The sequence below is a fragment of the Paracoccus sp. PARArs4 genome (assembly GCF_947311865.1).
GTDB lineage: Bacteria > Pseudomonadota > Alphaproteobacteria > Rhodobacterales > Rhodobacteraceae > Paracoccus > Paracoccus zeaxanthinifaciens.
This window is the reverse complement of sequence record NZ_CAMZMW010000007.1, coordinates 1-55,612: the sequence shown is the minus strand read 5'-3', so window position 1 is coordinate 55,612 and position 55,612 is coordinate 1. Positions and strand designations below refer to the sequence as shown.

At 67.3% G+C, this 55,612-nt stretch carries 56 protein-coding genes and 1 pseudogene (1 of these 57 cut by a window edge); 28 read left to right on the top strand and 29 right to left on the bottom strand.

Going from position 1 to position 55,612, the window contains the following annotated elements; all coding sequences use genetic code 11:
- The 5 genes from QMZ16_RS07485 to QMZ16_RS07465 all read right to left on the bottom strand — a co-directional run.
- Positions 1 to 187, bottom strand: the 5' end (the start) of a protein-coding gene (locus QMZ16_RS07485) for a holin family protein (protein WP_282602755.1). The gene continues 326 nt to the left of window position 1, outside the view; 187 of the gene's 513 nt are visible here — the first part of the coding sequence; it begins with the start codon at positions 185 to 187; its stop codon lies beyond the left edge, outside the window.
- Positions 178 to 789: a holin-associated N-acetylmuramidase gene (locus QMZ16_RS07480; RefSeq protein ID WP_282602754.1), complete on the bottom strand. Its 612-nt coding sequence runs from the start codon at positions 787 to 789 to the stop codon at positions 178 to 180. The genes QMZ16_RS07485 and QMZ16_RS07480 overlap by 10 nt, the downstream gene beginning before the upstream one ends.
- Before the next feature lie 83 nt (positions 790 to 872).
- Positions 873 to 1,322, bottom strand: a complete 450-nt coding sequence (gene ccmE / locus QMZ16_RS07475; RefSeq protein WP_282602753.1) for a cytochrome c maturation protein CcmE — start codon at positions 1,320 to 1,322, stop codon at positions 873 to 875.
- A gap of 8 nt (positions 1,323 to 1,330) precedes the next feature.
- Positions 1,331 to 2,143 (bottom strand): aspartate/glutamate racemase family protein, encoded by an 813-nt coding sequence (locus QMZ16_RS07470; RefSeq protein ID WP_282602752.1) that lies wholly within the window; start codon positions 2,141 to 2,143, stop codon positions 1,331 to 1,333.
- 66 nt (positions 2,144 to 2,209) lie between these two features.
- Entirely contained in the window at positions 2,210 to 5,599 is a 3,390-nt protein-coding gene (locus QMZ16_RS07465; RefSeq protein ID WP_282602751.1) for an indolepyruvate ferredoxin oxidoreductase family protein, read from the bottom strand.
- Between the two features lie 159 nt (positions 5,600 to 5,758).
- On the opposite strand from QMZ16_RS07465, the gene QMZ16_RS07460 reads away from it, so the two are divergent.
- The 4 genes from QMZ16_RS07460 (at position 5,759) to QMZ16_RS07445 (ending at position 10,194) form a co-directional block, all read left to right on the top strand.
- A complete protein-coding gene (locus tag QMZ16_RS07460; protein WP_022706656.1) occupies positions 5,759 to 6,664 on the top strand; it encodes a LysR family transcriptional regulator in 906 nt (301 codons plus the stop codon).
- A gap of 336 nt (positions 6,665 to 7,000) precedes the next feature.
- A complete protein-coding gene (purL, locus tag QMZ16_RS07455) occupies positions 7,001 to 9,181 on the top strand; it encodes a phosphoribosylformylglycinamidine synthase subunit PurL (RefSeq protein WP_282602750.1) in 2,181 nt (726 codons plus the stop codon).
- A gap of 54 nt (positions 9,182 to 9,235) precedes the next feature.
- The gene (locus QMZ16_RS07450; protein ID WP_282602749.1) at positions 9,236 to 9,727 is read left to right on the top strand and encodes a phosphatidylglycerophosphatase A; all 492 of its coding nucleotides are present in this window, start codon (positions 9,236 to 9,238) and stop codon (positions 9,725 to 9,727) included.
- A complete protein-coding gene (locus QMZ16_RS07445) occupies positions 9,724 to 10,194 on the top strand; it encodes a CinA family protein (protein WP_282602748.1) in 471 nt (156 codons plus the stop codon). Before QMZ16_RS07450 ends, QMZ16_RS07445 begins: the two co-directional genes overlap by 4 nt.
- Here the strand turns inward: QMZ16_RS07445 and QMZ16_RS07440 are convergent.
- From QMZ16_RS07440 to QMZ16_RS07390, 11 genes are all read right to left on the bottom strand, one after another.
- Positions 10,185 to 11,231 (bottom strand): beta-eliminating lyase-related protein, encoded by a 1,047-nt coding sequence (locus tag QMZ16_RS07440; protein WP_282602747.1) that lies wholly within the window; start codon positions 11,229 to 11,231, stop codon positions 10,185 to 10,187. The two genes, QMZ16_RS07445 and QMZ16_RS07440, sit on opposite strands and share 10 nt — an antisense overlap.
- A complete protein-coding gene (locus QMZ16_RS07435; RefSeq protein ID WP_028725634.1) occupies positions 11,228 to 11,668 on the bottom strand; it encodes a YcgN family cysteine cluster protein in 441 nt (146 codons plus the stop codon). The genes QMZ16_RS07440 and QMZ16_RS07435 overlap by 4 nt, the downstream gene beginning before the upstream one ends.
- Positions 11,668 to 12,597: a bifunctional riboflavin kinase/FAD synthetase gene (locus QMZ16_RS07430; protein ID WP_282602746.1), complete on the bottom strand. Its 930-nt coding sequence runs from the start codon at positions 12,595 to 12,597 to the stop codon at positions 11,668 to 11,670. The genes QMZ16_RS07435 and QMZ16_RS07430 overlap by 1 nt, the downstream gene beginning before the upstream one ends.
- Positions 12,598 to 12,624: 27 nt before the next feature.
- Positions 12,625 to 13,068, bottom strand: coding sequence for a MaoC family dehydratase (locus tag QMZ16_RS07425; protein ID WP_282602745.1), 444 nt, complete (start codon positions 13,066 to 13,068; stop codon positions 12,625 to 12,627).
- Positions 13,069 to 13,198: 130 nt separating this feature from the next.
- Positions 13,199 to 14,068 (bottom strand): TIGR01459 family HAD-type hydrolase, encoded by an 870-nt coding sequence (locus QMZ16_RS07420; protein WP_282602744.1) that lies wholly within the window; start codon positions 14,066 to 14,068, stop codon positions 13,199 to 13,201.
- Positions 14,068 to 14,985, bottom strand: coding sequence for a manganese-dependent inorganic pyrophosphatase (locus QMZ16_RS07415; RefSeq protein ID WP_282602743.1), 918 nt, complete (start codon positions 14,983 to 14,985; stop codon positions 14,068 to 14,070). The genes QMZ16_RS07420 and QMZ16_RS07415 overlap by 1 nt, the downstream gene beginning before the upstream one ends.
- Positions 14,986 to 15,124: 139 nt before the next feature.
- Positions 15,125 to 15,634, bottom strand: coding sequence for a CarD family transcriptional regulator (locus QMZ16_RS07410; RefSeq protein WP_022706666.1), 510 nt, complete (start codon positions 15,632 to 15,634; stop codon positions 15,125 to 15,127).
- A gap of 275 nt (positions 15,635 to 15,909) precedes the next feature.
- Positions 15,910 to 16,248 carry a ferredoxin FdxA gene (fdxA, locus tag QMZ16_RS07405; protein WP_022706667.1) on the bottom strand — a complete coding sequence of 113 codons (339 nt, stop codon included), beginning with the start codon at positions 16,246 to 16,248 and terminating at the stop codon, positions 15,910 to 15,912.
- Between the two features lie 29 nt (positions 16,249 to 16,277).
- Complete coding sequence (locus tag QMZ16_RS07400; protein WP_282602742.1) at positions 16,278 to 16,592, bottom strand: RNA-binding S4 domain-containing protein; 315 nt, start codon at positions 16,590 to 16,592, stop codon at positions 16,278 to 16,280.
- A 1-nt stretch (position 16,593) separates the two neighbouring features.
- Positions 16,594 to 19,395 (bottom strand): helicase-related protein, encoded by a 2,802-nt coding sequence (locus QMZ16_RS07395; protein WP_282602852.1) that lies wholly within the window; start codon positions 19,393 to 19,395, stop codon positions 16,594 to 16,596.
- Positions 19,396 to 19,405: 10 nt separating this feature from the next.
- Positions 19,406 to 19,984 (bottom strand): tetratricopeptide repeat protein, encoded by a 579-nt coding sequence (locus QMZ16_RS07390; protein WP_022706670.1) that lies wholly within the window; start codon positions 19,982 to 19,984, stop codon positions 19,406 to 19,408.
- A gap of 62 nt (positions 19,985 to 20,046) precedes the next feature.
- Here QMZ16_RS07390 and QMZ16_RS07385 point away from each other — a divergent pair, with 62 nt between their 5' ends.
- Positions 20,047 to 20,331 carry an SCP2 sterol-binding domain-containing protein gene (locus QMZ16_RS07385; protein WP_022706671.1) on the top strand — a complete coding sequence of 95 codons (285 nt, stop codon included), beginning with the start codon at positions 20,047 to 20,049 and terminating at the stop codon, positions 20,329 to 20,331.
- 3 nt (positions 20,332 to 20,334) lie between these two features.
- The gene (locus tag QMZ16_RS07380) at positions 20,335 to 21,276 is read left to right on the top strand and encodes an alpha/beta hydrolase (RefSeq protein WP_282602741.1); all 942 of its coding nucleotides are present in this window, start codon (positions 20,335 to 20,337) and stop codon (positions 21,274 to 21,276) included.
- On the opposite strand, the gene QMZ16_RS07375 is transcribed toward QMZ16_RS07380, so the two are convergent.
- From QMZ16_RS07375 to alr, 6 genes are all read right to left on the bottom strand, one after another.
- Positions 21,273 to 22,163, bottom strand: coding sequence for a hemolysin family protein (locus QMZ16_RS07375; RefSeq protein WP_282602740.1), 891 nt, complete (start codon positions 22,161 to 22,163; stop codon positions 21,273 to 21,275). The two genes, QMZ16_RS07380 and QMZ16_RS07375, sit on opposite strands and share 4 nt — an antisense overlap.
- Positions 22,160 to 22,657, bottom strand: a complete 498-nt coding sequence (ybeY, locus tag QMZ16_RS07370; RefSeq protein WP_282602739.1) for an rRNA maturation RNase YbeY — start codon at positions 22,655 to 22,657, stop codon at positions 22,160 to 22,162. The genes QMZ16_RS07375 and ybeY overlap by 4 nt, the downstream gene beginning before the upstream one ends.
- Complete coding sequence (locus QMZ16_RS07365) at positions 22,650 to 23,723, bottom strand: PhoH family protein (protein WP_022706675.1); 1,074 nt, start codon at positions 23,721 to 23,723, stop codon at positions 22,650 to 22,652. Before QMZ16_RS07365 ends, ybeY begins: the two co-directional genes overlap by 8 nt.
- 111 nt (positions 23,724 to 23,834) lie before the next feature.
- Complete coding sequence (locus tag QMZ16_RS07360) at positions 23,835 to 24,536, bottom strand: ATP-binding cassette domain-containing protein (protein WP_282602738.1); 702 nt, start codon at positions 24,534 to 24,536, stop codon at positions 23,835 to 23,837.
- Positions 24,533 to 25,297: an ABC transporter permease gene (locus QMZ16_RS07355; protein ID WP_282602737.1), complete on the bottom strand. Its 765-nt coding sequence runs from the start codon at positions 25,295 to 25,297 to the stop codon at positions 24,533 to 24,535. Before QMZ16_RS07355 ends, QMZ16_RS07360 begins: the two co-directional genes overlap by 4 nt.
- A complete protein-coding gene (alr, locus tag QMZ16_RS07350; RefSeq protein ID WP_282602736.1) occupies positions 25,294 to 26,310 on the bottom strand; it encodes an alanine racemase in 1,017 nt (338 codons plus the stop codon). The genes QMZ16_RS07355 and alr overlap by 4 nt, the downstream gene beginning before the upstream one ends.
- Positions 26,311 to 26,485: 175 nt before the next feature.
- On the opposite strand from alr, the gene QMZ16_RS07345 reads away from it, so the two are divergent.
- From QMZ16_RS07345 to QMZ16_RS07315, 7 genes are all read left to right on the top strand, one after another.
- Positions 26,486 to 28,018, top strand: a complete 1,533-nt coding sequence (locus QMZ16_RS07345; RefSeq protein ID WP_282602735.1) for an acyl-CoA carboxylase subunit beta — start codon at positions 26,486 to 26,488, stop codon at positions 28,016 to 28,018.
- 203 nt (positions 28,019 to 28,221) lie between these two features.
- A complete protein-coding gene (locus QMZ16_RS07340; protein WP_022706680.1) occupies positions 28,222 to 28,377 on the top strand; it encodes a hypothetical protein in 156 nt (51 codons plus the stop codon).
- An 84-nt stretch (positions 28,378 to 28,461) separates the two neighbouring features.
- Complete coding sequence (locus tag QMZ16_RS07335; protein WP_022706681.1) at positions 28,462 to 28,872, top strand: hypothetical protein; 411 nt, start codon at positions 28,462 to 28,464, stop codon at positions 28,870 to 28,872.
- A 79-nt stretch (positions 28,873 to 28,951) separates the two neighbouring features.
- The gene (locus QMZ16_RS07330; protein ID WP_245540317.1) at positions 28,952 to 29,236 is read left to right on the top strand and encodes a hypothetical protein; all 285 of its coding nucleotides are present in this window, start codon (positions 28,952 to 28,954) and stop codon (positions 29,234 to 29,236) included.
- A gap of 75 nt (positions 29,237 to 29,311) precedes the next feature.
- Positions 29,312 to 29,521 (top strand): hypothetical protein, encoded by a 210-nt coding sequence (locus QMZ16_RS07325; RefSeq protein ID WP_022706683.1) that lies wholly within the window; start codon positions 29,312 to 29,314, stop codon positions 29,519 to 29,521.
- A 102-nt stretch (positions 29,522 to 29,623) separates the two neighbouring features.
- On the top strand, positions 29,624 to 31,669 hold the full coding sequence (locus tag QMZ16_RS07320; protein ID WP_282602734.1) for an acetyl/propionyl/methylcrotonyl-CoA carboxylase subunit alpha: 2,046 nt from the start codon (positions 29,624 to 29,626) through the stop codon (positions 31,667 to 31,669).
- The gene (locus QMZ16_RS07315; protein WP_282602733.1) at positions 31,666 to 32,376 is read left to right on the top strand and encodes a hypothetical protein; all 711 of its coding nucleotides are present in this window, start codon (positions 31,666 to 31,668) and stop codon (positions 32,374 to 32,376) included. Before QMZ16_RS07320 ends, QMZ16_RS07315 begins: the two co-directional genes overlap by 4 nt.
- On the opposite strand, the gene QMZ16_RS07310 is transcribed toward QMZ16_RS07315, so the two are convergent.
- Both QMZ16_RS07310 and QMZ16_RS07305 read right to left on the bottom strand, forming a co-directional pair.
- Positions 32,342 to 32,536 (bottom strand): hypothetical protein, encoded by a 195-nt coding sequence (locus QMZ16_RS07310; protein WP_022706687.1) that lies wholly within the window; start codon positions 32,534 to 32,536, stop codon positions 32,342 to 32,344. The two genes, QMZ16_RS07315 and QMZ16_RS07310, sit on opposite strands and share 35 nt — an antisense overlap.
- Positions 32,537 to 32,617: 81 nt before the next feature.
- The gene (locus QMZ16_RS07305; protein WP_282602732.1) at positions 32,618 to 33,154 is read right to left on the bottom strand and encodes a DUF4174 domain-containing protein; all 537 of its coding nucleotides are present in this window, start codon (positions 33,152 to 33,154) and stop codon (positions 32,618 to 32,620) included.
- A gap of 57 nt (positions 33,155 to 33,211) precedes the next feature.
- On the opposite strand from QMZ16_RS07305, the gene scpA reads away from it, so the two are divergent.
- The 5 genes from scpA (at position 33,212) to QMZ16_RS07280 (ending at position 38,597) form a co-directional block, all read left to right on the top strand.
- On the top strand, positions 33,212 to 35,347 hold the full coding sequence (scpA, locus tag QMZ16_RS07300; RefSeq protein ID WP_282602731.1) for a methylmalonyl-CoA mutase: 2,136 nt from the start codon (positions 33,212 to 33,214) through the stop codon (positions 35,345 to 35,347).
- A 91-nt stretch (positions 35,348 to 35,438) separates the two neighbouring features.
- Positions 35,439 to 36,263, top strand: a complete 825-nt coding sequence (locus QMZ16_RS07295) for a glycosyl transferase (RefSeq protein ID WP_282602730.1) — start codon at positions 35,439 to 35,441, stop codon at positions 36,261 to 36,263.
- Positions 36,260 to 36,796 carry a hypothetical protein gene (locus QMZ16_RS07290; protein ID WP_282602729.1) on the top strand — a complete coding sequence of 179 codons (537 nt, stop codon included), beginning with the start codon at positions 36,260 to 36,262 and terminating at the stop codon, positions 36,794 to 36,796. The genes QMZ16_RS07295 and QMZ16_RS07290 overlap by 4 nt, the downstream gene beginning before the upstream one ends.
- Positions 36,780 to 37,223: an isoprenylcysteine carboxylmethyltransferase family protein gene (locus QMZ16_RS07285; RefSeq protein ID WP_282602728.1), complete on the top strand. Its 444-nt coding sequence runs from the start codon at positions 36,780 to 36,782 to the stop codon at positions 37,221 to 37,223. Before QMZ16_RS07290 ends, QMZ16_RS07285 begins: the two co-directional genes overlap by 17 nt.
- Before the next feature lie 84 nt (positions 37,224 to 37,307).
- On the top strand, positions 37,308 to 38,597 hold the full coding sequence (locus QMZ16_RS07280) for a homoserine dehydrogenase (RefSeq protein WP_282602727.1): 1,290 nt from the start codon (positions 37,308 to 37,310) through the stop codon (positions 38,595 to 38,597).
- Between the two features lie 78 nt (positions 38,598 to 38,675).
- Here QMZ16_RS07280 and QMZ16_RS07275 read toward each other — a convergent pair whose 3' ends face one another.
- Complete coding sequence (locus QMZ16_RS07275; RefSeq protein WP_022706693.1) at positions 38,676 to 39,602, bottom strand: class I fructose-bisphosphate aldolase; 927 nt, start codon at positions 39,600 to 39,602, stop codon at positions 38,676 to 38,678.
- A 215-nt stretch (positions 39,603 to 39,817) separates the two neighbouring features.
- On the opposite strand from QMZ16_RS07275, the gene QMZ16_RS07270 reads away from it, so the two are divergent.
- Positions 39,818 to 40,264, top strand: a complete 447-nt coding sequence (locus tag QMZ16_RS07270) for a hypothetical protein (RefSeq protein ID WP_282602726.1) — start codon at positions 39,818 to 39,820, stop codon at positions 40,262 to 40,264.
- A gap of 40 nt (positions 40,265 to 40,304) precedes the next feature.
- Here the strand turns inward: QMZ16_RS07270 and QMZ16_RS07265 are convergent, their stop codons facing one another.
- Positions 40,305 to 41,507 (bottom strand): phosphoglycerate kinase, encoded by a 1,203-nt coding sequence (locus tag QMZ16_RS07265; RefSeq protein WP_282602725.1) that lies wholly within the window; start codon positions 41,505 to 41,507, stop codon positions 40,305 to 40,307.
- 179 nt (positions 41,508 to 41,686) lie between these two features.
- Here QMZ16_RS07265 and QMZ16_RS07260 point away from each other — a divergent pair, with 179 nt between their 5' ends.
- The 7 genes from QMZ16_RS07260 (at position 41,687) to glmM (ending at position 49,571) form a co-directional block, all read left to right on the top strand.
- Entirely contained in the window at positions 41,687 to 42,193 is a 507-nt protein-coding gene (locus tag QMZ16_RS07260; protein ID WP_282602724.1) for a peptidylprolyl isomerase, read from the top strand.
- 91 nt (positions 42,194 to 42,284) lie between these two features.
- Positions 42,285 to 42,833, top strand: a complete 549-nt coding sequence (locus QMZ16_RS07255; RefSeq protein WP_282602851.1) for a peptidylprolyl isomerase — start codon at positions 42,285 to 42,287, stop codon at positions 42,831 to 42,833.
- Positions 42,834 to 42,933: 100 nt separating this feature from the next.
- Positions 42,934 to 45,465 carry a putative PEP-binding protein gene (locus QMZ16_RS07250; RefSeq protein WP_282602723.1) on the top strand — a complete coding sequence of 844 codons (2,532 nt, stop codon included), beginning with the start codon at positions 42,934 to 42,936 and terminating at the stop codon, positions 45,463 to 45,465.
- A 279-nt stretch (positions 45,466 to 45,744) separates the two neighbouring features.
- Complete coding sequence (locus QMZ16_RS07245; RefSeq protein ID WP_282602721.1) at positions 45,745 to 46,389, top strand: cell wall hydrolase; 645 nt, start codon at positions 45,745 to 45,747, stop codon at positions 46,387 to 46,389.
- 57 nt (positions 46,390 to 46,446) lie between these two features.
- Entirely contained in the window at positions 46,447 to 47,241 is a 795-nt protein-coding gene (locus QMZ16_RS07240) for a dihydroneopterin aldolase (RefSeq protein WP_282602720.1), read from the top strand.
- A 3-nt stretch (positions 47,242 to 47,244) separates the two neighbouring features.
- Positions 47,245 to 48,231, top strand: a complete 987-nt coding sequence (folP, locus tag QMZ16_RS07235) for a dihydropteroate synthase (RefSeq protein ID WP_282602719.1) — start codon at positions 47,245 to 47,247, stop codon at positions 48,229 to 48,231.
- Positions 48,228 to 49,571, top strand: a complete 1,344-nt coding sequence (gene glmM, locus QMZ16_RS07230) for a phosphoglucosamine mutase (protein WP_282602718.1) — start codon at positions 48,228 to 48,230, stop codon at positions 49,569 to 49,571. The genes folP and glmM overlap by 4 nt, the downstream gene beginning before the upstream one ends.
- A 52-nt stretch (positions 49,572 to 49,623) precedes the next feature.
- Here glmM and QMZ16_RS07225 read toward each other — a convergent pair whose 3' ends face one another.
- Together QMZ16_RS07225 and dksA are read right to left on the bottom strand one after the other, a co-directional pair.
- Positions 49,624 to 50,742, bottom strand: a complete 1,119-nt coding sequence (locus QMZ16_RS07225; protein WP_282602717.1) for an FAD-dependent monooxygenase — start codon at positions 50,740 to 50,742, stop codon at positions 49,624 to 49,626.
- Positions 50,743 to 50,788: 46 nt separating this feature from the next.
- Positions 50,789 to 51,211, bottom strand: coding sequence for an RNA polymerase-binding protein DksA (gene dksA / locus QMZ16_RS07220; RefSeq protein ID WP_022706704.1), 423 nt, complete (start codon positions 51,209 to 51,211; stop codon positions 50,789 to 50,791).
- A gap of 172 nt (positions 51,212 to 51,383) precedes the next feature.
- On the opposite strand from dksA, the gene QMZ16_RS07215 reads away from it, so the two are divergent.
- On the top strand, positions 51,384 to 52,226 hold the full coding sequence (locus QMZ16_RS07215; protein WP_022706705.1) for a MoxR family ATPase: 843 nt from the start codon (positions 51,384 to 51,386) through the stop codon (positions 52,224 to 52,226).
- Between the two features lie 3 nt (positions 52,227 to 52,229).
- On the opposite strand, the gene QMZ16_RS07210 is transcribed toward QMZ16_RS07215, so the two are convergent.
- The gene (locus QMZ16_RS07210) at positions 52,230 to 53,120 is read right to left on the bottom strand and encodes an SIMPL domain-containing protein (protein WP_282602716.1); all 891 of its coding nucleotides are present in this window, start codon (positions 53,118 to 53,120) and stop codon (positions 52,230 to 52,232) included.
- A gap of 202 nt (positions 53,121 to 53,322) precedes the next feature.
- Here QMZ16_RS07210 and QMZ16_RS07205 point away from each other — a divergent pair.
- Positions 53,323 to 55,612 (top strand): annotated as a pseudogene (locus tag QMZ16_RS07205) (hypothetical protein); the annotation flags it as partial.

The window sequence follows — 55,612 nt, the reverse complement described above, 5'->3', positions numbered from 1 at the left end:
CGAACCAGCCCTGTCGCGGGGCCGCGAATTCCTTGCCGTGCTGATCCAGCGCGCGGGCGAACGCCTCTTCGTCCAGTTCCATCCGGCGGGTGGCGTTGCGGGTGAACACCTCGGCCATTCCCGTGGCGGCGCTGCCCAAAGCGCCGACGGCGGGGGCGACCCCGATGAAGCGGTCGATCATGCCCATGATGCGACTCTCGCCCGATGTTCAGCCTCGGTCAGGTGATAGCGGGCCGAGATGAACTCCTCGGCGCGCGTGATCCAGCCGCCCTTGCCGCCCGAATTGCTGCGCGCGTATTTGCGGCTGGCCGCCCGCTGGTCCGCCAACGCATAATAATAATTGCGCCGCGCGATCCCGTAGGCATCGGCGATGTGATCGGGGGCCACTGCTGCCGCGCCTGTCACCGCGGCGATGGTTCTGGGTCCGACGACCCCGTCATCGGCGGCGGCAAAGCCCATCCGGGTGACCAGCCGCTGCAGGATCTTCACCGCGTTGCTGCCCGCGTTCACATACATGTCGAACACGCTCGGCTGGACGGCGGCAGGCAGCTCGGCCAGGCGCGGCTTGTCGAAATAGTGCTGCACGAAGATCTGTTCGGCCTGCGCGCGCGTCAGGGCGCGGACATCCGCGGCATCCACCTTGCCGTCGCCCGTCAGGTCCATGCCGAGGCCCCGCATGGTGCCGATGGTCACGCCGTAATTCGTGGCCCCGCCCGGATCGTCCGGGTCGTTCACATAACCGCCCTCGCGTCGGACGATGTCCCGCGCGATCTGTTCGACTGTCTGCATGATGCGTCCCCGCTTGATCCCGAATGCCGGAATGCTGGGGAAACCGCGTTAACGGCCCGTTAACCGATCGCGCGTTGCACGGATCAGGACGACGGCTCCTGATAGACGCCGGTCTCTTTCAACGTGTCGATGACCTCGCGCGGCATGTAGGTCTCGTCGTGCTTGGCAAGGATCTCGCGGGCCTCGAAGCGCCCGTTGCGGAACCAGCCCTTGGCGATGGTTCCCTGCCCTTCGCTGAACAGATCGGGCCGCGGTTCGCGCCCGACATAGCTGACCGGGATCTCGGTGGCGCCATCCGTGATCACGAAATCGAACGCCACACCCGCCCCATCGCGGATCGAGCCGCCCTTGACCAGCCCGCCCAGCTGGAAGAACTCGTCCGCGTCGGGCGCGGCCTCGGCCACCTGGCTGGGCGAGCGATAGAGGTTGATGCCGTCGCTGAAACCGATCCCGATCAGGACCGACGCCGCCGTCAGCGCAACGGCAGCCGCCGCGATGATCTGGATACGGCGCTGTTTCTTCAACGATTTCATGGCGCCCCCTATGCGGCTTCAAACTCGATCCGGCGGCGCAGGAACTGCGTGGCCTTGCCCGAGACGCGCACCGGATCGCCCGTGGTCAGGTAACGCGAGCGCACCCCCTCGCCCGTGAATTCCGGACGGCGCACAAGATAGTCCGCAAGGCTGTCGGCCACCAGTCCCGCCTGGCTGTAGACCTGCACATCGGGCCCGAGCGCCTTCTGGAACGCATCCTGCATCAGCGGGTAATGCGTGCAGCCGAGGATTGCAGCCTGCGGGTGCGGCATCCGGCGCATCAGCGCCTCGACATGGCTCGTGACCATCGCTTCGGCCAGGATCTCGTCGCCCATCTCGATCGCGTCGACCACGCCGCCGCAGGGCTGCGCCTCGACATCGACGCCGACGGCGCGGAAGGCAAGCTCGCGCTGGAAGGCACGGCTTGCGACCGTGGCGGGGGTCGCGAACAGCGCGACATGCTTGACCGCCACCTCTCGCGGGGGGGAATTGTCACCCCACCGGCGTTCGGTCAGCGCCTCGATCATCGGAACGAAGACGCCCAGAACGCGCTTGTTCTCGGGCAGCCAGGTTTCCTGCATCCGCTTCAGCGCCGCCGCGCTTGCGGTGTTGCACGCCAGGATCACCAGATCGCACCCTTCGGCCCACAGCCGTTCGACGCCGCGGCAGGTCAGATCGAAGATGTCGTCGGCGGTCCGCACCCCATAGGGCGCATGGGCGTTGTCGCCCAGATAGACCAGCGGCAGGTCGGGCAGCCGCGCGGCGATGGCCTGATGGACCGTCAGACCGCCAAGACCCGAATCGAAAACGCCTACCGCCATTGAAACTCTCCCGTTGCGCGTGGCGCCCTTCATAGGACGCCACGCGGCACTTGCAAACGGTTCGCCTTACTCGGCGGCTTCACGCATTGGTGCGCCGCCCGATCGGAACTGGTCCAGCAGCTCGGCCCGGCGTTGCGCGGCCTCGGCGGCGGCCTTGGCCTTGACCGGGCCATAGCCCCGGACGGTCAGCGGAAGATCCGCCAGCTCGATCGCGATGGGCAGCGTGGCATCGGTCACGCCCGCGAAGATCTCGGCCATGTCGGCCTCGTATTCGCGGATCGCGCGGCGCTCCTCCCGCCGCTCGGACTGATATCCGAAGGGATCCAGCGGCGTGCCCCGGAGACCCTTGAGCGAGGCCAGCACCCGGAAGGCCCGCAGGATCCAGGGACCGAACTCGCGCTTCCTGGGCCGCCCGATGGCATCGGTGCCCGGCAGCATCGGCGGGGCAAGATGGAAGGTCAGGCGCGGCGCGTCCTCCCATTGTTCGGCAACGCGATCCGCGGTCTGCAGGTGAAGACGCGCGACCTCGTATTCGTCCTTGTATGCCAACAGCTTGTAGTAGCTTCTTGCGACGCTTTCGCGCAGTGCTTCGGGGGCCTTTCCGACCATCGCGCGATAGCGTTTCGCCAGCCGCCTGCCCTGATAGCCGACCAGCCGCTCGGCCCGATACTCGACCGGATCGGGCGGAAGCTCGGTCACCGTGGCGGGCGGGCGGACCTGGTCCGGGAAGGCAACCGCCCAACGCCCGATCTCGAAGGCGCGCAGGTTCTCGTCGACCTTGGCGCCGTTCAGCCTGATGGACTGCGCGATCGCGCCATGGCTCAGCGGGATCAGGCCCTGCTGCCACGCGCCGCCCAGCACCAGCATGTTGCTGTAGATCGAGTCCCCCAGCTTGCGCAGCGCAAGGTCGTTCGCATCGAAGAACGCGACCCGATCCTTCAATCGCGCCTGAAGCGACACCCGAAGCTGATCCGAGGGGATCTGGAAATCGCGGAAGCGCGTGAAATCGCCCGTGATGATCTCGTGGTCGTTGACCACGGCACCCGTGCGCCCCTGCGTCATCAGCCCAAGCGTCTTGGCGCCCGCGGACACCACAAGGTCGCCGCCGATGACGCAATCGGCCTCGCCGGTGGCCACGCGGATCGCGCTGATATCCTCGGGGCGGTCGGCAAGACGCAGGTGGATATGCACCGCGCCCCCCTTCTGGGCCAGGCCCGCCATCTCCATCATGCCGGCGCCCTTGCCGTCGATATGCGCGGCCTGCGCCAGCACCGCGCCGATGGTCACGACGCCCGTGCCGCCCACGCCGGTGATGACGATGTTATGCGTCCCGTTGATCGCGGGCAGCACGGGTTCGGGAAGGTCCGGCAGGTCCAGCGCCTCGGCCTTGGGGCGGCGCAGCTTGCCGCCGCTGACCGACACGAAGCTGGGGCAGAAGCCCTTCACGCAGCTGAAATCCTTGTTGCAGCTGGACTGGTCGATCTGCCGCTTGCGTCCCAGCTCGGTTTCCAGCGGCACGACCGACACGCAGTTCGACTGGACCGAACAATCGCCGCAGCCCTCGCAGACCTCGGGATTGATCCAGACACGGCGGTCCGGGTCCGGGAAGGTCCCCTTCTTGCGACGGCGCCTTTTCTCGGCCGCGCAGGTCTGGATATAGAGGATCGCGCTGACGCCCTTCACGCCCTCCAGCTCTCGCTGGACGTTCATGATCTCGGCGCGTTCCTCGAAGCGCATGCCGGACGGGAAGAGGCTGCGGTCGATCTCTTCCTTCTCGTCATAGACGGCGATGACGGGGTGAACGCCCATCGCCTGCAGTTCGGCCGCGATCTGATGCGCGGACAGCCCGCCCTCGTTCGGCTGGCCGCCGGTCATCGCCACGGCGTCGTTATACAGGATCTTGTAGGTGATGTTGGTCCCGGCAGCCTGCGCCGCACGGATCGCAAGGATCCCGGAATGGTTATAGGTTCCGTCCCCAAGGTTCTGGAAAACATGATCTCTTTTGCTGAACGGCGCTTCGCCGATCCAGTTCGCGCCCTCGCCACCCATATGGGTGAAGCCCTCGGTGTCGCGACCCATCCACTGCACCATGTAATGGCAGCCGATCCCGGCATAGGCGCGGCTTCCCTCGGGCAGCTTGGTCGAGCTGTTATGCGGGCAGCCCGAACAGAACCACGGCGTGCGGGTCGCGACCTCGGGGGCGTTGTCCGCGCGACGCACCTCGACCAGGCGGGTCAGCCCGGCGCGGACATGCTCGGTCCCGCGCCCCTCCTCGATCAGGATCTTCCCGATCTTCTCGGCGATCATCACGGGGTCGAGCGCATAGCGCGTCGGGAACAGCTCCTCGCCCGTGCGGTCGTGCTTCCATCCGTGGACGCGGCGACCGCGACGCTTGTCGAAGATCGCCTCCTTCAGCTGCACCTCGATCAGCTTGCGCTTCTCCTCGATGCAGATGATCAGTTCCAGATCCTCGGACCATTCCTGGATGGACTTCATGTCCATCGGCCAGGTCTGCCCGACCTTGTAGGTGGTCAGGCCCAGCCGCTCGGCCTCGGCCTCGTCGATGCCCAGCAGCGACAGCGCGTGGACCAGGTCCAGCCAGTTCTTGCCCGCGGCGACGAAGCCGATCTTGGCGCCGGGCTTGCCCCAGACGCGCCTGTCGATGCGGTTCGCACGGCTGAACGCCTCGGCGGCCCACCGCTTGTGGTCGATCATCCGTGCTTCCTGCAGCACGGGCGTATCGCCAAGCCGGATGTTCAGCCCGCCATCGGGCAGCACGCGATCGGGCGTCACGAAGGACATGCGGTGCGGATCGCCATCGACGACGGCGGTCGCCTCGACCGTGTCCTTCATTGTCTTCAGACCGGTCCACACCCCCGCATAGCGCGACAACGCAAAGCCATAGAGACCGTAATCCAGGATCTCCTGCACGCCTGCGGGCGACAGCACGGGGATATAGGCGTCGATCATCGCCCAGTCCGACTGGTGCAGCACGGTCGAGCTTTCGCCCGTATGGTCGTCGCCCATCGCCATGACGACGCCGCCATGCGGCGACGATCCCGCCATGTTGGCGTGCTTCATCACGTCGCCCGTACGGTCCACGCCCGGACCCTTGCCGTACCACAGGCCGAAGACGCCGTCGAAGCGCCCCTCGCCGCGCAGTTCCGCCTGTTGCGCACCCCAGATTGCCGTGGCGGCAAGATCCTCGTTCAGTCCCGGCTGGAACGTCACGCGCGCCTCGGCCAGACGCTTCCCCTCTCGCATCATGGCAAGGTCCACGCCGCCCAGGGGCGATCCGCGATACCCGGTGACCAACCCCGCCGTATTCAGCCCCGCGGCTTCGTCGCGTGCCGATTGCATAAGCATCAGCCGCACGAGTGCCTGCGTCCCGTTCAGCAGCACGTGACGTTTCGTCAGGTCGAAACGGTCCGAAAGTTTGAATTCCTGCTGGCTCATCCTGCTCTCCTCCCTCGCATGATGGCTTGCACCGGGGTCAGTATAGGTCAGCTTTGCTTACCAAAGAAGGAAAATCTTCACTTGACCTCGGGTTGCCTGTTTTGCAGGTGGGGGCTAGCCTTGCACTGGACGCATGGCTGACATGACGAGGCAGGAAACATGGACTGGGACAAGCTCAGAATCTTTCACGCGGTCGCCGATGCGGGCAGCCTGACCCATGCGGGCGACACGTTGCACCTGTCGCAGTCCGCCGTCAGCCGCCAGATCCGCGCCCTGGAAGAGGCTTTGGGCACCACGCTGTTCCATCGCCACGCCCGCGGCCTGATCCTGACCGAACAGGGAGAGCTGCTGTTCCAGGCGACATCCTCGATGGCGCGCAAGCTCGAAAGCGCCTCCGCGCGCATCCGCGACAGCGAAGAGAACGTCTTCGGTGAACTTAAGGTCACGACGCCGGTGGGCTTCGGCACCCTGTGGCTCGCGCCGCGGCTGGTCAAGCTCTATGAGAAGTATCCCGACCTGCGCATCGACCTGCTGCTGGAGGAACGCGTGCTGGACCTGCCCATGCGAGAGGCCGACGTCGCCATCCGCATGAAGGAGCCCAGCCAGTCCGACCTGATCCGTCGCCGCCTGCTGAACATCCGCATGCGGCTCTATGCGACGCCTGAATATGTCGAACAGCATGGCAAGCCCGAGACGCTGGAGGAACTGACCAAGCATCGGCTGATCTGCCAGAAGCCCGACCAGCCGCAGGTCGCTTCGGGCGCCCGCCTGGTCGAGACACTGATGGCGCAGAATGTCGGCTCGACGCTGACGGTGAACAACTACTTCGGAGTGCTGCAGGCGGTTCTGGCGAATCTGGGGATCGGGGTCCTGCCCGACTATCTGACCGCCGACCACCCCGAGCTGGTGCGCATCTTCCCCGATCTTGAATCGGGCGAAGTGCCGGTCTTCCTCGCCTATCCCGAGGAGCTGCGCCAGACGCGGCGCGTCGCCGTCTTCCGCGATTTCGTGCTGGAAGAGATCCAGGCCTATCGCCGCCACCAGTCCGAGGCTGGTCAATCGTAAGGCAACTGCCGAAATCGAAGGCAGTCTTTGCGCGAAAACCGCTGATCATGCGCGGTTTTCCACCCAAGGTTGCAGCTATTCTGCCACTGCATGGGTGATATGTTGCAGATGCGGCAATTCCGGCCTTGCGAAGTTCACACACTGCACATAGATCGGGCTTCGAAGGCGATGTCAGGCTTACAAGCTCATCACCTTCTACCTCCCTGTTGGACTTAGGCCGGGCCTCGTGCCCGGCTTTTTTTTGTCCCGCGTCGGGCGCCCCCTCGGCAGGGACTTCCCAAGGACCGTGACAAGCCCTACAAGGCGCGTGATTTCATGCGCAGGAAGGGCAATGGCATGCAGGAACCGACGATCACCCCCGAACTGATCGCCGCGCACGGGCTCAAACCCGAGGAATATGACAGCATCCTGCAGATCATCGGACGCGAACCCAGCTTTACCGAGCTCGGGATCTTCAGCGCGATGTGGAACGAGCATTGCTCCTACAAGTCCTCGAAGAAATGGCTGCGCACGCTGCATACCGAGGGCCCGCAGGTCATCTGCGGCCCGGGCGAGAACGCGGGCATCGTCGATATCGGCGACGGGCAGGCCGTGGTCTTCAAAATGGAGAGCCACAACCACCCCAGCTATATCGAGCCGCACCAGGGCGCCGCGACCGGCGTGGGCGGCATCCTGCGCGACGTCTTCACGATGGGCGCCCGCCCCATCGCCGCGATGGACGCGCTGTCCTTCGGCATGCCGGAGCATCCCAAGACCCCGCATCTGGTCAAGGGCGTGGTCGAGGGGATCGGCGCATATGGCAACGCCTTCGGCGTCCCGAACGTGGGCGGCGAGGTCCGCTTCCATCCCAGCTATAACGGCAACTGCCTGGTCAACGCCTTCGCGGCGGGCCTGGCGGATACGAACCGCATCTTCTACTCGGCGGCATCGGGCGTGGGCATGCCCGTCGTCTATCTGGGCGCCAAGACGGGCCGCGACGGCGTCGGCGGCGCGACCATGGCCAGCGCCGAATTCGACGACACGATCGAAGAAAAGCGTCCCACCGTGCAGGTCGGCGACCCCTTCACCGAGAAGAAGCTGCTCGAGGCCTGCCTGGAGCTGATGCAGACCGACAGCGTGATCTCGATCCAGGACATGGGCGCGGCGGGCCTGACCTGCTCGGCCGTGGAGATGGGCGACAAGGGCGGTCTGGGCATCAAGCTGATCCTGGACAACGTCCCGCAGCGCGAAGCCGCCATGACCGCCTACGAGATGATGCTGAGCGAGAGCCAGGAACGCATGCTCATGGTCCTCAAGCCCGAGAAGGAGGCCGAGGCCCGCGCCATCTTCGAGAAGTGGGACCTGGACTTCGCCATCGTCGGCGAAACCATCGCCGAGGATCGCTTCCTGATCGTCCATCGCGACCAGGTGATGGCGGACCTGCCGCTGTCCAAGCTGTCCTCCAGCGCGCCGGAATACGACCGCCCCTGGGTTGAAACCCCCGCAGCCGCCCCCGCCGAGGCCCTGCCCGCGATCGGTCCCATCGACGCGCTGCGCGCCCTGATCGGCAGCCCCAACCACGCCCACAAGGGCTGGGTCTGGGAACAGTACGACACGCAGGTCGGCGCCGATACCGTCCGTCGTCCGGGTCTGGGTGCCGGCGTCGTCCGCGTCCACGGCACGCAGAAGGCCATCGCCTTCACCAGCGACGTGACGCCCCGCTATGTCCGCGCGAACCCCTACGAGGGCGGCAAGCAGGCCGTGGCCGAAGCCTATCGCAACCTGTCCGCCGTGGGTGCGCTGCCGCTGGCCACGACCGACAACCTGAACTTCGGCAACCCCGAGAAGCCCGAGATCATGGGCCAGCTGGTCGGCGCCATCAAGGGCATCGGCGAGGCCTGCCGCGCGCTGGACTTCCCCATCGTGTCGGGCAACGTCTCGCTCTATAACGAGACCGACGGCAAGGGCATCCTGCCCACGCCCACCATCGGCGCGGTCGGCCTGATCGCGGACCTGTCCCAGATCATCGCGGGCCTGCCCGAGGACGGCGACGTGGCGCTGGTCATCGGCAAGACCGAAGGCCATCTTTCGCAGTCGGCCCTGGCATGGGAGGCATTCGGCCGCGAGGACGGCGACGCCCCGCATGTCGACCTGGCGACCGAGCGCAAGCATGGCGAGTTCCTGCGCGCGAACCGCAGCCACCTGCGCGGCGCGACCGACCTGTCCGAGGGCGGTCTGGCGCTGGCAGCCTTCGAGATGGCCGAGGGCGCAGGCATCGGTCTGCGGCTGACCAGCGGCGACATCGCCCAGCTGTTCGGCGAGGATCAGGCCCGCTATCTCGTCGCCTGCGACGCGAATGGTGCCCAGGCGCTGATCGCTGCCGCAGCCGAGGCCGGCGTCCCCGTCGCGCAGGTCGGCACCTTCGGTGGCCAGGCCGTGCAGTTCGGCGACGACGCCGCCGATCTGGCCGATCTGTCCGCGACCTTCCGCAGCGCGTTCGCCACCGCGATCGCGGGCGACGTGCCCGATCACGCCTGATCCGTCAGGGGCCGCCCCCCGCGGCCCCCGACCATCCCCAAGAAGGAACGGCGCATGGCAAGGCTTCTCTGCATCTGGTTCGGCGCGGGCCTTCTGCGCCCCGCACCCGGCACCTGGGGTTCGCTGATCGCGGTTGCGATGGGCGTGATCCTGCACCGGATCGGTCATTTCCCGCTGCTGGCGCTGGCGACCGGACTGGTGATCCTGCTGGGCTTCTGGGCCGTGCGCGTCCACACCGCCGGAATGGAGGATCCCGACCGCTCGGAAATCGTCATCGACGAGGTCGCCGGCCAGTGGCTGGCGCTGATGGCGCCCTCGTTCGGGTTCTGGCATGCGGGCCTGCCCGCCGACAGCTTCCCCTATCCGGGCTGGCTGGCGGCCTTCGCGTTCTTCCGCCTGTTCGACATCTGGAAGCCCTGGCTGGTCGGTCGCGCAGATCGCCGCCACGACGCGGCTGGCGTGATGATCGACGACCTGTGGGCGGGGATCTTCGCCGCGATTGCCACGATGGCGACCGCCGCCATCGCGCACGGGGTGCTGATGTGAGCCTCGCCTCGGATGCGCTCGATGCCGCGCGGGCGCGTGGCGTGATGATCGCAACTGCCGAAAGCTGCACCGGCGGCCTGATCTCAGGCGCATTGACCGAGATTCCGGGCAGCTCGGATGCCTTCGACCGGGGATTCGTCACCTATTCCAACGCGGCCAAGATGCAGATGCTGGGCGTGCGTCAGGAGACGCTGGCCCGCCACGGTGCCGTCAGCGAAGAGGTCGCCGCCGAGATGGCCGAGGGCGCGCTTCGCAATTCGGATGCGGGTATCGCCGTCGCGGTGACGGGCATCGCAGGCCCCGGCGGGTCCGAGCACAAGCCCGAAGGCCGCGTCTGCTTCGGCATCGCCGACAGCTTCGGGACGCGGACCCTGACCGAGGATTTCGGCGCAATCGGTCGCCAGGGCGTCCGCGCCGCAACCGTCAATCTTGCCCTGCGCCTGCTGATCGAGCGTGCTCAGCCCTGACCGCGAAGGATCGCGGCCAGCGCCTCGACCTCGGCGTCGGGCGTGTCCCATGCGCAGACGAGCCGGATCGAGATCGGATCGATCCCCGCCGCCGTCTTGTCGGGCCAGGGATAGTATTCCGCATCTGCCGCCATCGCGCGTTCATGGGTCGCCGCAGAGATCTCGGCAAAGACGGCGTTCGACTGCGCGGGGACCAGAAGGCGGCCGCCGCCCGCGACCACGGCTGCGGCAAGGACCTGCGCCTTGGCGTTGGCGTCCGTCGCCAGCCTGCGCCACAGCCCATCACCCGCCAGTGCCAGCATCTGCGCCGCAAGGAAGCGGTTCTTCGAGAAGACATGCCCGGCCTGCTTGCGGCGATAATCGAACCCCTCGGCCAGGGCCGGATCGAAGAAGACGACAGCCTCGGCGGCCATCGCGCCATTCTTGGTCCCGCCAAAGCACAGCGCATCGACCCCTGCCCGCCAGGTCAGATCGGCGGGCGCGGCCCCAAGATGCGCCGCCGCGTTCGAGAAGCGCGCCCCGTCCATGTGCAGCGGCAGACCCGCGGCATGCGTCTCGCGGGCCAGTTCCTGAACCTCGGGGATGTCATAGACGGTGCCCCACTCGGTCGCGTTGGTGATCGACACCATCGCGCTGCGCCCTTCGTTCAGACCGCCTGCGGCCCCCTGCTGCAGCGCGACATGCAGGATCTCGGGGTCAAGCTTGCCGTCAAGACCCGGCAGCGTCACCAGCTTGGCCCCATGAGAGAAGAATTCGGGCGCGGCGCATTCGCTGGTCTCGATATGGGCGTCGGCATGGCAGTAGATGCGCCCGAAAGACGGCGACAGCTGCGCGCAGACCAGGGCATTCGCCGCCGTGCCGGTCGAGACAAAGCGCACGACGGCCTCGGGGGCCTCGAACAGGTCGCGGATGGCCTCGATCGCCTCGGCGGTGATGTCGTCGCCACCATAGGGGCGCGCGGCACCGTCATTCGCGCGCTCCATCGCGCGGAACACGTCGGGATGGGCCGAACGCACGTTGTCAGAGGCGAAATTCATGTCAGATCCTCGATGATGTGATCTTCCCAATCGTCCTCGTCCACGGAAAGTTCATTCACGGTCCAGCCACGAACGCTTTCGCCCGCGCGATGGACGGCTTCGGGATCGCCCGAGATCAGGTGGTGCCAATCATGCAGCGGCTTGCCCTCGGACCGCAGGCGGTATGCGCAGGTGCCCGGAAGCCACCACGAGATCTCGTCCAGCTTGGCAGGGGTCAGCACCACGCAATCGGGCACGAAATCGTGCCTGTTGGGATAGGACGAGCACTGGCAGGTCTGGCCGTCCAGCAGCTTGCATGCGACGCGGGTGAAGGCCAGTTCGTCCGTGTCCTCGAACTCGATCTTGTTCAGACAGCACTTCCCGCAGCCGTCGCACAGCGCCTCCCATTCGGGGCGCGTCAGATCCTTGAGCGGCAGTTCCCAGAATTTCGGTCGCATCACTGCCCCGCCAGGATGGATCGGGCGCGGTCGGCATCGTCCTCGATCTGGCGGACAAGCGCATCCACGCCGTCGAAGGCCACCTCGTCGCGCAGGAACTCGACCAGCGCCACCGACAGGTGCTGTCCATACAGATCGCCGTTGAAGTCGAACAGATGCACCTCGAGATTGGGGGTGTTCTTGCCGAACATCGGGCGGACCCCAAGCGAGGCCACGCCCGTCGCGGGCCCCTTGTCCGGGCCGGTCAGCACGTCCACCAGAACGGCATAGACGCCAAGCCGCGGCAAATGCAGCCCGTCCATCGCCATATTGGCCGTGCGCCAGCCCAGTTCGCGGCCGCGCTTCTCGCCGTGGATGACCTCGCCGTCGATGCGGTGCCAGTGGCCAAGCATCCGCTCGGCCTTGCGGGTCTCGCCCTCGGTCAGCGCCTTGCGGATCGCAGTCGAGCTGTAGACCGCATCGCCGGACTGGATCAGCGGCTGGATCGTCACGCCAAAGCCCATCCGGCGCCCAAGTTCCTGCAGCATGGCGGCATCGCCCGCGCGCTTGGCACCGAACTTGAAATCCGCGCCGACCGTCACATGCGCCACGCCCAGCCCATCGACCAGAACGTCCCGCGCGAAGCCTTCGGGCGTCAGGCCCGCCAGCTCGGGGCCGAAGGGCAGCTCGTACAGGTGATCGACATGCAGGCGCGCCAGACGGTTCGCGCGGCTTTCGGCGTTCATCAGGCGGAACGGCGGCGCGTCGGGCTGGAACACCTCTCGCGGGTGGGGCTCGAAGGTCACGACCCCAAGCGGGCCGTCATGGGCGGCGCGCGCGGTGTCGATGACCGCGCGATGCCCCAGGTGGACGCCGTCGAAATTGCCCATCGCGACCGAGGCGCCCTTCGCGCCCGCAGCAATCGCGTGCCAATCGCGGTGGATATGCAAATGGGCCCCCTTCGGGGCCGCGCCCCGTCAGTCGAACTTGCGGCTTGGGGCCAGGACGACCGCCTCACCCTTCAGCACGACCGTATCGCCCACCAAACAGCGGGTTGCAAGCGTCACCCGCCGTTTCGAATGTTCGATCGACTGGACCGTCACCTCGGCCCGGACCGTGTCGCCGGGACGCACCGGCGCCATGAAGCGCAGCGTCTGCCCCAGGTAGACCGTGCCATGCCCCGGAAGCTGTTCCCCAATCACCGCCGAGATCAGCCCCGCCGTCAGCATGCCATGCGCGATCCGCCCTTCGAATATGGTATCGCGGGCGTAATCGTCGTCCAGATGCACGGGATTGCGGTCGGTCGAGACGGCGGCGAACATCTCGATGTCGTCGTCGGTGATCCGCTTCTGCAGGTACCGCGTCATCCCGATCTCGAGATCCTCGATGACGACGGTGCCGCGGGGAAGGTTATCAAGCATGGTGCCGCCCTTCTGACCAATATCGCGACTTTCTGCATAGCAGCGAAACAATATTAGTTCAAGAATGACATTGCGCGTGGCATTTTGTTGCTGACAGGCCCTGCGCGGAAACCGGCAGGGCCTGCAATTTTCAGCGAAGGCGCCCGATCGCGAAGGTCGGCTTGCGCCCCTGGCGCTTCAGCCAATCCTCCAGCATGTCGCCCTGCGGGTTTTCGACATCATCGCCGAACTCTTCGGCGGCAAGACCGCCCGTGACGAAGATGCTGTCGATGCCCTGATCCTCGGCGCCCTCGATATCGGTGAAGATCCCGTCACCGACCGCAAGGAAGCGCGCGTCGCCGCCCAACCCGAGGATCTTGCGTGCGCGGTCATAGATCGGCGCATGCGGCTTGCCGAAATACAGCGCCTTGCCGCCCAGCTCCTCGTAGTATTTCGCCAGCGCGCCCGCGCAGTAGATGCGGCTGTCGCCCATGTCGACCACGATGTCGGGATTGGCGCACAGCATCGGCAGCCCGCGTTCCAGCGCATCCCGAAAGCGGTCGGCGTAATGCTCGGGGGTCTCGTTCTCTTCGTCGAAGGGACCCGAGGCGACGATGCCTTGGGCCTCGGACAGATCGACCCGCGTGATGGCGGGCGCGTCCTCGAAGCCCTCGGGAATGTCGGTGAAGAAGCCGTCATCCTTGGGCTGACCGATATGCCAGACCTCCGTGCCGACGGCGCCCTGGAACAGAGCCTCCTGCGCGGCATCGCCCGAGCTGACGACGATGTCCCATGCGTCGCGCGGCACGCCCATGCGGTCCAGCTGCGCGATCACGTATTGGTTCGGGCGGGGCGCGTTGGTCATCAGGCAGACCTTGCCGCCCGCCTGCCGATAGGCCCGAAGCGCCTCGACCGCGGCCTCGTAGGGCTGCTTGCCGTTGTGCAGGCAGCCCCAAAGATCGCAGAACAGCGCATCGTAGCTGGCCGAGATTTCGGCCAGCGAAGCGATGATGCGGGTCATCAGACGGCCAGGACCGGGATGATCTGCTTCTTGCGGCTGACGACGCCCGGAAGCACGACGGTATCGCCGGTGACGGTCACGCCGAAGCTGCGCTCGGCCACCGATTTCACGAACTCGTTCGGGACCAGAAGGGTCGCCTCTTCGCGCAGGATGTCCACGATGAACAGCAGCACCTCGTCGGCGCCGTCGGCAGCGGCCACGCCCGGCATGGCGGCCATCAGGCTGTCCTTGCGGTCCAGCAGGACCTGCGGCGCGGTGGTTTCAAGGACCGAGACGCGCAGCTGCTTGCCGCCCAGCTCGTATTCCTTGCTGTCCATCTTCAGCAGCGCGTCATCCGCGAATGCGCTGACATCCGACTTGGCGGCGAACATCTCGGCTGCGTATTCCGGGATGTCGATGCCCAGCTCGGCGGCCAGTTTCTCGGCCACGGCGCGGTCGTGATCGGTGGTGGTCGGGCTGCGGAATTCCAGCGTGTCGGAAAGGATGCAGGTCAGCATCGCGCCCTTCACCCAGTCGGGCGCACCCGCGACGGCATCGCCCATCAGGTCGTGCATGATGGTCGCGGTGCAGGCCAGCGGACGGATGGTGATGTTGATCGGGCTGCGCGTCTTGATGCCGCCGACCAGCATGTGGTGGTCGATGATCTCCAGCACGTCCGCATCGTTGATCGAGGCGGGCAGCTCTGCCGGGTTGTTCGTGTCCACGATGACGCATTTGTCGCCCGCAGCCACGTCCGAGATCATGCCGGGCTTCGGCAGGTCCCAACGCGACAGCATCCAGGCGGCCTCGGTGTTCGGCTCACCCTGCAGGACGGCTTCGGCCGGGGTCTTGCGGACCTCGTTCAGATACCAGGCCCAGACGATGGGCGAGCCGGTCGAATCGGTGTCGGGGGCCGTGTGGCCGAATACCTTGATCATATGCGCCTCGGGTTTTTGGCATTACGTTTTCGCGTCGGGTTATAGGGCGCACGGCAAGCGTTGTCCACGACCGGAACAACGCCCGCCGGACATGAAAAAGGGCGCCCGAAGGCGCCCCGTTCCGGTCGATGTCCGAGGATCACGCGGCGCGCGACATCAGAACCTCTTCGACGCGCTTCTGCGCGCCACCTTCGTCCAGCCCGCCGACGGCCGCGACTTCGCGGGTCAGGCGGTCCAGCGCGGCCTCGTACAGCTGACGCTCGGAATAGGACTGCTCGCGCTGGTCGTCGCTGCGATGCAGGTCGCGCACGACCTCGGCGATGGACAGCAGATCGCCCGAGTTGATCTTCTGTTCGTATTCCTGCGCACGGCGCGACCACATCGCGCGCTTGACGCGGGCCTTGCCCTTCAGCGTCTCCAGCGCACGGTCGATCAGGTCGGGCGAGGCCAGCCCGCGCATCCCGATCTCGGCCGCACGCGAGGTCGGCACGCGCAGGGTCATCTTGTCCTTGTCGAACGAGATGACGAACATCTCCAACCTCAGTCCGGCGACTTCCTGCTCTTCGATCGACACGATGCGACCGACCCCATGTGCCGGATAGACGACAAAATCATCGGGGCGGAATTCGTTCTTCTTGGATTTCGACATATGGCTTCCTCTGAATGCGCCCCTTTTCCGCAGGGCGCAAAAAACCGCAGGAGGCTGCCGCCACCTTCGGTCCATCCTATTTCATGTCTTGTTCCCTGGCCCGGCAGAGGGCTGGGATCGGCAGCATAGTCGCAGGCGGACGGGTTGAGCCCCCGTGCGACCTGCGCGATTGGTCATGTATAACACAAAAATGACGCCGAAAAAAGCGCTCTCGACGCATGAAGGGCACCCTGGCCACGGATGGGCGGGTGCGGACCGTCACCTTGGCGCGGGGATCAGTCCCCTTCGCCCGGTGCCTCCGAGAAGTATTTCTCGAGCTTGCCTTCCACGCCGTCCATCTCGGCGGCCTGGGGCATCGGGTCCTTCTTCTGGGTCAGGACCGGCCATTGCTCGGAATACTTGCGGTTGAACTCGACCCACTGCTCCATGTCCGGCTCGGTATCGGGGCGGATCGCATCGGCGGGGCATTCGGGTTCGCAGACGCCGCAATCGATGCATTCGTCGGGATGGATGACCAGCGTGTTCTCACCCTCGTAGAAGCAGTCGACGGGACATACCTCCACGCAATCGGTGTATTTGCACATGATGCAGTTGTCAGTCACGACGTAGGTCATGTCACGCTCCGTTGGGTCCGGGGCGCTGATTACGCCTGTGCCTGATCGCTTGCAAGACCGGGGTGGCGAAAAGACGCGTCCTGCGCCTCGGCATAGAGGGCCTGCGCCTCGGGGGCCGGACCGCGGCGATCGCCCAGGGCCACCACCGTCAGGGTGCGGACGCGGCCATGCGCCGACAGGGTCAGCACGTCGCCGGGACGGACGGCCTTGCCGGGCTTGCGGCAAGGCTGACCGTTGATGCGCAGCCCGCCCCCTTCGATCCGTCCGGCCGCAAGGCCGCGCGTCTTGAAGAGGCGGGCGTGGAAAAGCCACTTGTCCAGCCGGAGGCCGGGCTGCGCATCCAACTTACTTCTGGTCCTTCAGCTGCGCGAGGATCGCGAAGGGGCTGTCGGGATCGGCTTTCTTCTCGGGGCGCGAGGAATAGGTCTTGGGCGCCTGCGATGCAGGCTTGCCGCCCTTGCCCTTGCGCGCGGGCTTGCCGCCCTGCCCTTCGCGGCGTTCACCGCGCGGTGCACCGTCCTTCTGGCCGCGACGGCCCTGACCCTGCGGACGATCGCCCTGAGGGCGACGGTTGCCGCGCGGCTTGGGCGCCCAACGGAAGGTATAGAAGACCTCGTTCTCGACCTCGGCGGGGGCTTCCTCGGCCTCGCCTTCGGCTGCCCGCTTCTCGGCCTGCTCGGCCTCCCATTTCGCGCGGGTCTCGGCGGCAAGCACCGATTCCTCTTCGGTCATGGGGGCATCGCCCTGTGCCGGGGCCTCGGTGACCGGGGCCGCCTTGGCCTTCGGACGCTCGCCCTTCTCGGCGGCATAGCCCAGGCCCTGCATCAGGCCCGCGAACTGTTCCAGCGTCATGCCCGTGATCGACAGCATGTCGGGATTCGCCTCGAAGCCGCCGCGCGTGTCCTGCGCGCGCAGAAGGTCGGCCAGACGCTCCAGCATGTCGATGCGGATCGCACGCTCGCCCGCGGGACGATAGCCCGACAGCGTGTAGACCGTATCGGCCAGGTCCGGCAGATGCGGAATGGTGACCAGGCCCGGCGGGGGGCTTTCGGGGAATTCGGCAAGCCCCTCGTGCAGCGACCACAGCACCAGGCGCAGGCGCGTCGGCGCGGGCTTCAGCAGCGCGGGCATGAAGATGGTGAACTGGCCGAAGCGGACGCCGTGCTTGCGCAGCTGGCCGCGGGCCTCCTGGTCCAGCTCCTTGACCTCGTTCGCGACGCCGTCGCGCGGCAGGACGCCAAGGGCCTCGACCATGCGGAACGCGAAGCCGCGCGCAAGGCCGGTCAGGGCCTCGTCCTTGCTCATGACCAGAAGCGGCTCGAACAGGGCCGCGACCTTGCGGTCGATGAAATGCTGCAGGCGGCGGCGCACCTTCTCGGCGATGTCGGCACCGGCCTCGTCATCGACGAAGGCCTCGACGCCGGGGTTCAGCGGGTCCGACCCGCGGACCAGCTTGCCCACGGCCGCGTCGCCCCACATGAGGCCGCCCTGCTCGGTAAAGTCCATCTCGGTGTCGGGCGCGTTGTAGAAGCGGTCCGCGCGCAGGTGGAATTCCGGGCGCAGCGCCTCGTAGCTTGCGCGGTTCAGCATCTTCGCCTCGTCCGCCGTCGCGGTCTGGTCGGGGCGGAAGCGGAAGCCTTCCAGCCGGCCGGCGAATTCGCCCTCGACCGACACTTCGCCCTTATCGTTCACTTCGGCCACAAGGCTCTCCTTCTGCTTGAGCCGGCGCAGAAGCACTGATGTGCGCCGGTCCACAAATCGTTGCGTCAGCGCCGCGTGCAGCGCATCTGACAGGCGGTCTTCTACAGCGCGAGTTTCCGCGCGCCAATGCTTTTCGTCCTGAACCCAGCCGCTTCTTTGCGCGACATAGGTCCATGTGCGAATATACGCCAATCTCTTGGATATGGCGTCGATATCGCCATGGGTCCGGTCGATCCGGCGGATGGCCTTCTCCAGCCACTCGGCGGGAATCGTTCCTTCCTGAAGGAAACCGAAGATCCGCTGCAGCAGCGTGGCATGTTCCATCGACGAGATGCCGCGGAAATCGGGAACCCGGCAGACATCCCACAGCAGCTTCACGTCGCGGCCGTTCTGCACGCGGTCGCGGATCTCGGGGATCTCTCGCAGGATCTTCAGCGCGCCCAGGTCGTCGGCCTCGCGGCCCCGGACCAGGATCTCGTGCTCGGGCGAGGTCTCGAGGCTGGCGACCAGCCGGTCCATCGTCCCGAATTCCAGCTTGGGGTTGCGCCACATCAGCCGCTGGATGGGGGCGAAGCGGTGGTTCTCCAGCGCCTCGATCAGGCCGTCGTCCAGGATGCGCGCCTCGCCGGTCACGCCGAAGGTGCCGGATTCGGTGTGGCGCCCCGCGCGACCGGCGATCTGGCCCAGTTCATGGGGGAACAGTTCGCGGACGCGGCGACCGTCGAACTTGTGCGTCGCGCTGAAGGCGACGTGCCGGATATCCAGGTTCAGGCCCATCCCGATGGCATCGGTCGCCACCAGGTAATCGACCTCTCCGGCCTGGTACATCTCGACCTGGGCGTTGCGCGTGCGGGGGGACAGCGCACCCATGACGACCGCGCAGCCGCCCTTCTGGCGGCGGATCAGTTCGGCGGTGGCATAGACGTCGTCCACACTGAAACCCACGACCGCGCTGCGTGCGGGCATGCGCGACAGCTTCTTCGACCCCGCCCAGGACAGGGTCGAGAAACGCTCTCGCCGGACGAATTGCGCCTCGGGGACCAGTGCGGCGATCGCGGGGCGCATCGTGTCGCTGCCCAAGAACATCGTTTCCTGCAGGCCGCGCATGTGCAGCAGGCGGTCGGTGAAGACATGGCCGCGTTCGGGATCGGCGCAAAGCTGGATCTCGTCGATGGCGACGAAATCCGCGCCGATCTGGGGCATGGCCTCGGTCGTGGCGACCCAGTAGTGCACGCGATCGGGAACGATCCGTTCCTCGCCGGTGACCAGCGCCACGACGGACGGGCCGCGCGCGGCGACGATGCGGTCATAGACCTCGCGCGCAAGCAGCCGCAGCGGCAGGCCGATCACGCCGGTCCTGTGCGCCAGCATCCGCGTGATGGCGTGATGGGTCTTGCCCGTGTTCGTGGGGCCGAGAATGGCGGTGATCCGCCCGCGGGTCATCATGTTCATGCCCTCAGATATCGGTGCCGATGCGCGCGCGTTCCAGACGTGCGACGCCATCGATCGCTTCCTGCTGGTGGGGGTGGATCGCAAGGCTTGCGCGATAGGCGTCCAGCGCGCGGTCCTCCTGGCCCAGCTCTTCGAGCATCGCGCCCAGCTGCGTCAGGGCGATGAAGTGGCGCGGCTCCAGCTCCAGCGTGCGCCCCAGGTCGGCCAGCGCGGGTCCGACCTGATCGGATGCCGCGAACGCCGCAGCCCGCGCCTGATAGGCCGCGGCGAAATCGGGCGCATGGTCGATCAGCGCGGTCAGGTGCCCGATGGCCGCCGGAAGGTCGCCCTGATCCAGCGCGGCCTCGCCCCGCTGCAGCAGGACGTCCATCGAGGCCGATCCGGAACGGGACCATTCACGCAGGATGTCGGCCTCGGCGATGCGCCAGCCCTCGCCCGTGGGGCGGGCCAGCCGGTCGAACGCGTCGGCCAGCGGATCGGCCGCTGCGGGCGTCGTCAGGGTTGCAAGAACGATGAAAATCGTCAGAACTCGATGACGCAGTGCCGCGACGGCATTATGGAAAACGTTACGATCCGCGCTCATAACGGCAGCTGTAACCCAGCCCGCATGTCGGGCGCCAGACCAAGCGCGCTGAAAGGAAGAAAATGAGCGATGTTGTGACCAAGGCCGTCGAGAAACTGGGCCAGAAGATCGACAGCTTCGATTCGACCGCGAAATTCGTGATCGAAGACGAAGGCGCGATCATGATCGACGAGGCCGGCGTGCGCGAAGGCGACGAAGAGGCCGACGTGACCCTGACTGCCACGCGCGACGTGTTCGAGGGTATCCTGAACGGCGACGTGAACCCCGCGACCGCCTTCATGACCGGCAAGCTGAAGATCGACGGCTCGATGGGCGTCGCGATGGCCCTGGGCCAGAAGCTGTCCTGATCCATGCAGCCCGCACCCTTCAACCGCCTGGATGGCAGCCCCGAGGTTCCGGCAAGGGCCTTCTGGCTGCAGGCGGATGACGGGGTGCGGCTTCGCACGGCCCATTGGCCCTGCGAGACGGCGGCCCGGGGCAGCATCCTGCTGTTCCCCGGCCGCACCGAATATGTCGAGAAATACGGAACCGTCGCCGCGCGGCTGAATGCCGAGGGCTATGACGTGATCGCCATCGACTGGCGCGGCCAGGGCATGTCCGACCGGCTGCAGTCCGATCCGCGCCCCGGCCATGTCGGCGAATTCGCCGACTACCAGCGCGACGTGATCGAACTGGTCGTCGCCGCCGAGGAGCTGGAGCTGCCGAAGCCCTGGCACCTTCTGGGTCATTCGATGGGCGGCTGCATCGGGCTTGCGGCGCTGGAAGCTGGGCTGCCGGTCCGGACTGCGGTCTTCTCGGCCCCGATGTGGGGGATCAACCTGCGCCGGTTCCATACCGGCATCGCGACGGGCATCGCCTATCTGGCCGGACGGCTGGGTCGCGGTGGACTGGCCGCCCCCGGCAGCGGCGGCGGGGCATCGACCTATCCGCTGGACGAAAGCTTCAACGCCAACCTGCTGACCCATGACGTGGACGAATGGTCGCGCCTGCTGCGCCAATGCGCGGCATGGCCGGACCTGACCATCGGCGGCGCCAGCTTCGACTGGGTGGGCAAGGCGCTGAACGAATGCGCGCGGCTGTCCCGCATCCCGTCGCCCGCGATCCCGATGACGGTCTCGCTGGGGTCCGAGGAGAAGATCGTGTCGCATCAGGCCATCCGCGACCGCGCCGCGAACTGGCCGGACGGACGCCTGCTGATGATCGAGGGCGCCCGCCACGAGGTGATGATGGAAACCCCCGACCTGAAGGAGATCTTCTGGCAGGGGGCACTGGAACGCTTCGCCGGGGTCTAGCTCGGTTCTTCCTGCTTCACTTCGCGTTCGGACGGGGTCGCCACGCTTGGCAGGCGCATCCGCACGCGCTTGATGCGACGGGGATCGGCATCGACCACCTCGAACTCGGCGCCGGAATCGTGGGTGATCACCTCTCCGCGCAGGGGGACGCGACCGGTCAGCATGAAGATCAGGCCGCCAAGCGTGTCCACCTCTTCCTCGACCTCGCTGTCGAGCAGCTTCATCCCTGTCTCTTCCTCGACATCGCCAAGGCCGGCCTTCGCCTGGAACAGCCACTGCCCGGTCTTCTCGTGGACCCAGAGACCGGCTTCCTCCTCGTCATGCTCGTCCTCGATCTCGCCGATGACCTGTTCGATAAGGTCCTCGATGGTCACAAGGCCGTCCACCCCGCCATATTCGTCGATCACCAGCGCCATGTGGCTGCGCTTCTGCTGCATCTGCTGCAGCAGCACGCCGATCGGCATCGAGGGCGGCACGTACAGAAGCGGGCGCAGCATCGGGCGCAGCGTGAACTTGCCGCCCTGCCCGAAGCCGTGCTTCAACGCCAGATCCTTGAGGTGGATCAGCCCGAGGGGGCTGTCCAGCGTACCGCGGAAAACCGGAATGCGCGAGAAGCCATGTTCGCGGAACATCGTGACCAGGTCGTCCAGCGTCACGTTCAGCGGCGCGGCGATGATCTCGACCTTGGGGATCGCGACATCGTCGACGCGCATCCGGCGCAGGTTCATCAGGCCGGGCGCGCGGTTGCCGGGGCTGTCCCCGTCGCCGTCGCCGGCCTCATCCTCTTCGGCCCCGTTGAAGGCGGCAAAGAAACGGCCGAAGAAACCGCGCGAGTTGCGGTCTTCGCCCTCTTCGTCGTCTTCGGGTAATCGGGCCTCGGAATTCATGGCAGGTTCTCCCTGTAGGGGTCTGGAATATCGAGCGTTTCAAGGATCAGGCGCTCGGCCTGTTCCATCCGCTCGGCGTCGGGGTCGTTCTCGTGGTCGTAGCCCAGCAGATGCAGGGTCGCATGGACCAGAAGATGCTGGACGTGATCGGCGAAGGGCTTGCCCTGGTCGCGGGCCTCGGCCTCGCAGGTCTCGAAGGCGATGGCGATGTCGCCAAGCTCTTCCTCGTCGGGCAGTTCGGGCATCTCGCCGGGTTCATGGGGGACATGCTCGACCCCCGGCCACGACAGCACGTTGGTCGCGCGGGGCTTGCCCCGGAAATCGGCGTTCAGCGCGGCGATGCGGGCGTCGTCGCAGCCCATGACCACGACTTCGCCGCCGATCTCGTGCCATTCCAGCGCGGCGGTGACGGCGCGGGCCGCAAGGGCTTCAAGCCCCGCGGCCTCCCATCGTTCGTCCTCGATGACGCAATCGGCCGTAATCTGGTCAGGCATCGTTTCGCATTGCTCGGCGGGGGACATATTGCCCACGCCCTTCCTCTTTGCCGCCGGCAAGCGCCGTGGCTTCCTCGGCGTCATACGCCTTGATGATGCGCGCGACAAGCGGGTGACGCACGACGTCATCCGCCGTGAAGTAGCTGAAGCTGATCCCGTTCACGCCCTTGAGGATGCGTTCCGCGTCTACAAGGCCCGATTCCATGCCGCGCGGCAGGTCGATCTGGGTGCGGTCGCCGGTGATGACCATGCGCGACCCTTCGCCCAGACGGGTCAGGAACATCTTCATCTGCATGCTGCTGGCGTTCTGGGCCTCGTCCAGCACGACGAAGGCGCGGGCCAGGGTGCGACCGCGCATGAAGGCCAGGGGCGCGATCTCGATGCGCTTCTCCTCGACCAGCTTCTGCATCTGCTTGGCCGGAAGGAAGTCGTTCAGCGCATCATAGAGCGGCTGCATGTAGGGATCGACCTTCTCCTTCATGTCGCCGGGAAGGAAGCCCAGCCGCTCGCCCGCCTCGACGGCGGGGCGCGACAGGATGATCTTGTCGACATGGCCGCCGATCAGCATGGTGACGCCGACCGCGACGGCAAGATAGGTCTTGCCGGTGCCCGCAGGCCCGATGCCGAAGGCCAGTTCGTTCTGGAACAGCGACCGGACATAGGCCTTCTGCGCATCCGTGCGCGGCTCGACCGATTTCTTGCGGGTGCGCAGCTCGTAATTGCCCTGCGCGAACATCTCCAGCTGCTCGTCGGGGCTGACCTCGGGGCTGGGTTCGACACCCATGCGCAGCGCTGCCTCGACCTCGGCCAGGCTGACGGGCTTGTGCTGTTCCAGACGGGCATAGAGGCCGTTCAGAAGCTGCGCGGCCTCGGCCTGGGCCTCGGGGCCGCCCACGACGGCCAGCTGGTTGCCACGGCGCAGGATATGCACGCCAAGCGCCTCCTCGATGCGTGCAAGATGCCGGTCATTGGCACCGCACAGGTCGATCAGCAGCCGGTTGTCGGGGAATTCCAGCAGGGTTTCCGCGGCGGGGGTGGTGACGGGGGGCGTCGGCGAAAGGCCCAAATCTCTCTCCTGCTCAGGCGATTTACCCAATGGTGGCAATCGGGAAGGATTCTTGCAAGGGCATGCGGACATGCCATTTGATGAAACGGCAGGCAGCCGCGCGGGGTTGCATCACGCCTGAAGAAAGGCCGCAAGCGCCGGGGCCGTGTCCATTTCGGAAACCGGACCGTCATGGACGATACGTCCCGCTTGCAAAAGCGCCACGCGGTCGCCAATCTTGCGCACGGACGCCATGTCGTGGGTGATGGTGATCGCCGTCGCCCCCTGATCGCGGACGATGTCGCGGATCAGCGCGTCGATTTCCCGCGCGCGGATCGGGTCCAGCCCGGTCGTCGGCTCGTCGAAGAAGATCACCTTCGGATCGTCGGCGATTGCACGGGCAAGCCCTGCCCGCTTGGCCATGCCGCCCGACAGCTGCGCGGGCATCAGGTCCGCGGTCTCGGGCGGGAGGCCGACGCGGGCCAGCTTCTCCAGCGCGATGGCGCGCGCACGGGATGCGGGTATCCGGCGGCGCAGGCGAAAGGCGACGTTCTGCCAGACCGGAAGGCTGTCGAACAGCGCGGCGCCCTGGAACAGCATCCCGAACCCCGCTAGGAATTCGGGCATGCGCCGCGCATCCAGCGGCTGGCCGTTCCATGTCACCTGCCCCGCATCGGGATGTTCGAGGCCAAGAATGCAGCGCAGAAGCACGGATTTGCCGGTGCCGGACTGGCCGATGACACACAGGCTCTGGCCTGCGTCGACATGCAGATCGACGCCGCGGAGCACCGGTTTCGCGCCGAAGGATTTCGTCAGGCCGCGGATCCCGATCATTCGAAGAAGATCCCCGTCAGCACGAAATTCGCGGCAAGGATGCCGACGGCGGCGGCGACGACGGCACCGGTCGTGGCACGCCCGACCCCTGCCGCGCCCCTGCCCGCGCGCATCCCGAACCAGCATCCCGACAGCGCGACGATCAGCCCGAAGGCCGCCCCCTTCAGCAGCCCCGACGCGATGTCCCACGCCTGCAGATAGGCCCAGCTGTCCGCGACATAGCGCGACGACACGAACCCGAGCGAGTTCGTCCCGACCAGCCAGCCGCCCATGATCCCGATGATGTCGCCAACCGCGACCAGCACCGGAACCGAGACGATCGCCGCCCACAGTCGCGGCGTCACCAGCCAGCGCAGCGGGTCCGTCGAGAGGGTCACCAGCGCGTCGATCTGTTCGGTGACGCGCATGGTCCCGATCTCGGCGGCGATGCTGCTGGCGACGCGAGCCGCGACCATCAGGCCGCCCAGCACGGGGCCGAGTTCGCGCACCATGCCGATCGCGACGATGGCGGGAACGACATCGGTGGCCTGGAAACGCTCGCCCCCGGAATGGATCTGCAGGGCCAGCGCGGCTCCGGTGAACAGCGCGGTCAGCCCGACCACGGGCAGCGACAGCCAGCCGATCTGGAAGATCTGGCGCCCCAGCTCGGGCATCCCCGAAGGGCGCAGACCCAGCAGGCCGCGCAGGGCGAACAGCGCGACCGCCCCGATGCCGCGTAGCGAGGCGATCGCGTGGCGTCCGATCAGCCGGACTGGGTTCACAGATAGGTCCGCTGGTAACGCTGGCGCAGCGCCGTCAGGATCTCGTATCCGATGGTGCCTGCGTGATCCGCGACCGTGTCGATGGGCTGTTCGGGACAGATCAGGTCCAGCCGGTCCGGAACGCTGTCCAGCGCGGTCACATCCACCGTGATCAGGTCCATCGAGACGCGCCCGACGATGGGGCACGCGACGCCGCCCGCAAAGACCGACGCCCCGCTGGAGGACAATGCACGCAGGATGCCATCGGCATAGCCCGCATCGACCGTCGCGATCCGGCTGTCGCGTTCGGCATGCCACGTCGCGCCATAACCGACCATCTCGCCCGCCTTCACGTCGCGCGTCTGGATCACGCGCAGCGACAGGCGCACGACCGGACGCGCATCGGCGAAGGGCATGCCGCCATAGAGCCCGACGCCGGGCCGGACCAGGTCGAAATGGTAATCCGGACCCAGCAGGATGCCGCCCGTCGCCGCCAGCGAACGCGGCACGCCGCAGCCTTCCGTCATCTCGCGGAAGGCCTTGAGCTGCGCAGCATTGGCGGGGTGGTCGGGCTCATCGGCGCAGGCAAGGTGCGACATGATGAAGGCGGGACCGGCGGCCACCGCCTCGTCGCGGATGGCGGCCCATTCGGCGGCCTCCATCCCCAGGCGGTTCATGCCGCTGTCCAGCTGGATCGCGAAGGGCTTGCCCGGACGCATGGCGCGGTCGCGGAAGAACTGCTCGGGGCTGTTCAGGACGGGCACCAGGCCGGTCAGGTCCTCGCCCTCCATGTGTCCCGACAGGATGTTGATCACCGCGTCGTCGGGCAGAAGCGGACGCAGCGCGCGCCCCTCGGAGGCCAGCGCCACGAAGAAGTCGCGCACGCCGCTGTCATACAGCGCGGGGGCGACCTTCGCGGCCCCCAGCCCGTATGCGTCGGCCTTGACGACGGCTGCGGCCCGTGCACCGGGCGCCTTGGCGGCCAGTGCGGCGTGATTGGCCAGGATGGCCTGAATATCGATCTGCAAACCCATGCGGGATTGACTGCCCCCCTTGCCCTGCCGCGTCAAGTGGTTCCGGCATGCGCCATTTGCACCTTTGCGATTTGCGATCCGCCCTGCCCGCATAGTTTGCAAATTTTCCCGATTTTCCTTGGCGGCCCAACCGGTTCGGGGCTACCGTCGCGATGTCGGACCAAGAGGAGCTTCCATGAAGGACATTCTTGAAGAGCTTGAACGCCGCCGCGAACAGGCGCGGCTCGGCGGCGGCCAGCGCCGGATCGACGCGCAGCATGCCCGCGGCAAGCTGACCGCGCGCGAACGGATCGAATTGCTGGTCGACGAGGACAGCTTCGAAGAGTTCGACATGTTCGTGGCCCACCGCTCGACCGATTTCGGGATGCAGGACGACCGCCCCTATGGCGACGGCGTCGTGACGGGCTGGGGCACGATCAACGGGCGCATGGTCTATGTGTTCAGCCAGGACTTCACCGTCTTCGGCGGGTCGCTGTCGGAAACCCATGCGCAGAAGATCTGCAAGATCATGGACATGGCGATGCAGAACGGCGCGCCGGTCATCGGCATCAACGACAGCGGGGGCGCGCGCATCCAGGAAGGCGTCGCCAGCCTTGCCGGCTATGCCGAGGTGTTCCAGCGCAACGTCATGGCCTCGGGCGTGGTCCCGCAGATCAGCGTCATCATGGGCCCCTGCGCAGGCGGGGCGGTCTATTCCCCCGCCATGACCGACTTCATCTTCATGGTCCAGGACACGTCCTACATGTTCGTGACGGGCCCCGATGTGGTCAAGACCGTCACCAACGAGGTCGTCACCGCCGAGGAACTGGGCGGCGCATCCACGCATACTAGGAAATCCTCGGTCGCGGATGGCGCGTTCCAGAACGATGTCGAGGCCCTGTCCGAGATCCGCCGCCTGTTCGACTTCCTGCCGCTGAACAACCGCGAGAAGGCGCCCACCCGCCCATTCTTCGACGATCCGTCGCGGATCGAACCCAGCCTGGACACGCTGATCCCCGACAACCCGAACCAGCCCTACGACATGAAGGAGCTGATCGCCAAGCTGGCGGACGAGGGCGACTTCTACGAGATCCAGAAGGATTTCGCCGCCAACATCGTCATCGGCTTCGTCCGGATCGAGGGGCAGACCGTCGGCGTCGTCGCGAACCAGCCGATGGTGCTGGCGGGCTGCCTGGACATCGACAGCTCTCGCAAGGCCGCGCGCTTCGTCCGCTTCTGCGACGCGTTCGAGATCCCGATCCTGACGCTGGTCGACGTGCCGGGCTTCCTGCCGGGAACGGCCCAGGAATATGGCGGCGTCATCAAGCATGGGGCGAAGCTGCTGTTCGCCTATGGCGAGGCGACGGTTCCGAAGGTGACGGTCATCACCCGCAAGGCCTATGGCGGGGCCTATGACGTGATGTCCTCGAAGCATCTGCGGGGCGATTTCAACTATGCCTGGCCCACGGCGGAAATCGCGGTGATGGGCGCCAAGGGCGCGGTCGAGATCCTCTATCGCAGCGAACTGGGCGACAAGGACAAGATCGCGGCCCGCACGAAGGATTACGAGGACCGCTTCGCCAACCCCTTCGTCGCCGCCGAGAAGGGCTTCATCGACGAGGTGATCCAGCCGCGTTCGACCCGCAAGCGCGTCGCCCGCGCCTTTGCCGCGTTGCGTGGCAAGCAGCTGGCGAACCCGTGGAAGAAGCACGACAACATCCCGCTGTGACGAACGATGACCGGGTCCATGCACAACCTCGTGAATGATGCAGCCGCGCCACAGGGGGGCACGGTTCTGACGCGCCCCGCGCGCGGCTCCTGTCTGGGGTGGCCGGGCGGCGGTATGATCCTGCGCAGGCAGCTCCGGCATCGGAGCGGTCTCAAACCGAGCAGCCGGACGCAACAACGTCCGCCTTACAGGAGCATGAATTCATGTCGAAGCGAATCGTTCTCGGCCTCGTCCTGGTGTCGGCCTTCGCCGCTTGCCAGCGCCAGCAGCCCGAAGTCTATGTCCCGACCGCGCCGGCAGCACCCGCTGCCGTCAACCCGGTCACGACCGAGCCGGTCTACCAGGGCAAGTTCGGCTGATCCGAACCGCCTGATCCAGACGTGCGGGCGGTCACCCTGCCCGCGCGCAGCCGCCCCTCACCACCAATCCGAAGGGGCGAAGCCATGCTGAAGCATCGCGGATTTCCCGGGCGCCTGCCCGGTACCGATTTCCAGTTCACCATCCGACGCGAGAACCGCAAGAAGGGCGCGACGCCCATCCAGCGACGAGAGCGCTTCAAGGACCGCAAGCCGGCCGACAAGAAGGCCGATGCGGGCTTCCTGTCTGCGCTGATCGCCAATTTCGGCGAAGAACCGTTCGAGCGCGGCAACCTGGACGCCGGACGCCTGTCCTGGCTGATCGGCCGAGAGGTCAAGCCCGTAGGCGAGTTCGACCCCGCCGATTACGACCAACTGCTGCAGGTCGACATGGCCGCAGCCGAGGCCGCCTTCCCCGAGCTGTTCGCCAAGGACGCGCCCGCCTTCGACTGGGACGATGTCGATTGGGACGACGACGACTTCGAGGACGAGGACTGATGCGCGGAGCGGCGCCCATCTGCCCGTCGTCACGGGCATGTCAGTTTGACGCGGGCAGCCGCCATGCGATAGTTACTCCATGCTGGAATTCAACTGCCCCGGAAAGGGGCCCCATCACAGGCAAACCAAAATGCAGAAAACCTTCGCTCTCCGCCTCGCCGGTCTCGCTCTCGTCGCAGCTGGCCTGTCGGCATGCTCGCCCGGTTACGGCGTCTCGGCCGACACGCAGCGCGCAGCCGGTGGCGCCGTTGCAGGTGCCGTCATCGCCAAGGCCCTGGACGAAGACATCGCGACCGGCGCGGCCCTGGGTGGCGCTGCGGGCGCACTGTGCGACGACGCCGGCGTCTGCCAGCGCCGCTACTGATAGGCGCGCCTGCGCCGAACCGAAAAGGCACGGCCCGCGTTCAGGGCCTGCCAAGTCATTCATAGGATCAGACACATGTCCAAGCTGTTTGCCGTCGCAATCGTCGGCGCGACCCTCGTTGCGGGGTGCACCCAGAACATCAACCCGACCGACACCGATCGCGCGCTCATCGGCGCTGGCGTCGGCGCGACCATCGCGCATGTCGGCGGCACGAATGTCGTCAAGGGCGCTGCCATCGGCGGCGCAGCAGGCGCGCTCTGCAACGACGTCCGTCTGTGCGAGTGATGCTCTGACCGCGCGCGCAGGTCGCGCGCGCCACACCTGATTGCCACCGTCCGCGGGTTTCCCCCGCGGGCGGTTTTTTCATGCCGCAAGGCCGGGGGGGCCATGTTCAAGAAGATCCTGATCGCGAACCGTGGGGAAATCGCCTGCCGCGTCATCAAGACCGCGCGCAAGCTGGGCATCGCAACCGTGGCCGTCTATTCCGACGCCGATCGCAACGCGCTGCATGTGCGCATGGCCGACGAGGCGGTGCATATCGGCCCGCCCCCGGCGAACCAGTCCTATATCGTGATCGACAAGATCATGGACGCCATCCGCCAGACCGGCGCCGAGGCCGTCCACCCCGGATACGGCTTCCTGTCCGAGAACCGCAAGTTCGCCGAGGCGCTGGAGGCCGAGGGCATCGCCTTCATCGGCCCGCCCTCGGGCGCGATCGAGGCGATGGGCGACAAGATCACCTCGAAGAAGATCGCCGCCGAGGCCGGTGTCAGCACGGTGCCCGGCTATATGGGCCTGATCGCGGATGCCGAGGAGGCGGTGCGCATCAGCGACCAGATCGGCTATCCGGTGATGATCAAGGCCAGCGCGGGCGGCGGCGGCAAGGGCATGCGGATCGCGTGGAACGCCGACGAGGCCCGTGAGGGGTTCCAGTCCTCGAAGAACGAGGCCGCGAACAGTTTCGGCGACGATCGCATCTTCATCGAGAAGTTCGTGACCCAGCCCCGCCATATCGAGATCCAGGTTCTGGCGGACCAGCACGGCAACGCGGTCTATCTGCACGAACGCGAATGTTCGATCCAGCGGCGGAACCAAAAGGTCATCGAAGAGGCCCCCTCGCCCTTCCTGGACGAGGAGACGCGCCGCGCGATGGGCGAACAGGCCGTGGCCCTTGCCAAGGCCGTCGATTACACCAGCGCGGGCACCGTCGAATTCATCGTGGACGGGCAGAAGAACTTCTACTTCCTGGAAATGAACACGCGCCTCCAGGTCGAACACCCGGTCACCGAACTGATCACCGGCGTCGATCTGGTCGAGCAGATGATCCGCGTCGCGGCCGGCGAAGCCCTGCCCTTCGCGCAGGACGACCTGAAGATCGACGGCTGGGCCATCGAAAGCCGCCTCTATGCCGAGGATCCCTATCGCAACTTCCTGCCCTCGATCGGGCGGCTGACGCGTTATCGCCCCCCCGAGGAGATCGCCGCAGGCCCGATGGTCGCGCAGCACAAGTGGCTGGCGCAGGGCACTGCGATGGGCAGCAGCGCCGTACGCAACGATACCGGCGTCTTCGAGGGCGGCGAGATCAGCATGTTCTACGACCCGATGATCGCCAAGCTGTGCACCTGGGCCCCCACGCGCGGCGAGGCGATCGAGGCCATGCGCGTCGCGCTGGACCGCTTCGAGGTCGAGGGGATCGGCCACAACCTGCCCTTCCTGTCGGCGGTGATGGACCACCCGCGCTTCGTGTCGGGCAAGATCACGACCGCCTTCATCGCCGAGGAATATCCCGAAGGGTTCGAGGGCGCGACCCTGCCCGAGGACGAGCTGCACCGCGTCGCCGCAGCAGCCGCCGCGATGCATCGCGTGTCCGAAATCCGCCGCAGCCGGATCAGCGGCCGCCTGGGCAACCATGAACGCCATGTGGGCGAGAACTGGGTCGTCACGCTGGACGGGCAGGAATTCCCCGTCCGCATCGCCGCCGACCGCGACGGCTCCAGCGTCGAGATCGCGGGCAAGACCATGCGCATCGAGAGCGACTGGCGCCCCGGCAGCAGCCTTGCGGTGCTGGATGTCGATGGCCGTCCGCTGGTGCTGAAGGTGGACCGGATCGCCGCCGGGATGCGGCTTCGCACGCGCGGCGCCGACATCAAGGCGCATGTCCGCCGCCCCCGCGCGGCCGAGCTGGCGCGCCTGATGCCCGTCAAGACGCCGCCCGACACCTCGAAGCTGCTGCTGTGCCCGATGCCCGGCCTTGTCGTCAGCATCGGTGTCGCCCCTGGCGACGAGGTGCAGGAGGGTCAGGCCCTTGCCACCGTCGAGGCGATGAAGATGGAGAACATCCTGCGTGCCGAGCGCAAGGGCGTGGTCAAGGCCGTGAATGCCGCCGCCGGCGACAGCCTCAAGGTCGACGACATCATCATGGAGTTCGAATGACGCTGTGCCTGCCCCTGCCCGGCTTCGACCCGTCCTGCAAGGCAGGCGACGGGCTGGCGGGGGTGCCCCCTCTGGACCTGTGGCTCAGCCCGCAATTGCAGCAGGCGCTGGTCGCGGGGGCGTTCCTGGCACTTGGCTGGCAGGTGGTCGCGTTCCAGAACCGCCGCCGCGACGACCGGCTGCGCGCCAAGCGCGAGGAAGACCTCCAGCGCGCCCTGCTGGCCGAGATCCGCGCCCATGTCGTGTCGCTGGAACAGCAGACCCCGGAGCCCGAGGATGCCGCGATCCTGATCGAGCGTGTCGCCTCGGGCGATCTGCTGCCGACCGTTCCCCAACATTCCAACGACCGCATCTTCGCCGCCGTCATCGACGAGATCCACATCCTGCCCGCGCCGGTGATCGACCCCATCGTGATCTATTACCGGTTGCTGTCGATCATGGAGGCGCTGGCCGCCGACCTTCGCCGCATCGCGCGCCGCGACAACCAGCGGGCGGCGCAGATGATGGCGGATTACCTGTCATTGATGGGAGAAACACGCGACACCGGGCTTCACGCCATGCGCGTGCTGACCGAATGCCTGCGCGGCGGCCCCAAGGCGGTCGAGCGGATGTACGAGGAAGAGGCCCGCAACCTGTCGCGGGACCTGCCGGGCGATCTGGCGGAAATGCGCGTCAGTAACCGATCTTCGGACCCGAGAGGCCGGTGATGGGACGCAACCCGATGGCACGCACGATCTCGTTTGCGCGGCTTGCGACCGGCGACTTGACCTTGGGTTCGGGGCGGATGACCTGCTGCTCGGACGCGGCAGGGCGGCGGGGCGCCTTGGGGGCGGTCCGTTCGGTGCGGTCTGCGCGCAGTGCTGGCATGGCGTCATCCTCCGTTCGGGGCGAATTGCCCGTCATCCCCCATGATATAGGGTTCGGCAGGCAAATCCACAAGTTTCACGCCTATCGCAGCGGTCGCCCGCGCCCGATCTCCTGCCTGCGCAGGGGCAGCCGGTCGATGGCGCGGCCGATCTCGCGGACGTCCCAGGGGCTGGGACGGCGGATCTTCACCTGCCCGTCCTTGTCGATCAGCACCAGCGAGAAGCCGCGCGGGCGCAGGTCCTGCCGCCAGATGCTGGCCGCCGACGGATCGCTGTCGGTGATCACCACCACGTCGCGATCGACCAGCTGCCGCGCATCGCGGCGCAACGCCTCGACCTGCTCGACGAAGGCCGGGTCGCCCGGCGTGTCGGCAAAGACCACGACGGGACGCGCGTTCCACAGGAAATCCGCAGGCTCGGCGCTGGCCGCATCCATGATGCGTAGCTGTTCCGCGGGGGCGTTTTCGGTCGCGTCGTCCTGCGCCGAGATCGGCGGCAGGCGGGCGGGATTGCGCTGCGGCACGCTGTCGCGGTCGGCCCCCGTTTCGGGCAACGACCCGTCGCGGGACGGGCCCATCGCGGCGACGGCCATCGCAAAAATCAGGAAAATCAACTTCATCGGCACCTCGTCATGTCCTGAATATAGGGCAGGACGCTTCCCGGGAAAGGATGCGACATGACAAAACCGACATTGCAGGACTGGCGCGCACTGGCCGAGAAAGAGCTGAAGGGCCGCGATCCCGACAGCCTGACTTGGGACACGCTGGAAGGCATCGCGGTCAAGCCGCTCTATACGCAGGCCGATACCGACGGGCTGGATCACATGAACAGCCTGCCGGGCATCGCGCCCTTCACGCGCGGTCCGCGCGCCACGATGTATGCAGGCCGCCCCTGGACGATCCGGCAATATGCGGGCTTTTCCACGGCCGAGGAATCGAACGCTTTCTATCGCCGCAACCTTGCGGCGGGTCAGCAGGGCGTCTCGGTGGCCTTCGACCTGGCCACCCATCGCGGCTATGACAGCGACCATCCGCGGGTCGAGGGCGATGTCGGCAAGGCGGGCGTCGCCATCGACAGCGTCGAGGACATGAAGATCCTGTTCGACGGCATCCCGCTGGACAAGGTCAGCGTCAGCATGACCATGAACGGCGCGGTGATCCCGATCCTTGCGAATTTCATCGTCGCGGGCGAGGAGCAGGGCCACGATAAATCGGTCCTGTCCGGCACCATCCAGAACGACATCCTGAAAGAGTTCATGGTGCGGAACACCTATATCTATCCGCCCGAACCCTCGATGCGGATCATTTCCGACATCATCGAGTTCACCAGCTCCGAGATGCCGCGCTTCAACAGCATCTCGATCTCTGGCTATCACATGCAAGAGGCCGGGGCGAACCTTGTGCAGGAGCTTGCCTATACGCTGGCCGACGGGCGCGAATACGTGCGCGCGGCCATCGCGGCGGGCATGGATGTCGATGCCTTCGCGGGACGGCTGTCCTTCTTCTTCGCCATCGGCATGAACTTCTTCATGGAGATCGCCAAGCTGCGCGCAGCGCGTCTGCTGTGGCACCGCATCATGGATGAATTCGGCGCGAAGAAGCCGGGGTCCAAGATGCTGCGCACCCATTGCCAGACCTCGGGTGTGTCGTTGCAGGAGCAGGATCCCTACAACAACGTGGTCCGCACCGCCTACGAGGCGATGTCGGCGGCCCTTGGCGGCACGCAGTCGCTGCACACCAACGCGCTGGACGAGGCCATCGCCCTGCCCACCGATTTCAGCGCCCGCATCGCGCGGAACACGCAGCTGATCCTGCAAGAGGAAACCGGCATCACCAATGTCGTCGATCCGCTGGCGGGGTCATATTACATCGAAAGCCTGACCGCCGAACTGGCCGAGAAGGCATGGGCCCTGATCGAAGAGGTCGAGGAGATGGGCGGCATGACCAAGGCCGTCGCATCCGGCATGCCCAAGCTGCGGATCGAGGAAACCGCCGCCCGTCGTCAGGCCCTGATCGACCGGGGCGAGGATGTGATCGTCGGCGTCAACAAGTACCGCAAGGACAAGGAAGACCCGATCGACATCCTGGACGTGGACAACGTCAAGGTCCGCGCCAGCCAGATCGCGCGGCTTGAAAACATCCGCGCCACCCGCGACGAGGCCGCCTGTCAGGCGGCGCTGGACGAACTTGCCCGCCGCGCCACGCAGGGCGGCAACCTGCTGGCCGCCGCCGTCGAGGCCGCCCGCGCCCGCGCAACCGTAGGGGAGATCAGCATGGCGATGGAAAAGGAATTCGGGCGTCACCGCGCCGAGGTAAAGACGCTGGCCGGTGTCTATGGCGCGGCCTACGAAGGCGACGAGGGCTTCGCCCAGATCCAGCGCGACGTGGAAACCTTCGCCGAGGAGGAAGGCCGCCGTCCCCGGATGCTGGTCGTCAAGATGGGTCAGGACGGCCACGACCGCGGCGCCAAGGTGATCGCGACCGCCTTTGCCGATATCGGCTTCGACGTCGATGTCGGCCCCCTGTTCCAGACCCCCGAGGAAGCCGCGCAGGATGCCGTGGACAACGACGTGCATGTCGTGGGCATCAGCAGCCAGGCCGCCGGTCACAAGACCCTTGCCCCCAAGCTGATCGAGGCGCTGAAGGCGCAGGGCGCGGGTGACATCCTTGTGATCTGCGGCGGTGTCATCCCGCAGCAGGATTACGAGTTCCTGCAGAAGGCCGGCGTCAAGGCGATCTTCGGGCCGGGCACCAACATCCCCTCGGCCGCGGCGGATATCCTGAAGCTGATCCGCGAGGCGCGTCAGGCCTGATCCCGCGCCGTCCGGGCCCAAGGTGCGGGCGGCGCTTGCGCTTGCCCTTGGCCGCCCGCTGTGGAACCTATCGGTCAGATCAGGAGGTCACATGAACGACGGACGCAACGGATCGGTCAAGCAGTTCATCTGCATCAAATGGGGCGAGAAGTTCGGCCCGGACTACGTGAACCGGCTTCATGGGATGATCTCTCGGAACGTGACGCCTCCGTTCCGGCTGTATTGCTTCACCGATGACGGAACCGGGCTGAACCCCGACATCGCCGTCCGACCCCTGCCCGATTTCGAATACCGCACGCCGCAGCGGACGCGGGGCAAATGGCCGAAATCGCGGCTCTGGGGCGATCTGGGCGACGTGACGGGCGTGGTCCTGTTCCTGGATCTGGACGTGGTGATCACCGGCGATCTGGACGGGTTCTTCGAATATGGCGATCCAGACGACACGATCCTAGGGCTGAACCCCAACACCCCGCTGGAGAAGATGGGCCAGACCTCGGTCTATCGCATGCGCGTGGGCAAGCTGGCCCCCCTGCAAGACATCTTCCGCGCCGATCCGCAGGCCGCCGCGGACAAGTACAAGTATGAACAGCGCTTCGTGACCCGCAACGCGCCGGGGGGCGTCAAGTTCTGGCCGCGCGGCTGGCTGGCGCATTTCCGGATGCATTGCATCCCGAACTTCCCGCTGAACTATTTCCGCGACGCGAAGATCCCGCCCAGGGCGCGGATCGTGATCTTTCCGGGCCTGGTCAATCCGCCCGACGCCATCGCGGGCCGCTGGTACGAGGATGGCGACCATGTTAGCCCGCGCGAACACCTGCGCCGCGCCTTCAACGGCCAGCGCCGCGAAAGCTTCGTGAAACACATGCGCCACTACGTCCGCCCCACCCCCTGGGTCGAGAGGCTGTGGCGCGAATGAGCCTGCCGCGCGCCCCTGACCGCCTGCCCGAGGACATGGCCGCCGCGCTTGGCCACGCGATCGCGGGTTTCGGCTTTCTCGAAGAGGCGCTGAAGCGTGCCATCTTCTCGTTGACGCGGCAGGGTCTGGGCGAGGATGCGACCGATCAGCAGCTGGAACGCTGGCTGAAGCGGATGGAGGATATCGCCGACGACTCGCTCGGCACGCTGATCGACAGCTTCGGCGCGGCGATGAAGCACGCACGGATCGCCGAACGCGAGGTTCTGGTCGAGCGACTGGGCGTCCAGCGCCTGCGCCGCAACCTGCTGTGCCATGCCAGCTGGCGTCCTGGCCGGACACCGGGCGCCTGGCACCCCACCTTCATCAACACGCGCGGCGAACGCCATCCCGACGACATGACCGCCGAGGATATCCAAGAGATCCACGCCGAGACCCTGCGCATCGCCCGCCGCGTCGTCTCGATCATGCGCGAAACCGGGATCGAGGGCGAATGGGTCGCCGAGTGGGAGGACGAGGATGCATCTGCCCGCTGACTATCCCCCGATCTGGCTGGCGGGCTTCGTGGCAGGCGCATGGGGTCTTGGCCGCGTCCTTCCCGCGGGCCCCGGCTGGCTGGTCTGGCCGGGTCGCGCGCTGGTAGTGCTGGGCCTTCTGCTGATGGCATGGGCCGCCGCGACGATGCTGGCCGCGCGGACCACCGTCGATCCGCATGGCAGCCCGCAGGCCCTCGTCACGCACGGGCCGTTCCGCCTGTCGCGCAACCCGATCTATCTGGGCGACCTCATGATCCTCGTGGGTCTGTCCCTGTCCTTCGGGGCCTGGATCGCCGCGCCCGCCCTGGGCTGGCTGTTCGCCCGTATCGTGACGACCCTCTTCATCACCCCCGAAGAGGCACGGCTCGCGCAGGCATTTCCGTTGCAGTTCGCGCAATTCCGGGCCCGAACGCGCCGCTGGATCTGACGCATCGCGCAATTGCGGGTTTCGCGCGTTGCAAGCGTCGCTTCGACGGGCTAACACCCGCTGGATCAAAGACAAGAGGCTGTCATGTCGTCTCCCCTCCGTCTCGGCATCGCCGGGCTCGGCACCGTCGGGATCGGTGTCGTCAAGATCGTGCAGAAACACGCCGAACTGCTGTCCGCACGCAGCGGTCGCCCGGTCGAGATTACGGCCGTTTCCGCGCGCAACCGCACCCGCAACCGCGATGCGGACCTGTCCTCCTATCGGTGGGAGGACGACCCGATGGCCGTCGCCACCGCCGAGGATGTCGATGTCTTCATCGAACTGATCGGCGGCGATGCCGGCATCGCCCGCGACAGCATCGAGGCCGCGCTGCGCGCCGGCAAGGATGTCGTGACCGCCAACAAGGCACTGCTGGCCGTCCACGGTCAGGAACTGGCCGAACTGGCCGAAGGCCTGGGCCGCGTCATTCGCTTCGAGGCCGCGGTCGCAGGCGGCATTCCTGTCATCAAGGCCATGACCGAAAGCATGGCGGGCAACCGGATCACGCGCGTGATGGGCGTGATGAACGGCACCTGCAACTATATCCTGACCCGGATGGAAAGCGCGGGCCTGCCCTACGAGGCCGTCTTCGAAGAGGCTCGCCAGCTGGGCTACCTCGAAGCCGACCCGACGCTGGACGTGGGCGGGATCGACGCCAGCCACAAGCTGGCGATCCTGTCCTCGATCGCCTTCGGCACCCGCGTCGATTTCGACGCCGTCGAGATCGAGGGCATCGAGCGCGTCAGCATCGACGACATCCGCCGCGCCTCGGACATGGGCTATCGCATCAAGCTGCTTGGCGTCGCGCAGATGACCGCGCGCGGGCTGGAACAGCGCATGTCGCCCTGCCTCGTGCCCGCCGACAGCCCCCTGGGGCAGCTGATGGGCGGCACGAACATGGTCGTGGTCGAAGGCGACAGCGTCGGCCAGATCGTGCTGCGCGGCGCAGGCGCCGGCGAAGGCCCGACCGCCAGCGCCGTCATGTCCGACATCGTCGAGATCGCGCGCGGCCTTCGCCTGCCGGTCTTCGGGCAGCCTGCCGGTCGCCTCGTCTCGGCCCAGCCTGCCCGCACGGCGGTTCCGGCGGCCTACTACATGCGCCTCGAACTCCAGGACAAGCCGGGCGCGCTTGCCAAGGTCGCGGCGGTGCTGGGCGATGCCGGCATCTCGATCGACCGCATGCGCCAGTACGGACAGCACAGCCCGGCCAGCGTGCCGGTTCTGGTCGTGACCCACAAGACCACCCCCGAAGCGATCGACCACGCGATCGAGGCATTGCCCAAGACCGGCGTCCTCGTCAGCGATCCGGTAGAGCTGCGCATCGAAGAAGTCTGAAAACCGGAACGGGGGCCGCAAGGCCCCCGTTTCACATCGTGTCGCCTGCCCGGCCATGCCGGGCAGGTGTCCGCAAGGTCAGGCGCCCTTGTAGATGTCGACCAGCTTCTGCAGCATATCCAGCGCATCCTCGCGCGAACGCTGGAAGCTGTTGCGCCCGATGATCGACCCGTTTCCGCCACCGTCGCGGATCGCGCGCGCATCGTCATAGACGGCATCCGCGCCCTTGGCCGCCCCGCCCGAGAAGACGACGATCCGGCGCCCGCCAAAGGACGCCTCCATGCAATGCTGCACGCGCTTCGCCTGGGTCGCGATGTCGATCTGCTTCTCCTCGTAGACCTTCTTAGCCTCGGGCAGCATCAGGTGGTCGGTCGACAGCTTGATCTTGATGATATGCGCGCCGATCAGCGCCGCGATCTGTGCCGCATAGGCCGCGATGTCAATCGCGGTCTCGCCGTCCTTGGTGATCGCTTCGCCGCGCGGATAGGACCAGATGACGGTCGCGACGCCCTTGGCGGCCGCTTCCTTGCGCATCTCGACGATCTCCTCGAACATGTCCAGCGCCATGTCCGACCCCGGATAGATCGTGAAGCCGATGGCGGCGCAGCCAAGGCGCAGCGCGTCGTCCACCGAAGCGGTGATCGCCTGGTTCTTGCCCGCCGTGTTCGACATCAGGCTGTTGGCGCTGTTCACCTTCAGGATCGTCGGGATCTGCCCCGCGAAGGTATCAGCACCCGCCTCGATCATCCCGAGCGGCGCCGCATAGGCGTTCAGCCCGGCGTCGATCGCCAGCTGGTAGTGATAATGCGGATCGTAGCCCGCCGGGTTCGGCGCGAAGCTGCGTGCGGGACCATGCTCGAACCCCTGATCGACCGGCAGGATGATCATCTTTCCCGTGCCGGCCAGCTTGCCGGTCATCATCATGCGCGCCAGCTGGGCTTTGACGCCCGGCGTCTCCCCTTCGTAATTGGCGAGAATGCGGCGCACCGTGTCGGTCATCTGCATGGGAGAACTCTTCCTGATTGTGGGTCGGGAACGGGATAGCACGGCAATGCGACAAAACAATGCTGATGACGCTAACGGTCCGTAAACAAATCCGTTTTATTCGCCCGCCTGTCGATATGGACAGTTCTACATAAAATCGTCCGAGTTAACGATTCGGTAATCCGCGGCATTTGCGGCAAGTCCTCGGCATTCCTTTGCGTGAAAAGGCAGAACGAATGCATATCAACGGCAATTTGAATAACCTGCACCTGCGCCTGTTCATCCAGAACGACAGCGCCGATGCCAGCTTCGAGACATCGCTTTTCAGCCGCGCCATCACCGTCGGCGCGGAGGAAATCCCGGAACCGTCGCAGACCGCTTCGCAGACAGGCAGCAACAATCACCCCGCATGGGTGGCCCGCTCCGAGAGCTATCGCCAGGCCGCTGAAACCGCGCGGGCAGAGGAGGCCGAGACGACGGCGGCCCCATCCAATCCGGAACCCGCGCCAGCACCGGAACCGGAACCCGCACAGTCGGCGGACCCAGCTGCGGAACCCGAACACGCGCCGGAACCCGATACCGCACAGCCTGCGGAACCGGCGCCCGCCGCCCAGACCGGCACGCAGACCGGATCGACCGGCGGCAGCCGTCGCGGCGGGTTGTTCGGCTGGCTCGCAGGCTGAAACGAAAAAGGGCGGCCCGATATGGCCGCCCTTTCCGAAATCAGTGCTTCGAGGCTTCCAGCGCCGCGACGCCCGGAAGCTCCTTCCCCTCCATCCATTCGAGGAACGCGCCCCCCGCGGTCGAGATGAAGGTGAACTTCTCGGCGGCACCCGCCTTGTTCAGTGCCGCGACGGTATCGCCCCCGCCCGCGACCGAGATCAGCGATCCCTGCTCGGTCATCTCGGCGGCGCATGCGGCGGCGGCATTCGTCGCGGCATCGAAGGGCTCGATCTCGAAGGCGCCAAGGGGGCCGTTCCAGATCAGCGTCCGGCAGGCGGTCATGGCCTGGCGCAGCGCCTCGACGGTCTCGGGACCGGCATCCAGGATCATCGCATCCGCCGGGCATTCCCCGACCGGCAGCGTCTCGGAGGCGGCACCGGCCTTGAATTCGCGCGCGACCACGATGTCGACCGGCAGGTGGATCTTGCAGCCGCCGGCCTCGGCCTTCTCGATGATGGCGCGGGCCGTGTCGGCCATGTCGCGCTCGGCCAGCGACTTGCCGACCTCGACGCCCTGGGCGACAAGGAAGGTGTTGGCCATGCCGCCGCCGATGACCAGGTGATCGACCTTCTCGATCAGGTTCTTCAGCAGTTCCAGCTTGGTGGACACCTTGGCACCGCCGACGACGGCCATGACCGGACGCTGCGGGTCGCCCAAGGCCGCGTCAAGCGCCTTCAGCTCGGCCTCCATCAGGCGGCCCGCGCCTGCGGGCAGCAGCTGCGCCAGCCCCTCGGTCGAGGCATGCGCCCGGTGCGCCGCCGAGAACGCATCGTTGATGTAGACGCTGCCGAGCGCCGCCATCGAGGCCGCGAAGGTCGCGTCGTTCGTCTCCTCGCCCTCGTGGAAGCGGGTGTTCTCCATCAGGGCGACCTGCCCCTTTTCCAGCGCGGCGACGGCACGTTTGGCGGGGCCGCCGATGCAGTCCTCGGCGAAGACCACCGGCTGGCCCAGGGCCTCTTCCAGCGCGGGCACGATCTGCTTCAGGCTCATGCCCTCGACGCGCTTGCCCTTGGGGCGGTCGAAATGCGCCAGCAGGACGGGAATGCCGCCTGCCGCCTGGATGTCCTTGACGGTCGGGACGATCTTCTCGATGCGCGTCGCGTCGGTCACGCGGCCATTTTCCACGGGGACGTTCACATCGACGCGCGTCAGGACGACCTTTCCGTCAAGATCCATGTCGTCGATGCTGTTGAACTGGGCCATGTCGCGTCCTTTCGGGCTTGCAATATGCTTTGCATGGCTTGTCCCGCATGGCGCGGGGATCGTCAACTGGCGCTTGGGCGGGATCATGCCGCCGCCACGCGCCCCGTCACGGTTTCGCGCGTTGTGCTTCACCGATCAAACCCCTAGATGTCAGGACGAACCTGCGAGAGGAGGGCCCTATGGCCGATATCAAGGACCCCGAGAACACCATCATCATCGAGCTGAAGGACGGCCCCGTCGTCATCGAGCTTCTGCCCGACGTGGCCCCCAAGCATGCCGAGCGCATGAAGGAACTGGCCCGCGCAGGCGCCTATGACAACGTGGCCTTCCACCGCGTCATCGACGGCTTCATGGCCCAGACCGGCGACGTGCAGCACGCCAACATGGAAAAGGACTACAACCCCGGTCGCGCAGGCACCGGCGGCTCGGACCTGCCGGACCTTCCGGCCGAATTCTCGGGCGTGCCGCATGACCGCGGGACCCTGGGCGCGGCGCGTTCGCAGAACCCCAACAGCGCGAACAGCCAGTTCTTCATCAACTTCAACGACAACCACTTCCTGAACCGCCAGTACACGGTCTATGGCCGCGTCATCTCGGGGATGGAAGCCGTCGACAAGATCCAGCCCGGCGAGCCGCCTGCGAACCCCGACCGCATGATCAGCGTCAAGGTGGCCGCCGATGCGTAAGGCATTCCTGATCCCCGCAATCCTAGCGATGGGCGCGCATGGCGCCATCGCGCAGGACACCCCCGAGGTCGAAGATACCGACGGCCCGAACATGGTCATCACCGTGGCCGATGCCGAGGGCGCCGAGAAGGGCACCATCACGCTGGACCTGCGCGAGGACCTGGCCCCGGCCCATGTCGCGCGCCTGGTCGAGCTGGCCGAGAGCGGCGCCTATGACAACGTGGTCTTCCACCGCGTCATCGACGGCTTCATGGCCCAGACCGGCGATGTCGAATACGGCAAGCAGGACGGCGATGCCGGCATGGCGGGCATGGGCGGTTCCGACTTGCCCGACCTCGAGGCCGAGTTCACCGACACCTCGTTCCAGCGCGGCACGGTCGGCATGGCACGCGCCATGGATCCGAACAGCGCGAACAGCCAGTTCTTCATCAACTATGCCGCGACGCCGTTCCTCGATGGGGAATACACCGTCGTCGGTCAGCTGATCGAGGGCTGGGATGTGCTGGACGCCATCAAGAAGGGCGACAGCTCGCGTCAGGGCAACGGCAAGGTCGAGGCCCCCGACTATATGGCGACCGTCGTCATCGAGGGCGCCGAGGCACCCGCCGAAGACGCCGAAGCTGAGGAAGCCGAAGGCTGATCACCGGAAAAGGGGGCTGCGGCCCCCTTCTTCATTCGGACCGTCCGCGACGGCCATAATGCACTTGCAGCACGGGCGATGCCGTCACTACTGTGCGGACATGACAAGCGCGCCAATTGCCTCTGCGATCGAGATCACACCGACTGCCAAAATCTCTCGCGAGACGCATGGCTGGCGATCCAAGTGCCTGCAGCGCCTGATCCGGATGGACCTGCCCGTCCCGCGCAGCTTCGCCGTCGATTGCGACAGCGTGCGCAGCATCAGCCAGGGCCGCCCCATCCCCGCGACCGAACTGGCCGAGATCTTCGGCGGAAGCGGGCTGGTCAGCGTGCGCCCCTCGGCGGTCAGCCCGGAATGGGGCGGACCGGGCACCGTGCTGAATGTCGGCATCAACAACGCGCTGCATGAACGCCTGACCGCGCAGATCGGCAGGGCGAATGCCGACGGCGTCTACCTGTCCTTCGTCCAGAGCTATGCCACCCATATCGCGCGGCTGGACCCCGACCTGTTCACGCTGGACGGTCCCGACGCCCTTGCGCGCGCGCTGGACATCTATCGCGGAGAAACGGACGAGGACTTTCCCCAGGACCCCGTCAAGCAGCTGTCCGAGGTGCTGCGTTCCATGGCGCGGGCATGGGACGGGCCGACCGCGCGCCTGCTGCGTCAGGCCAAGGGGGCGCCCGCCGATGCGCCCCTGGGGCTGGTCGTGCAGGAAATGGCGCTGGCACTTGGGCCGGGGCTGTGCGGATCGGGGACCATCCAGTTCATCGACCCGGTGACCGGCACGCCGCGCGTCACCGGACGCTTTCGCGGGCAGCATCACGGTCAGACCGTCGGCTCGGGGGCGGAAACGCTGTACCTGACGCAGGACGACCGCGGCCCCGCGCTGGAGGACAGCGCCCCCGAGATCTTCGACGAGCTGATCCGCTTCGGCATCGCCTCGCGCGAACGCCTGAGAGAGGAGATGCAGATCGAATTCGTGCTGACCGGCGGCGCCATCTCGGTCATCGACGCGGTGCGCACGCAGCGCAGCGCCCGTGCGGGACTGCGCGTGGCGGTCAGCCTTGCCCGCGACGGCATCATCCCCGTCGAGGAGGCGCTGATGCGCGTCGAACCGCGCGCCTTGGCCGAGTTGCTGCACCACCAGATCGACCCGCGCGCCCCACGCGACCTGATCGCGCGCGGCATCGATGCCAGCCCCGGCGCGGCCACCGGGCGGATCGTCTTTTCCGCGTCCGCCGCGCAGGCGGCCCAGTCGCGAGGAGAGCCCTGCATCCTCGTGCGGCGCGAAACCGTCCCCGAGGATATCCGCGGCATGCACGCCGCTGTCGGCGTCCTCACCGAACGCGGCGGCACGACCAGCCATGCCGCCGTGATCGCGCGCGGGATCGGCCTGCCCTGCATCGTGGGCGCGACCGCCATCGTCATCGACGCCCGCAACCGCACGCTGCGCGCGGGCCCCCGCACCCTGTCCGAGGGCGACGAGATCACCATCGACGGCAGCACGGGCGAGATCCTTGCCGGTGCGGCCGTCCTGCTGCCCCCTGCCCTGGACGACGCATTTACGCAGCTGATGGACTGGGCCGAGGATGCGGGCGGGCTGGGCGTGCGCGCCAATGCCGACACCCCCGAGGACGCGCTGACCGCGCGCCGGTTCCGCGCCCAGGGCATCGGCCTGTGCCGGACCGAGCACATGTTCTTCGACGCGGAACGCCTGCCCGCCATGCGAGAGATGATCTTCGCCGACACCCCCGAGGATCGCCGCCTTGCGCTGGAACGCATCCTGCCCATGCAGCGCGCCGACTTCACCCGCCTGTTCGAGATCATGGCCGGTCATCCCGTCACGATCCGCCTGTTCGACCCGCCCCTGCACGAATTCCTGCCAAGCGACCGCGACGGGTTGCGCGAACTGGCGGCCTCGCTCGATCTGCCCTTGTCGGACGTGACCCGCCGCGTCGAGGCCCTGACCGAGTTCAACCCCATGCTGGGGATGCGCGGCGTGCGGCTGGGCATCACCGTCCCCGAGATCTACGACATGCAGGCCCGCGCCATCTTCGAGGCCGCCGTCGAGGCCGGCCACAAGGGCGATCCCGTCGTCCCCGAGATCATGATCCCGCTGGTCAGCGCCATGAAAGAGGTCGAGCTGGTCCGCACCCGCGTCGATTCCGTGGCCGCCGCCGTCCGCAACGAACGCCGCACGGATTTCACCTATCACCTTGGCGTCATGGTCGAAACGCCCCGCGCCGCGCTGCGGGCGGGCGACATCGCCGAGCACAGCGCCTTCCTGTCCTTCGGCACGAACGACCTGACGCAGATGACCTATGGCCTGTCGCGCGACGACGCGGGGCGCTTCATGGGGACCTATGTGAACCAGGGCGTATTCGCCGAGGATCCGTTCCACCTGCTGGACGAGGACGGCGTGGGTGAACTCGTGCTGACGGGCGTCGAACGCGCGCGCCTGCACAACCCCGACATCACGATCAGCGTCTGCGGCGAACATGGCGGCAACCCCGAATCCATCGCCTTCTGCGACCGGGTCGGGATCGACTATGTGTCCTGCTCACCCTTCCGTGTGCCGGTCGCGAGGCTTGCATCCGCGCAATCCGCGATCCACCGGCGACGCGGTCGTTGATTCGCGGCTCAATCACAACCTTCGATTGACGAAATATCCCCATCGCGCCCCGGCCCGTGGCGCGAAATGGCCGATTCACGCCAATACCCCAGAAAAGCATAGGCAAGAAAATGCCGGTATCAGGGGAAAACCGATCGGTTCGGGCGGTCACGCGCTTGTTGGCTGGATTGCAGGAACCTTGGAACCTTAAGCAGTCGGCCACTCGGAGGCGTTGCCGATCTGCTCTCGGCATGCCGCCTTAACGCCCCTTAAAGGGCGACGATGTAAGTAGGACCGACCATGCCCATGCTGCCTCATCGGCTGGCGCACGCCTGTCTCTGTGCCGCTGCCGCCTTGACCATATACGCCTCTCCCACCGCTGCTGGCGGGACCGGCTCTCTCTTCTCGGCCGAGATCGGCCTTTTCGGTGCTGCCGCCTCGACGGTGACCGCCAACGTGGATTCGCCGCTGCTCTATGCGAACCACGAGGCGGATCTGGACACCACGCCGACCGACGATGCCACCGTGTATCTGACCAGCAATGCCGCCAGCTATTCGCAGCAGGACCTGCAATGCCTGGCCGAGGCGCTGTATCACGAAGCCCGCGGCGAGGGCCGTCAGGGCCAGGCCGCCGTGGCCGAGGTGATCCTGAACCGCGTCGACAGCCGGACCTTCCCGTCCAGCGTCTGCGGCGTGATCAACCAGCCCAGCCAGTTCAGCTATACCATCGGGGGCGCCAAGCCGATCCGCAACAAGTCCGCCTATCTGCGGGCCGTGGACATCGCCAAGGCCGCATTGTCGGGCGCGCCGCGCAACCTGACCGGCGGGGCGACCTATTTCCACACGCCCTCGGTCCGTCCCGCATGGGCCCGCCGCTTCCAGCGCACGGTGCAGATCGGGCGCCACATCTTCTACAGCACCGGCCAGCGCGTCGCCTCGAACTGAGCGATCTGCTGCGCGGCAGGGCTTGCCCGCCGCGCGGTTTTGCTGTGAATGGCGGATATGGAACAACCGGACCGCATCTTTCTTCGCGACCATGTCATCTCGGCCGAGATCGGCGCCTTCCAGTCCGAACGCGGGCTGGAACAGCGCATGCGCTTCAACCTGACGGTCGACCTGCGCGACAGCGTCGAGGGCGTCGACGACCAGGTGGACCGCATCCTGTCCTATGACGTGCTGACCCAGGCCATCGACACGGCGCTTGCCGACCGCCGCTATGACCTGGTCGAGACCCTGGCCGAACGCATCGCGGCCGAGGTGCTGGCCCATCCCCGCGCCGCCCGCATCGACGTATCCGTCGAGAAACTGGACCGTGCGCCGGGCGCCCTGGGCATCCGCATCATCCGCGATGCGGGCCGCGTGGCCGCGACCGGCGTTTCGGGTCAGATGCGCGTCGTGGTCTGGTATTCGCCGACCCAGATTCCCGAAGGCGCGACGGCGATCCTGCCCAGTTTTCCGAACCTGCCCCTGCCGACAAGCGGCGACCGCAGGCGCATCCGGCTGCTTGCCTATGATCAGGCCGCATGGTCGCTGGCATCCGACCTGAACCTCGAGGTCGCCTCTACCCGGACCGAGATCGAGGCCGCAAGCCTTCAGGGCCGTGCCGTGGTCTGGGCCCCTGCCCGCATGTGCTTCGACGCCCCCGAGGCCGGCGATACCGACGACACGCTGGCCTTCTGGCTGGCCGACCGGCTGGGCGCGACCGGCGTCGATTTCTCGATGCCCGAAACCCATCCCCTTCCCGCGGCCCCGGGGGGGCTGACCCTGCCCATCGGTCGCCTGCAACCGAAGGTCTAGGCCATGACCGCACGGCAGTATTTCCGACCGATCCCGCAGGACCGTGGCGGGCGCTGGCGTCTTGCCGGCGGCTGGACCGGCTTTTCCCGGTTCGAGCTGCTGGAGCGCGGCCAGCCGCCGCGCATCACCGATGACGCCCCCGCCGAGATCCTCGACCGGCTGACCGCCCCGCGCGCGCCCCTTGCGGGCCTGTCGATGGACCGCCCCCGCATCATGGGCATCGTGAACGCCACGCCCGACAGCTTCTCGGACGGGGGCGCGTATGATCCGGCAGCGCAGGCCGCAAGGCTGGTCCGCGACGGCGCCGAGATCCTGGATATCGGCGGCGAATCCACCCGCCCCGGCGCGACCGAGGTCGCCATCGCGGACGAGATCGCCCGCGTCCTGCCCGCGATCGACGCGGGCCGCCATCTGGCGCCTGTCTCGATCGACACGCGCAAGGCCCGGGTCGCCAAGGCCGCGATCGATGCGGGGGCCGTCATCGTCAACGACGTGTCGGGCCTGGATTTCGACCCCGATCTTGCGGATGTCGTCGCGCGAAGCGGCCTTCCACTGTGTCTGATGCACGCGCAGGGCGTGCCCCAGACGATGCAGGACGATCCGCGATACGACGACGTGGTGCTGGACGTCTATGACGCGCTGGAGGAACGGATGCGCCGCGCGATGGCGGCAGGAATCCGCGCTGACAGGATCGTGGTCGATCCAGGCATAGGATTCGGCAAGACTCAGGCGCATAATCTGGCGATCCTGCGGCGCATCTCGGTCTTTCACGGGCTGGGCTGTCCGATCCTGCTGGGCGTCTCGCGCAAGCGGTTCATCGGCGCGATCGGCGGGGCGGAACAGGCACCGGATCGCGCGCCGGGCACGCTGGCGGTCACGGTCGCGGCGGTCGCCCAGGGGGTACAGATACACCGCGTCCACGATGTCGCGGAACATGCACAGGGCCTGCGTCTGATCGCGGCCCTCAACGAAGAAGAGGCAGGGACATGAGCAGGAAGCTTTTCGGAACGGACGGCGTTCGCGGACGTGCGAACACCCATCCGATGACCGCCGAGATGGCGCTGCGCCTTGGCGCCGCCGCGGGCCGGTTCTTCCGCCGTGACGGGCGCAACAGGCATCGCGTGGTCATCGGCAAGGACACGCGGCTGTCGGGCTACATGCTGGAGAACGCGCTGACCGCCGGTCTGACCAGCACGGGCATGAACGTCCTGCTGCTGGGCCCGGTGCCGACGCCTGCCGTCGGTTTCCTCACGCGGTCGATGCGCGCTGATCTGGGGATCATGATCTCGGCCAGCCACAACCCGGCCGAGGATAACGGCATCAAGTTCTTCGGTCCGGACGGGTTCAAGCTGTCGGACGAGGCCGAGGCCGAGATCGAGGAGATCGTCGCGGGCGAGATCGAGCCCGCCCAGCCGCGCAATATCGGGCGGGCCAAGCGCATCGACGACGGGCGTGGCAGGTACATGGAATATGCCAAGACCACCTTCCCGGCCGGTCAGCGGCTGGACGGGCTGAAGGTCGTGCTGGACTGCGCGAACGGCGCGGCCTATCGCGCCGCCCCCGAGGTGCTGTGGGAACTGGGCGCCGACGTGATCCCCGTGGGCGTGAAGCCCGACGGGTTCAACATCAATGACGGCGTCGGCAGCACCCACCCCGAGGCCTGCGCGGCCGCGGTGCGCGAACATGGCGCGCATCTGGGCATCAGCCTCGATGGCGATGCGGACCGCGTGGTGATCGTCGACCAGAACGGACGCGTGGCGGATGGCGACCAGATCATGGCGCTGCTGGCAGGGCGTTGGGCCGAACAGGGCCGCCTGTCGGGGAATGCGCTTGTCGCGACCGTCATGTCGAACCTGGGGCTGGAACATTTCCTGCAAGGTCGCGGCCTGCACCTCGAACGCACCAAGGTCGGCGACCGCTACGTGGTGGAACGCATGCGCGAAGGCCGCTTCAACCTGGGCGGCGAGCAGTCGGGCCATATCGTCATGACCGACTATGCCACGACCGGCGACGGGCTGGTGGCCGCGATGCAGGTCCTTGCCGCGATGGCCGATACGGGGCAGCCGGCATCCGAGCTGGTCTCGCAGTTCGATCCGGTTCCGCAGCTGCTGAAGAACGTGCGCTATGCCGCCGGGGCCGACCCGCTGTCGGCCGAGGCGGTCAAGCGCGTCATCGCCGATGCCGAAACGCGGCTGGCCGGGCGCGGTCGGGTGCTGATCCGAAAGTCGGGGACCGAACCGCTGATCCGCGTCATGGCCGAGGCCGAGGACGAGCGCGAGTTGAACGAGGTCGTCGACGGCATCGTCGCGGCAGTGGAAACGGCGGCCTGATCTTGCGTCCCGCGATGGCGGGGGGAATTGCATCCCCCCGACCCCCTGCCGTTCAGGGATGCGCGGCGACGGGATCGTAGTCGTAAAGCCAGTCGAACCTGCCCGGCATCACCCGTGGGGCGATCCGGTCCGCGATGCGCAGCACCGAATGGCCTGCCAGCCGCATCGCGCCGCGCAGGTGATAGTTCCTGGCGTTGGCGTTCGCGGCCTCGACGATACGGGTCACGCGCGGGATGCGCGCCTGCGCATAGGCGTGCAGCGCCCGATCCTGTGGCTGCGCATCGAGGCACGAGGCCAGAACCCACGCATCCTCGATCGCCATTCCGGCACCTTGGGCTAGGAAGGGCAGCGTGGGATGCGCAGCGTCGCCAAGGACCGCAAGCGTTCCATCCGTCCAGACGGGCGCCACCGGATGGCGGAACAGACCCCACAGGTTCACCTGATCGACAGCCGCAAGCCAGGCGCGCACCGGATTTCCGAAATCCGCGAATGCCGCGCGCAGTTCGTCGGGGTCGCCGGGCTGCGACCACCCCTCGTCCTGCCAATCGCGGCGTTCCTGCACCGCGACGATGTTCCGAAGCCCCTGTCCAAGGGGATAGCTGACGAGATGCCGCCCCGGTCCCATGAAGACATGAGCCTCGGGCGGGCCGTCGCCTGCGATGACCGCGCGCCATGCGGTCTGGCCGGTGAAGAAGGGAACCTCTCGGCCGTTCAGCCATTCGCGGCTGTGGCCGTGGATGCCGTCGGCGCCCACGACCAGCGCGGCGGCGGGAAGGGCATCGACAGTGCGGCCCAGACGGACGGTCACACCGGCGGCGCGTGCGGCATCCGACAGGACCCGGATCAGGCGCGGTCGGTGGATCAGCAGGAAATCGGCATCCGGTCGGTGCGACGCCAGGTCCATGCGCAGGACCCTGCGGCCCGCAGCATCGTTCAGCTGGACGGCGCGGTTGCGCACCGCAGCCTCCCGCAGGGCCTGCCCGACCCCCAAGGCATCGAGAACCCTGACCGCATTCGCCGAGATCTGGATGCCCGCGCCGACGTCGCCCAGTTCCGCGGCGCGTTCGTCCAGCGTCACGTCAGCCCCGCGACGGGCCAGCGCGAGGGCCGCGGTCAGCCCGCCGATCCCCGCGCCGATGACGGCTGCGCGACGCCCCTGCAGATGGCCCATTGGCTGCCCTTGCACGAAAAGGCCCCGCAGCGCGGGGCCGTTGGCGTCAGTTGTCGCGGTGAACGCGTTCCTTGCGCTCGTGGCGTTCCTGCGCCTCGAGGGTCATGGTCGCGATCGGGCGCGCGTCCAGACGCTTGAGGCTGATCGGCTCTCCGGTCATCTCGCAGTAACCGTATTCGCCGACCTCGATGCGGCGCAGGGCGCTGTCGATCTTCGAGACCAGCTTGCGCTGACGGTCGCGGGTGCGCAGCTCGATCGCGCGGTCGGTTTCCTCGCTCGCGCGGTCGGCGATGTCGGGCACGGCACGGGCGCTGTCCTGCAGGCCTTCGAGCGTCTCGGCCGACTGGTCCAGCAGTTCGGCCTTCCAGGCTTCCAGCTTCCGACGGAAATATTCGAGCTGGAGCTCGTTCATGAAGGGCTCGTCCTCGGCGGGACGGTAGTCCTGGGGAAGGAAGGTCTGGGCTTTCATTACGTCCTCCGGCGGCGCCGGGCGGGTATGAAATTCCGGCACCTTGGGCGCCCCATTACGCCAAGTTTCACGGCTTGTCACTAGCCTTGCGCCGATGGCTATGCGTAATCTGCAACCCGAGCCGCTGAAACAGGCAGTTTCGATCAAGCAATTCTTGCGAAAGGAAGAGCCGATGCAATTCACCGGGACGGACCGCTATGTCGCGCCGCCAGACCTTGCGATGGCGGTGAACGCCGCGGTGACGCTGGAACGCCCGCTGCTGGTCAAGGGCGAACCCGGAACCGGCAAGACGGAACTGGCGCGTCAGGTCGCCGCCAGCCTGTCGATGCCGCTGATCGAATGGCACGTCAAATCAACGACCAAGGCCGCGCAGGGGCTGTACGAATACGACGCGGTCAGCCGGTTGCGCGACAGCCAGCTGGGCGACCCGCGCGTCCACGAGGTTGCGAACTATATCCGGCGCGGCAAGCTGTGGCAGGCATTCGAGGCCCCGGAACGGGTCGTCCTGCTGATCGACGAGGTGGACAAGGCCGATATCGAGTTTCCGAACGACCTGCTGCAAGAACTGGACCGGATGGAGTTCCACGTCTACGAGACCGGCGAGACGATCCGCGCCCGGCAGCGGCCCGTGGTCATCATCACCTCGAACAACGAGAAGGAGCTGCCCGACGCCTTCCTGCGCCGCTGCTTCTTCCACTTCATCCGCTTTCCCGACCCCGAGACGCTGAAACGCATCGTCGAGGTCCATCACCCCGACCTCAAGCCCCGCCTGCTGGACACCGCCCTGACGCAGTTCATGGAAATCCGCGAGGCACCGGGCCTGAAGAAGAAGCCCTCGACCAGCGAGTTCCTCGACTGGCTGAAGCTGATCCTGGCCGAGGATCTGGCCCCCGAAGACCTGACCCGCGACCCGGCCACGATGCTGCCGCGCCTGCACGGCGCGCTGCTGAAGAACGAACAGGACGTCGCCCTGTTCGAGAAGCTGGCCTTCATGGCCCGCAGGCAGTCGCGCTGAGGGTCAGCGGACCTCGGGCAGCGGCTCGACGATGCCGGGGGCCACAGGCTCGTCCGGTGCGGGCGCGCCCTCGTCCGGCAAGGGCGGCGTGACCTCGCGCTCGGGGCGAGCCTTGGGGCGGCCGTCGCGGGCCTTGCGCCGACCCATGTCGCACGCGGCATCGCCGGTCAGCGCGTATTCGATCTGGACCTCGGCGTTCAGCTCGACCTCTCCGGCCTGCACGGGCACGCTGTCGGCCATCGCGGCCTCCATCCGCATCATCGGCTGGGGCGCGCGCCCGCCGCTGCTCTCGCGCATGGACAGGATCGGTCCCAGCTGCGCGCCCGCGGCCTCGGCCAGCAGTTCGGCCTTGCGGCGGGCGTCCTGGACGGCCGCGATGCGGGCCTCGTCCAGCCCCGCGTCGCCGTCCTGCCGCTGGAAGGCGATGCCGTTGATCTCGTTGGCGCCCGCCCCCACGATCGCATCCAGAACCTGGCCCAGGCGGGCAAGGTCGGTCGCGCGGATCGTGACCATGTTGCGCGCCTCGTAGCCGGTGACCTTCGGCGGCTGGCCTTCGTCGTATTGCATGACCGGACGCAGGTTCAGCCCCGAGGTCTGGATCTGCGCATCCGCGATCCCCGCACCCGTCAGAGCCTCGATCACGGCGTTCTGGCGGGTCGAGTTCTCGGACATGGCCGCGTCGGCGCTGTCGCCCTGCGTCGTGACCCCAAGCGTGATGACCGCCATGTCGGGCGCGACGCGCGCCTGCCCCGACCCTGCGACGGACAACCGCGACGGTCCGTGATCCGCCCCGCAGGACATCGTCCCGCCCTGCTGCGCCATCGCGGGCGCGACCGCCATGGCGCTCAGCGCGGCGCCCAGCAGCGTGCTGCGGATGGTTGAATTCCCTTGCATCGGCTCGCTCCTTCTCGATGCGTGTAAGCCTGCGGGAAGACTGCGCCTTTCGGTCCGGATATCCTAGCCCCATCGACCGCCGATCCGATCACAGGACCGCCAGTAACGCTTCCTTCGATACCCGATTTGCGGTAGTGTCGTGGACAATAAACCAAATCGCGCCGCCAAGCGGCCACCCTTCCCCGAGCAGTGACAACATTTCATGAACCATCACGCCGCGCCCCCCGAATTCGCGATGAGCTTCACGCAGGAGGCCGTTCAGCTGGAACGCCGCAGGGGGCCGGACTGGCACCCCGTCGGACAGGCCGAATTCAGCCGGACCGACCTTGCCGCAACGCTTGGCGCGATGCATCGCGACGCGGGCGGCCTGCCCGGCGCAAGCGACACGCTGCTGGTGATCCCGGACGACCAGATCCTCTATACCACGCTGACGGTTCCCTTCGGTTCGGACACCGCCGCGACGATCGCCAAGGCGCTGGAGGCCGCGACCCCCTATGCCGCCGAGGAGCTGACCTTCGACTGGTGCCCTGCCGAGAACGGCGACATCGAGACGCTGCGCGTCGCCGCCGTCGCCCTGCGGACCCTGGAAGAGGCCGAGGATTTCGCCCGCGCGCAGGGGTTCCACCCCTCGGGCTTCATCGGGCGACCGGATGACGAGCGCTTCGACGGGCAGCCGGATTTCGGCTCGGCCCGCGCGATCCGCCCTGTTGCCGCGCGGCCCTTCAGTCAGCCCGACCTGAGCCAGGCACGTGTCACCGCCCCCGCGATCGAGATTGCCGAGGAACGGCCAGCCGCGCCGTCGATGCCGGTCGTCTCGGCCATCGTGCCGCACCGCTATGCGCCCGAACCGGCTGCGGAACCCCTGCCCGAGGTCGAGGCCGCGCCCGTGGGTGCGCCCAAGGTCATCCGCTATGGCAACGGCCTGTCGCCGCGTGCCGCCGCCGTCCATGATCGCGCCGCCGCAGCCCGCGCCCTGCGCGCCGAGCGGCAGGAGGACCGCGCCGAGGAACCCGCCGCCGCCGTGATGGCGCAGCTGCGCCGGATCGATTTCAGCCGCCTGCCCGTCATGGTCGGCGGCCTTGCGGCGCTGCTGCTGGGCGGGATGCTGTTCTTCGGCAGCGACGCTCCCGAACAGTCCGTTGACGTGACCGGCACCCCCGAGATCGTCGAGGAGATGCCGACCGAGACCGGCGCCCTGCCCGATCCGCAGCCCGCAGCCGAGCCTGAATTCGTCGAAGCCACGCCCGAGATCGCGCCCCCCGCGCCCGAGGTTCAGGCGCCGGTCGCCCTGCCCCCCGAGGCCGTGGCCGCGGCAACCGCGCTTGCCGACCGCCTTGCGGCTCCGATCGAACCTGCAGACGCCCCCGCGGACGACGCCCTGACCCAGGCACTGGCCGAAGCGATCGGCACTCCGCAGCCGGAACCCGAACTGCCCGCCCAGCCAGAGGCAGCCGAGACAGAGACGACCGAAGAACCCACCCCCGCACCGGTCGAGACGACCGAGGCCGCAACGCCGCCTGCCGCAACGCCCGCCCAGACGCAGGCCGCCACGCAGGCTGCCGCCCAGGCGCGCGCCAATCTGCGCAGCTCGGCCCGTCCGCCGCGCACGCCGCCCGTGGCCGCCCGCGAACCCGCAGCGCCCGACACGCGTCCGGTCCTGCCCGGCAACCCGTTGCCCTACGAGGCCCGCACCGCGCCTCCGGTGCGCAGCGTGACGGGCGCGCGACCGCCCTCTCGTCCGGCAGCTTCGGCCCCGGCGCCCGCACCCGCGCCTGCGGCAACCCCGACACCCAGCCCGCCGCAGGCTTCCGCTCGGCCCGCGACGACTACGGCATCGCGTCCGCCCAGCCCCAACCGCCGCCCCGCGGCCCAGCCCGAACCCCAGCCCGCCGCACCCGTCGCGCAATCCAGCGTCGGAAGCGCCCGCCCGCCCTCGCGCCCCGAGGAAGGCAGCCGCGCCGAGGATGACGCCCCGCGCCCGCTGACGCGCGACGAACGCGCGGCACTGGAACGCCAATTGCGTGATTTCCGCACCGCGCAGGTGGGGGCCAGCGGCCTTGGCCAAGGCGAACGCCGCGTGCTGATCCAGTTGGCCGATGCGCGCCCGATGCGGCGCCCGACATCCGTCAGCGCCCCCTCGCAGAAGGCGGTGACCGATGCGCTGCAGGCCGCGCAATCCGACGGCCTGACCGGCGCCCGCCCGCCCGAGCGCGAAGCCGAAGAGGCCGCGGCCCGTCCGGCGGCCTCGACCCCGGCCAGCGTCACGGCATCGCGCCGCCCGCCCGCACGGCCCGCATCGGCCCGTCCGGCCAGCCCCAGCCTGTCGCAGGATGCCGTTCAGGACGCCATCGCATCGGCCATCGACGACAGCACGGCGCGTCCGGGCGGTGTCGCGCTGACCACGCTGGCATCGTCGGCCAAGCCGCCGCGCCGCGCCGCAGGTGCCGCGACGAACGCGATCGCGGCCACCGCAGCACCTGTCGCGGGGGGGG

Coding starts and splice junctions, on each gene's coding strand:
- QMZ16_RS07480 (WP_282602754.1), bottom strand. CDS start 789: ATGCAGACAGTCGAACAGATCGCGCGGGACATCGTCCGACGCGAGGGC.
- ccmE (WP_282602753.1), bottom strand. CDS start 1,322: ATGAAATCGTTGAAGAAACAGCGCCGTATCCAGATCATCGCGGCGGCT.
- QMZ16_RS07470 (WP_282602752.1), bottom strand. CDS start 2,143: ATGGCGGTAGGCGTTTTCGATTCGGGTCTTGGCGGTCTGACGGTCCAT.
- QMZ16_RS07465 (WP_282602751.1), bottom strand. CDS start 5,599: ATGAGCCAGCAGGAATTCAAACTTTCGGACCGTTTCGACCTGACGAAA.
- QMZ16_RS07460 (WP_022706656.1), top strand. CDS start 5,759: ATGGACTGGGACAAGCTCAGAATCTTTCACGCGGTCGCCGATGCGGGC.
- purL (WP_282602750.1), top strand. CDS start 7,001: ATGCAGGAACCGACGATCACCCCCGAACTGATCGCCGCGCACGGGCTC.
- QMZ16_RS07450 (WP_282602749.1), top strand. CDS start 9,236: ATGGCAAGGCTTCTCTGCATCTGGTTCGGCGCGGGCCTTCTGCGCCCC.
- QMZ16_RS07440 (WP_282602747.1), bottom strand. CDS start 11,231: ATGAATTTCGCCTCTGACAACGTGCGTTCGGCCCATCCCGACGTGTTC.
- QMZ16_RS07435 (WP_028725634.1), bottom strand. CDS start 11,668: ATGCGACCGAAATTCTGGGAACTGCCGCTCAAGGATCTGACGCGCCCC.
- QMZ16_RS07425 (WP_282602745.1), bottom strand. CDS start 13,068: ATGCTTGATAACCTTCCCCGCGGCACCGTCGTCATCGAGGATCTCGAG.
- QMZ16_RS07420 (WP_282602744.1), bottom strand. CDS start 14,068: ATGACCCGCATCATCGCTTCGCTGGCCGAAATCTCGGCCAGCTACGAT.
- QMZ16_RS07415 (WP_282602743.1), bottom strand. CDS start 14,985: ATGATCAAGGTATTCGGCCACACGGCCCCCGACACCGATTCGACCGGC.
- QMZ16_RS07410 (WP_022706666.1), bottom strand. CDS start 15,634: ATGTCGAAATCCAAGAAGAACGAATTCCGCCCCGATGATTTTGTCGTC.
- fdxA (WP_022706667.1), bottom strand. CDS start 16,248: ATGACCTACGTCGTGACTGACAACTGCATCATGTGCAAATACACCGAT.
- QMZ16_RS07395 (WP_282602852.1), bottom strand. CDS start 19,395: ATGATGACCCGCGGGCGGATCACCGCCATTCTCGGCCCCACGAACACG.
- QMZ16_RS07390 (WP_022706670.1), bottom strand. CDS start 19,984: ATGAGCGCGGATCGTAACGTTTTCCATAATGCCGTCGCGGCACTGCGT.
- QMZ16_RS07385 (WP_022706671.1), top strand. CDS start 20,047: ATGAGCGATGTTGTGACCAAGGCCGTCGAGAAACTGGGCCAGAAGATC.
- QMZ16_RS07380 (WP_282602741.1), top strand. CDS start 20,335: ATGCAGCCCGCACCCTTCAACCGCCTGGATGGCAGCCCCGAGGTTCCG.
- QMZ16_RS07375 (WP_282602740.1), bottom strand. CDS start 22,163: ATGAATTCCGAGGCCCGATTACCCGAAGACGACGAAGAGGGCGAAGAC.
- ybeY (WP_282602739.1), bottom strand. CDS start 22,657: ATGCCTGACCAGATTACGGCCGATTGCGTCATCGAGGACGAACGATGG.
- QMZ16_RS07360 (WP_282602738.1), bottom strand. CDS start 24,536: ATGATCGGGATCCGCGGCCTGACGAAATCCTTCGGCGCGAAACCGGTG.
- alr (WP_282602736.1), bottom strand. CDS start 26,310: ATGGGTTTGCAGATCGATATTCAGGCCATCCTGGCCAATCACGCCGCA.
- QMZ16_RS07345 (WP_282602735.1), top strand. CDS start 26,486: ATGAAGGACATTCTTGAAGAGCTTGAACGCCGCCGCGAACAGGCGCGG.
- QMZ16_RS07340 (WP_022706680.1), top strand. CDS start 28,222: ATGTCGAAGCGAATCGTTCTCGGCCTCGTCCTGGTGTCGGCCTTCGCC.
- QMZ16_RS07335 (WP_022706681.1), top strand. CDS start 28,462: ATGCTGAAGCATCGCGGATTTCCCGGGCGCCTGCCCGGTACCGATTTC.
- QMZ16_RS07330 (WP_245540317.1), top strand. CDS start 28,952: ATGCTGGAATTCAACTGCCCCGGAAAGGGGCCCCATCACAGGCAAACC.
- QMZ16_RS07325 (WP_022706683.1), top strand. CDS start 29,312: ATGTCCAAGCTGTTTGCCGTCGCAATCGTCGGCGCGACCCTCGTTGCG.
- QMZ16_RS07320 (WP_282602734.1), top strand. CDS start 29,624: ATGTTCAAGAAGATCCTGATCGCGAACCGTGGGGAAATCGCCTGCCGC.
- QMZ16_RS07315 (WP_282602733.1), top strand. CDS start 31,666: ATGACGCTGTGCCTGCCCCTGCCCGGCTTCGACCCGTCCTGCAAGGCA.
- QMZ16_RS07310 (WP_022706687.1), bottom strand. CDS start 32,536: ATGCCAGCACTGCGCGCAGACCGCACCGAACGGACCGCCCCCAAGGCG.
- QMZ16_RS07305 (WP_282602732.1), bottom strand. CDS start 33,154: ATGAAGTTGATTTTCCTGATTTTTGCGATGGCCGTCGCCGCGATGGGC.
- scpA (WP_282602731.1), top strand. CDS start 33,212: ATGACAAAACCGACATTGCAGGACTGGCGCGCACTGGCCGAGAAAGAG.
- QMZ16_RS07295 (WP_282602730.1), top strand. CDS start 35,439: ATGAACGACGGACGCAACGGATCGGTCAAGCAGTTCATCTGCATCAAA.
- QMZ16_RS07290 (WP_282602729.1), top strand. CDS start 36,260: ATGAGCCTGCCGCGCGCCCCTGACCGCCTGCCCGAGGACATGGCCGCC.
- QMZ16_RS07285 (WP_282602728.1), top strand. CDS start 36,780: ATGCATCTGCCCGCTGACTATCCCCCGATCTGGCTGGCGGGCTTCGTG.
- QMZ16_RS07280 (WP_282602727.1), top strand. CDS start 37,308: ATGTCGTCTCCCCTCCGTCTCGGCATCGCCGGGCTCGGCACCGTCGGG.
- QMZ16_RS07275 (WP_022706693.1), bottom strand. CDS start 39,602: ATGCAGATGACCGACACGGTGCGCCGCATTCTCGCCAATTACGAAGGG.
- QMZ16_RS07270 (WP_282602726.1), top strand. CDS start 39,818: ATGCATATCAACGGCAATTTGAATAACCTGCACCTGCGCCTGTTCATC.
- QMZ16_RS07265 (WP_282602725.1), bottom strand. CDS start 41,507: ATGGCCCAGTTCAACAGCATCGACGACATGGATCTTGACGGAAAGGTC.
- QMZ16_RS07260 (WP_282602724.1), top strand. CDS start 41,687: ATGGCCGATATCAAGGACCCCGAGAACACCATCATCATCGAGCTGAAG.
- QMZ16_RS07255 (WP_282602851.1), top strand. CDS start 42,285: ATGGTCATCACCGTGGCCGATGCCGAGGGCGCCGAGAAGGGCACCATC.
- QMZ16_RS07250 (WP_282602723.1), top strand. CDS start 42,934: ATGACAAGCGCGCCAATTGCCTCTGCGATCGAGATCACACCGACTGCC.
- QMZ16_RS07245 (WP_282602721.1), top strand. CDS start 45,745: ATGCCCATGCTGCCTCATCGGCTGGCGCACGCCTGTCTCTGTGCCGCT.
- QMZ16_RS07240 (WP_282602720.1), top strand. CDS start 46,447: ATGGAACAACCGGACCGCATCTTTCTTCGCGACCATGTCATCTCGGCC.
- folP (WP_282602719.1), top strand. CDS start 47,245: ATGACCGCACGGCAGTATTTCCGACCGATCCCGCAGGACCGTGGCGGG.
- glmM (WP_282602718.1), top strand. CDS start 48,228: ATGAGCAGGAAGCTTTTCGGAACGGACGGCGTTCGCGGACGTGCGAAC.
- QMZ16_RS07225 (WP_282602717.1), bottom strand. CDS start 50,742: ATGGGCCATCTGCAGGGGCGTCGCGCAGCCGTCATCGGCGCGGGGATC.
- dksA (WP_022706704.1), bottom strand. CDS start 51,211: ATGAAAGCCCAGACCTTCCTTCCCCAGGACTACCGTCCCGCCGAGGAC.
- QMZ16_RS07215 (WP_022706705.1), top strand. CDS start 51,384: ATGCAATTCACCGGGACGGACCGCTATGTCGCGCCGCCAGACCTTGCG.
- QMZ16_RS07210 (WP_282602716.1), bottom strand. CDS start 53,120: ATGCAAGGGAATTCAACCATCCGCAGCACGCTGCTGGGCGCCGCGCTG.